48 protein-coding genes and 1 pseudogene are annotated in these 52070 nt (G+C 57.0%); 27 read left to right on the top strand and 22 right to left on the bottom strand.

All coding sequences use genetic code 11. From position 1 onward, the window contains the following. Positions 1–407 precede the first annotated feature (407 nt). Complete coding sequence (locus RAH32_RS18400) at positions 408–2084, bottom strand: calcium-binding protein (protein WP_306609888.1); 1677 nt, start codon at positions 2082–2084, stop codon at positions 408–410. A gap of 317 nt (positions 2085–2401) precedes the next feature. Here RAH32_RS18400 and RAH32_RS18395 point away from each other — a divergent pair, with 317 nt between their 5' ends. Genes RAH32_RS18395 through brnA form a run of 4 tightly spaced genes read left to right on the top strand, consistent with a single transcriptional unit; the run spans position 2402 to position 3807 of the window. Further along, complete coding sequence (locus RAH32_RS18395) at positions 2402–3028, top strand: tyrosine-type recombinase/integrase (RefSeq protein ID WP_306609891.1); 627 nt, start codon at positions 2402–2404, stop codon at positions 3026–3028. Between the two features lie 5 nt (positions 3029–3033). Then, positions 3034–3285 (top strand): WGR domain-containing protein, encoded by a 252-nt coding sequence (locus tag RAH32_RS18390; protein ID WP_306609887.1) that lies wholly within the window; start codon positions 3034–3036, stop codon positions 3283–3285. Between the two features lie 56 nt (positions 3286–3341). Then, entirely contained in the window at positions 3342–3605 is a 264-nt protein-coding gene (locus tag RAH32_RS18385; protein ID WP_306609886.1) for a BrnT family toxin, read from the top strand. Continuing rightward, positions 3592–3807, top strand: a complete 216-nt coding sequence (brnA, locus tag RAH32_RS18380; RefSeq protein ID WP_182793488.1) for a type II toxin-antitoxin system BrnA family antitoxin — start codon at positions 3592–3594, stop codon at positions 3805–3807. The genes RAH32_RS18385 and brnA overlap by 14 nt, the downstream gene beginning before the upstream one ends. A 116-nt stretch (positions 3808–3923) precedes the next feature. Here the strand turns inward: brnA and RAH32_RS18375 are convergent, their stop codons facing one another. The 4 genes from RAH32_RS18375 to mobQ all read right to left on the bottom strand — a co-directional run bounded on the left by RAH32_RS18375 (position 3924) and on the right by mobQ (position 12185). Then, positions 3924–6731 (bottom strand): BPTD_3080 family restriction endonuclease, encoded by a 2808-nt coding sequence (locus RAH32_RS18375; protein ID WP_306609885.1) that lies wholly within the window; start codon positions 6729–6731, stop codon positions 3924–3926. Between the two features lie 3 nt (positions 6732–6734). Then, entirely contained in the window at positions 6735–9875 is a 3141-nt protein-coding gene (locus RAH32_RS18370; protein ID WP_306609884.1) for a site-specific DNA-methyltransferase, read from the bottom strand. 286 nt (positions 9876–10161) lie between these two features. Next, on the bottom strand, positions 10162–11007 hold the full coding sequence (locus RAH32_RS18365) for a hypothetical protein (RefSeq protein ID WP_306609883.1): 846 nt from the start codon (positions 11005–11007) through the stop codon (positions 10162–10164). Positions 11008–11018: 11 nt separating this feature from the next. After that, positions 11019–12185: a MobQ family relaxase gene (gene mobQ, locus RAH32_RS18360; RefSeq protein ID WP_306609882.1), complete on the bottom strand. Its 1167-nt coding sequence runs from the start codon at positions 12183–12185 to the stop codon at positions 11019–11021. Between the two features lie 233 nt (positions 12186–12418). Here mobQ and RAH32_RS18355 point away from each other — a divergent pair, with 233 nt between their 5' ends. After that, the gene (locus RAH32_RS18355) at positions 12419–12706 is read left to right on the top strand and encodes a hypothetical protein (RefSeq protein WP_306609881.1); all 288 of its coding nucleotides are present in this window, start codon (positions 12419–12421) and stop codon (positions 12704–12706) included. Continuing rightward, on the top strand, positions 12703–14547 hold the full coding sequence (locus RAH32_RS18350) for a type IV secretory system conjugative DNA transfer family protein (protein ID WP_306609880.1): 1845 nt from the start codon (positions 12703–12705) through the stop codon (positions 14545–14547). The genes RAH32_RS18355 and RAH32_RS18350 overlap by 4 nt, the downstream gene beginning before the upstream one ends. A gap of 41 nt (positions 14548–14588) precedes the next feature. Here RAH32_RS18350 and RAH32_RS18345 read toward each other — a convergent pair whose 3' ends face one another. The 6 genes from RAH32_RS18345 to RAH32_RS21590 form a co-directional block, all read right to left on the bottom strand. Beyond that, positions 14589–15113, bottom strand: coding sequence for a hypothetical protein (locus tag RAH32_RS18345; RefSeq protein WP_306609879.1), 525 nt, complete (start codon positions 15111–15113; stop codon positions 14589–14591). Then, a complete protein-coding gene (locus RAH32_RS18340) occupies positions 15113–15634 on the bottom strand; it encodes a restriction endonuclease (protein WP_306609878.1) in 522 nt (173 codons plus the stop codon). The genes RAH32_RS18345 and RAH32_RS18340 overlap by 1 nt, the downstream gene beginning before the upstream one ends. Before the next feature lie 5 nt (positions 15635–15639). Continuing rightward, complete coding sequence (locus RAH32_RS18335; protein WP_306609877.1) at positions 15640–16170, bottom strand: hypothetical protein; 531 nt, start codon at positions 16168–16170, stop codon at positions 15640–15642. Continuing rightward, positions 16167–16325 (bottom strand): hypothetical protein, encoded by a 159-nt coding sequence (locus RAH32_RS18330; protein ID WP_306609876.1) that lies wholly within the window; start codon positions 16323–16325, stop codon positions 16167–16169. Before RAH32_RS18330 ends, RAH32_RS18335 begins: the two co-directional genes overlap by 4 nt. A gap of 206 nt (positions 16326–16531) precedes the next feature. Then, positions 16532–16807: a transposase gene (locus tag RAH32_RS18325; protein WP_306609875.1), complete on the bottom strand. Its 276-nt coding sequence runs from the start codon at positions 16805–16807 to the stop codon at positions 16532–16534. Next, complete coding sequence (locus RAH32_RS21590) at positions 16771–17439, bottom strand: IS110 family transposase (RefSeq protein ID WP_373429738.1); 669 nt, start codon at positions 17437–17439, stop codon at positions 16771–16773. Before RAH32_RS21590 ends, RAH32_RS18325 begins: the two co-directional genes overlap by 37 nt. Before the next feature lie 653 nt (positions 17440–18092). On the opposite strand from RAH32_RS21590, the gene RAH32_RS18315 reads away from it, so the two are divergent. From RAH32_RS18315 to RAH32_RS18300, 4 genes are all read left to right on the top strand, one after another. Continuing rightward, on the top strand, positions 18093–18935 hold the full coding sequence (locus RAH32_RS18315) for a replication initiation protein (RefSeq protein WP_306609873.1): 843 nt from the start codon (positions 18093–18095) through the stop codon (positions 18933–18935). A 100-nt stretch (positions 18936–19035) separates the two neighbouring features. After that, on the top strand, positions 19036–19644 hold the full coding sequence (locus RAH32_RS18310; RefSeq protein ID WP_306609872.1) for a ParA family protein: 609 nt from the start codon (positions 19036–19038) through the stop codon (positions 19642–19644). After that, on the top strand, positions 19644–19904 hold the full coding sequence (locus RAH32_RS18305) for a CopG family transcriptional regulator (RefSeq protein ID WP_306609871.1): 261 nt from the start codon (positions 19644–19646) through the stop codon (positions 19902–19904). Before RAH32_RS18310 ends, RAH32_RS18305 begins: the two co-directional genes overlap by 1 nt. 223 nt (positions 19905–20127) lie before the next feature. Beyond that, the gene (locus tag RAH32_RS18300) at positions 20128–20379 is read left to right on the top strand and encodes a DUF1801 domain-containing protein (RefSeq protein ID WP_306609870.1); all 252 of its coding nucleotides are present in this window, start codon (positions 20128–20130) and stop codon (positions 20377–20379) included. On the opposite strand, the gene RAH32_RS18295 is transcribed toward RAH32_RS18300, so the two are convergent. Together RAH32_RS18295 and RAH32_RS18290 are read right to left on the bottom strand one after the other, a co-directional pair. Further along, positions 20345–21358 carry a recombinase family protein gene (locus RAH32_RS18295; RefSeq protein ID WP_306609869.1) on the bottom strand — a complete coding sequence of 338 codons (1014 nt, stop codon included), beginning with the start codon at positions 21356–21358 and terminating at the stop codon, positions 20345–20347. The two genes, RAH32_RS18300 and RAH32_RS18295, sit on opposite strands and share 35 nt — an antisense overlap. Continuing rightward, positions 21348–21542 carry a hypothetical protein gene (locus RAH32_RS18290; protein ID WP_306609868.1) on the bottom strand — a complete coding sequence of 65 codons (195 nt, stop codon included), beginning with the start codon at positions 21540–21542 and terminating at the stop codon, positions 21348–21350. The genes RAH32_RS18295 and RAH32_RS18290 overlap by 11 nt, the downstream gene beginning before the upstream one ends. Positions 21543–22188: 646 nt before the next feature. Here RAH32_RS18290 and RAH32_RS18285 point away from each other — a divergent pair. The 6 genes from RAH32_RS18285 (at position 22189) to gst (ending at position 31280) form a co-directional block, all read left to right on the top strand. Then, entirely contained in the window at positions 22189–24444 is a 2256-nt protein-coding gene (locus tag RAH32_RS18285) for a vWA domain-containing protein (protein ID WP_306609867.1), read from the top strand. Further along, positions 24441–26252: a hypothetical protein gene (locus RAH32_RS18280; protein WP_306609866.1), complete on the top strand. Its 1812-nt coding sequence runs from the start codon at positions 24441–24443 to the stop codon at positions 26250–26252. The genes RAH32_RS18285 and RAH32_RS18280 overlap by 4 nt, the downstream gene beginning before the upstream one ends. Then, positions 26227–28119: a restriction endonuclease fold toxin gene (locus RAH32_RS18275; protein ID WP_306609865.1), complete on the top strand. Its 1893-nt coding sequence runs from the start codon at positions 26227–26229 to the stop codon at positions 28117–28119. Before RAH32_RS18280 ends, RAH32_RS18275 begins: the two co-directional genes overlap by 26 nt. Further along, a complete protein-coding gene (locus RAH32_RS18270) occupies positions 28116–28763 on the top strand; it encodes a hypothetical protein (protein WP_306609864.1) in 648 nt (215 codons plus the stop codon). The genes RAH32_RS18275 and RAH32_RS18270 overlap by 4 nt, the downstream gene beginning before the upstream one ends. After that, positions 28760–29902, top strand: coding sequence for a hypothetical protein (locus RAH32_RS18265; RefSeq protein ID WP_306609863.1), 1143 nt, complete (start codon positions 28760–28762; stop codon positions 29900–29902). Before RAH32_RS18270 ends, RAH32_RS18265 begins: the two co-directional genes overlap by 4 nt. A gap of 700 nt (positions 29903–30602) precedes the next feature. Continuing rightward, on the top strand, positions 30603–31280 hold the full coding sequence (gst, locus tag RAH32_RS18260) for a glutathione transferase, Atu5508 family (RefSeq protein WP_306609862.1): 678 nt from the start codon (positions 30603–30605) through the stop codon (positions 31278–31280). A gap of 160 nt (positions 31281–31440) precedes the next feature. Here gst and RAH32_RS18255 read toward each other — a convergent pair whose 3' ends face one another. From RAH32_RS18255 to RAH32_RS18240, 4 genes are all read right to left on the bottom strand, one after another. Continuing rightward, positions 31441–32088: an AbiU2 domain-containing protein gene (locus tag RAH32_RS18255; protein ID WP_306609861.1), complete on the bottom strand. Its 648-nt coding sequence runs from the start codon at positions 32086–32088 to the stop codon at positions 31441–31443. A gap of 85 nt (positions 32089–32173) precedes the next feature. Next, on the bottom strand, positions 32174–32758 hold the full coding sequence (locus RAH32_RS18250) for a poly-gamma-glutamate hydrolase family protein (RefSeq protein WP_306609860.1): 585 nt from the start codon (positions 32756–32758) through the stop codon (positions 32174–32176). Between the two features lie 284 nt (positions 32759–33042). Next, positions 33043–34212 carry a hypothetical protein gene (locus tag RAH32_RS18245; protein ID WP_306609859.1) on the bottom strand — a complete coding sequence of 390 codons (1170 nt, stop codon included), beginning with the start codon at positions 34210–34212 and terminating at the stop codon, positions 33043–33045. After that, entirely contained in the window at positions 34209–37976 is a 3768-nt protein-coding gene (locus RAH32_RS18240) for a P-loop NTPase family protein (protein ID WP_306609858.1), read from the bottom strand. The genes RAH32_RS18245 and RAH32_RS18240 overlap by 4 nt, the downstream gene beginning before the upstream one ends. Positions 37977–38520: 544 nt before the next feature. Here RAH32_RS18240 and RAH32_RS18235 point away from each other — a divergent pair. The 6 genes from RAH32_RS18235 to tnpC all read left to right on the top strand — a co-directional run bounded on the left by RAH32_RS18235 (position 38521) and on the right by tnpC (position 44470). After that, a complete protein-coding gene (locus RAH32_RS18235; RefSeq protein WP_306609857.1) occupies positions 38521–39837 on the top strand; it encodes a phospholipase D-like domain-containing protein in 1317 nt (438 codons plus the stop codon). A gap of 246 nt (positions 39838–40083) precedes the next feature. Further along, positions 40084–40983 carry an HNH endonuclease gene (locus tag RAH32_RS18230; RefSeq protein WP_306609856.1) on the top strand — a complete coding sequence of 300 codons (900 nt, stop codon included), beginning with the start codon at positions 40084–40086 and terminating at the stop codon, positions 40981–40983. Beyond that, positions 40980–41780: a GNAT family N-acetyltransferase gene (locus RAH32_RS18225; RefSeq protein ID WP_306609855.1), complete on the top strand. Its 801-nt coding sequence runs from the start codon at positions 40980–40982 to the stop codon at positions 41778–41780. Before RAH32_RS18230 ends, RAH32_RS18225 begins: the two co-directional genes overlap by 4 nt. Before the next feature lie 289 nt (positions 41781–42069). Continuing rightward, positions 42070–42486 carry a transposase gene (locus tag RAH32_RS18220; RefSeq protein ID WP_306609854.1) on the top strand — a complete coding sequence of 139 codons (417 nt, stop codon included), beginning with the start codon at positions 42070–42072 and terminating at the stop codon, positions 42484–42486. A gap of 32 nt (positions 42487–42518) precedes the next feature. Further along, the gene (tnpB, locus tag RAH32_RS18215) at positions 42519–42839 is read left to right on the top strand and encodes an IS66 family insertion sequence element accessory protein TnpB (protein WP_306609853.1); all 321 of its coding nucleotides are present in this window, start codon (positions 42519–42521) and stop codon (positions 42837–42839) included. Positions 42840–42907: 68 nt separating this feature from the next. Then, positions 42908–44470, top strand: a complete 1563-nt coding sequence (tnpC, locus tag RAH32_RS18210; protein ID WP_306609852.1) for an IS66 family transposase — start codon at positions 42908–42910, stop codon at positions 44468–44470. 845 nt (positions 44471–45315) lie between these two features. Here tnpC and RAH32_RS21715 read toward each other — a convergent pair. The 4 genes from RAH32_RS21715 to RAH32_RS18190 are packed head-to-tail and all read right to left on the bottom strand — an operon-like array spanning position 45316 to position 48033. Continuing rightward, positions 45316–45705: a ubiquitination-like system serine protease family protein gene (locus RAH32_RS21715; RefSeq protein ID WP_489681586.1), complete on the bottom strand. Its 390-nt coding sequence runs from the start codon at positions 45703–45705 to the stop codon at positions 45316–45318. Then, the gene (locus RAH32_RS18200; RefSeq protein ID WP_306609851.1) at positions 45705–47114 is read right to left on the bottom strand and encodes a ThiF family adenylyltransferase; all 1410 of its coding nucleotides are present in this window, start codon (positions 47112–47114) and stop codon (positions 45705–45707) included. Before RAH32_RS18200 ends, RAH32_RS21715 begins: the two co-directional genes overlap by 1 nt. Continuing rightward, a complete protein-coding gene (locus RAH32_RS18195; protein ID WP_306609850.1) occupies positions 47111–47491 on the bottom strand; it encodes an E2/UBC family protein in 381 nt (126 codons plus the stop codon). Before RAH32_RS18195 ends, RAH32_RS18200 begins: the two co-directional genes overlap by 4 nt. Continuing rightward, positions 47491–48033 (bottom strand): multiubiquitin domain-containing protein, encoded by a 543-nt coding sequence (locus RAH32_RS18190; protein WP_306609849.1) that lies wholly within the window; start codon positions 48031–48033, stop codon positions 47491–47493. Before RAH32_RS18190 ends, RAH32_RS18195 begins: the two co-directional genes overlap by 1 nt. Before the next feature lie 196 nt (positions 48034–48229). Between RAH32_RS18190 and RAH32_RS18185 the strand changes: the two genes are divergently transcribed. The 5 genes from RAH32_RS18185 to RAH32_RS18165 all read left to right on the top strand — a co-directional run bounded on the left by RAH32_RS18185 (position 48230) and on the right by RAH32_RS18165 (position 51414). Further along, positions 48230–48844, top strand: coding sequence for a sigma factor (locus RAH32_RS18185; protein WP_306609848.1), 615 nt, complete (start codon positions 48230–48232; stop codon positions 48842–48844). Further along, a complete protein-coding gene (locus RAH32_RS18180; protein ID WP_306609847.1) occupies positions 48807–49190 on the top strand; it encodes a hypothetical protein in 384 nt (127 codons plus the stop codon). Before RAH32_RS18185 ends, RAH32_RS18180 begins: the two co-directional genes overlap by 38 nt. Before the next feature lie 3 nt (positions 49191–49193). Then, positions 49194–49964, top strand: a complete 771-nt coding sequence (locus RAH32_RS18175; RefSeq protein WP_306609846.1) for an ImmA/IrrE family metallo-endopeptidase — start codon at positions 49194–49196, stop codon at positions 49962–49964. Positions 49965–50456: 492 nt separating this feature from the next. After that, on the top strand, positions 50457–50822 hold the full coding sequence (locus tag RAH32_RS18170) for a helix-turn-helix domain-containing protein (RefSeq protein ID WP_306609845.1): 366 nt from the start codon (positions 50457–50459) through the stop codon (positions 50820–50822). Beyond that, the gene (locus RAH32_RS18165; RefSeq protein ID WP_306609889.1) at positions 50797–51414 is read left to right on the top strand and encodes an IS630 family transposase; all 618 of its coding nucleotides are present in this window, start codon (positions 50797–50799) and stop codon (positions 51412–51414) included. The genes RAH32_RS18170 and RAH32_RS18165 overlap by 26 nt, the downstream gene beginning before the upstream one ends. A gap of 93 nt (positions 51415–51507) precedes the next feature. Here RAH32_RS18165 and RAH32_RS18160 read toward each other — a convergent pair. After that, positions 51508–51981: pseudogene (locus RAH32_RS18160) on the bottom strand (winged helix-turn-helix domain-containing protein); the annotation flags it as partial. Positions 51982–52070 lie beyond the last annotated feature (89 nt).

Raw genomic sequence — 52070 nt, 5'->3', positions numbered from 1 at the left:
GCCAGGTCTGCGACCTCTTCTCCGACGAGGAATGCTACAACTACTTCAAAGCTGCAGGGTATGAGGCCGATTGAGTGCAACAGGCTTTAGGCCGATGCTCCGTTGGAAAACGATGTTGCTAACGCAGCAACCGACTGGAAAGTCTACTGGTCAGACCTTGGCTGGCATCATTTCTAAGGACAGCTTCCAGAACGTAATGCAAGCTTGGGGTAGAAGCTTGCGTTACGTTAGAGTTACTTCGGCTTCTGACTGCAGCGGAGGCATAGTCAGAACCCGTTGCTAAAATTTGGCTGCCGAACATCAAAGGTGCCGAACAATGAGCAGGCCAAGTTTGATGACCGCTTGGCCTGCTCTTTGGGGATGTCAGTTCTGCCAGCAAGGTGAGGAGACATACCCTTGGCGGGAATCTAGAGCAGGAAGTCGCTGGCAGTCAGGCTGCTAAGGCCGTTCACTACAATTTCGAAATCCGTCACCTTGTCGCCATTCACATCGCCGCAGACCAGCGTGTTGCCATTCGCATGCGTAAACCAGATCGAGTGCGCGGCAGCGCGCGAGCCTCCGAACGCAAAGGCTTGATTGCCCGCCACAGTGCCGTCGGAGTCAATCTGCCGCAGGTCGATATCGTCCATCCCCGAAGTAAAATCGGTAATTCGATCGCGCAGCGCACCTCGGCTGTCTACCGGTGCGACAAAAACGAAGACATCCCGCTCGGCGCCCCCCGTTAAGATATCGGCCCCTACTCCCCCAACCAACCTGTCGGAACCTAGTCCGCCGGTCAGGCGATCGTTGCCTATCCCGCCCAGCAGCGTGTCATGGCCATCCAGCCCGCTCAGGACATTGTGGCCGGTATTACCTGCAATGCGGTTGTTCAGCGCATTGCCTGTACCGTTCAAATTGGCCTTACCCAGTAGCACCAAATTTTCGACATTTTCGACGAGCGTCAGCGAGTGTGCAGCGCGCAAAATATCGGTGCCCTGACCGTCGGCTTCGACAATGATATCGACAGAGTCGATGATATAGGTGTCATTTCCTGAACCGCCGATCAGGCGGTCCTTGCCGGCACCGCCACTCAGGATGTCATTGCCCCCAAAGCCCTCCAGGATGTTAGCGAAGCCATCTCCTGTCAGGGTGTCGGCTCCGGTCTCAGAGCCAAGTATCCGCTCAAAACCAATGTAACGGTCACCCTGGGCTCGCCCTGTACCATCTCCGGTCAAAAGTGACACTCGCAGTCCCCCGCCTGTGCGGAAATCCAGCGTGTCTATACCTCCGCCGCCAATATAGGTTTCGATACTCGCGCCTGGGAGAGCCATATCAGCACCTGAGCCCAGCAGCGCTTCCCCCTTGATCCTTCCACCTCGATTATCGAGAGTGTCATTTCCACCACCCAGAACTACGTCGCCAATGAGAACTCCAGTATTACGCAAAAACTCTGCGGTCTGGTTTTCGGAAACGATGGATTTCCAGCCGCCTCGTATTGTTCCAGAATTGGAAATTTCCACATCTGCCCGGGCGCCCATCTCAAAAGTAATTTTAACGCCAATGTCGGAGCCAAGGATCTGTCCCTGGTTCGTGATTGTTGTCTCGCCGGCCCCAAACTCCCGTCCCAGCACAGCCACTCCCAGCTTGCCACGTATCTCACCGCTATTATCAATGATGGTTGAGTGACTGGTGTTCGTTCCGACTGCCCAGGGTCCTTCCGAATAGATCAGGCCCTTATTGGAAAGCCGCGCTGCGCCATCGCTACCGCCCAAGATGAATAGCTCTTGGATTGTTCCGGAATTGGAAAGATGTCCACGCCCATCAAAGTACATTCCGTATCCGTAGGGATTTTTATTCAATACTTCAGAGTCAGAAAAAATATTTATTCTAACCTCTTTATCTCCAAAATAATTATTTACGCTGATGGCGGTATGGGATCCCAGACTACGATAGCCTGCAATAATATCTCCATAAATATTCACGACTCCATGGCCAGAAATATTGATAATTTCTGTCCCATCGTACAGGTTAGTCCAAGTATCTGACGCCTGAACAGTAACGCTTTTTCCGTCAGTTAAATATACGGCTTTCTTACGGACTACCATAACCACTCCTTGCTCAACCCGATGAACCATAGTCTGGAGGCGGTTTTACGCAAGCTCCAGCTCTCGGATTAACCAAGATGAGTGCTTTGAAATTACACAACGGTAGTTGTTGCTCCGCAAACCCGGCCCTATCGCGCATTCTTACACATGCCTGCCTTCAGAGCGTCATGCGAGCTTTATGATAGAAGCGCGCATGGCATCCTTCTGGCGGGATCAACAAACGCTGGAGTTTATGCGCCGCCTTCACAGGATGGCCTTTCCTCATGCGAGGTTCTGGACATAATGCTAGGATTAGCGTGCAAAGGAACTGGGTGATCATGGAGAAACTGGGAGCGGTCTGGAACAAGGGGAAGGTGGTGGGCAAGAAGCCTCCGCTCACGCCGGATCAGGTAGCGTTGATCCGGCTTCTCCTGCGCCAGGACCGCGCTCTGCGTGATCTGGCGCTCTTCAACATCGCAGTTGATACCAGCTTTCGCGGCTCTGACCTGGTGCGCCTGCACGTCTCGGATGTGGCCACCCCCGCCGGCATCCGCGAGATCGTTGAGATCCGGCAGAAGAAGACTGAGAAGCGGAATGCCCGGCCTGTTCAGGCACGGCTGTCGCCGGCAACCCGCGACAGCCTGCGGGCATACCTGGCCGATGCCGAGAAGCCGCTGCATGCTTGGCTGTTCACTGGGCAGGGCCCTCGGTGGTCACAAAGTCATCTCAGTGAAAGCCAACTTTGGCGGTTGTTCAAGTCCTGGCTGGAAAAGTCCCGCCTTGATCCCGCCCTTTACGGGCTCCATTCCCTGCGGCGAACGTTTCCGACCTATATCCACCAGCAGACCGGCAACCTGCGCGCGGCTCAGCTTCTGCTCGGCCATGCCAGCATCGAAAGCACCAAGGACTACATCGGCACCGAACAGGCCGAAGCTCTGGAAATCGCCCGCAGGTATCATCTCTGAGGCCCATGCAGACCTACCTTGAAAAGCACGTTCCCGCAAAGAATGTGGCCCGCTTTTACCGGCTGGCCGTGCTGCCCAATCTGTTTCGGGAATGGACGCTTTATCGAGAATGGGGGCGCATCGGGCGGGGCGGTCGGATCCGCCTGGACTGTTTTGCCACCTATGAGCAGGCTATGGCCGCCTTGCTGGCTCTGGAAGCCCGCAAGCGGCAACGCGGCTATTGGGTGGAGCCGCAGCAACTGGCCATGTTTGGGTAGTTTTCTTGTCTAAAATGGTATAGTAATTATCCTATTTTGATCATACATTGTCATTGATGAAATTCGAGTATGATCCCGAAAAGAGTGCCGCGAACCGTGAAAAGCACGGGATCGACTTTGATGAGGCCCAAGCCCTTTGGGATGATCCTTATCTGATCGAGGCCCCCACCAACGTCACGGATGAGCCGCGCTTTCTGGCGGTCGGCATGATCGGGGCTAGGCATTGGACGGCCGTCTACACATATCGGAGCGACCGGGTGCGGATCATCTCCGTGCGCCGCGCCCGCAAGCAGGAGATCGACCATTATGAAGGCGACTGAATTCGACGAACGCTTCGACGCGGGCGAGGACATGTCTGCCCATGTCGATTGGACCAAGGGGCGCCGCCTCAATGTCGAGGCCAAGCGGGTGAACGTGGATTTCCCGGCATGGGTGGTCGCTAGTCTGGACCGCCAAGCGCAAAAGCTCGGCATCACCCGCCAAGCCCTGATCAAGATGTGGATCGCGGAACGGCTTCAATGATGAAACCAGTCCCGCATTGATGCGGTCTGCCGCAGGGGGAGCCGAAGCTATGCTCTAAGCCAGCTCGAACCCTGCATGACCTTTCTAGCTTTCGACCACGGTTCCAGCCTCAATCATCAAACCACAGGTGCCGGTTCCGCGACTGTCGTAGCCACAGCATGCTTTGTAACGATGTCCTGCACATCGCTCGGCCTGAACGCCACGTCCCACGCCCAATGACCGAACCCTCCGAACGAGTTCACAGCTCGAACCCATTCATTCAGTGCGGCGCGTTTGGCCTTGTTCTGCGGACTGTCGGCGCCCTTGATCTCGAGCGCCAGCGTCGTGCCGTTGGCAAGGCGGAGGAGGAAATCCGGAACATACCGCCGACGTGAACCGGCCCACATATAGTAGATCTGAAAGCCCAAGTGATCGTTCTTGGCGTATGAGAGAATGTCCTCGCGCTTCTCAAAGACATTGGCCGCATGGCCTTCCCAAGCGGAGTCTCCTACCAGATGACTAATATGCGACTTGGTGGTCGGAAAGCACGGTTTGGTGGTGTACCAAGTCCGCATTTGGCTGGTGGCACCAATCGGGTTTTCCTCATCGAACACCGGCGTCAGGCGTTCCGTATTCTGCTCCGTCACGTTGCTCAGTACATTCTGAACGACGAGGTCGATGTTGAGCGCGATCAGAATTCGCCGCCGAAGCGGGTCGGAGTGAAACAGCGACGGGATCTCGAGACGGTCGGAGTTGAGAAACGCCTCGACGATCCTGACCAGCTGCGCCGCCAGATATTCACGGCTGCCTGAAAAACCATGGCTGAGCTCGGCAAAGGCTTTTCTGGCGGCCTGAAAAACGAGGCGTTGCAGGCGGAAGCCATCTGGTAGCTTCTCGAGATCGATGGAAGTGACCTTATCCATGTCTGTCGCACCGCCAAGCGCCGGGGCGAGTTCGGCGCTGATCGGTGTGCTTGCAGGATCGAGGACGAGTGGCTGCACAACACTCCAGTCGATGGTGAGCTCCGGTTTGACAACCGTTTCGACACGCAGCACGTTTGGCCAGCGAAGTTCCAGATGTGCCCGCTCGAGCACGACTTCGATCTGCGTTGTCGGCTTTGGAGGCGGCGGAGCCTCTCCGCCTTCTCCAGTTTCCGAGATCGAGAGCGGCACGCCGAAGACGTTGACGTATTCGGGCAAGAACAGACCGTTCTCGTCTGTGTCATAGGACACCCGACGCAATCCACGCCCGACGACCTGCTCGCACAGCAGTTGGGATGTGAAGGCCCGGAGCCCCATGATGTGCGTCACGTTCTTGGCGTCCCATCCCTCCGACAGCATCGCCACCGAGACGACGTTCTGCAGATCCTGACCGGCCGCACCGCGCTTCCCGACGTTGTCCACGATCTCGCGCAGCAATTCCTCCTTCCTTAGGGCGAGGAACTGTTGACGCCGGGTTTCCGGGATGGTCGCCGCGTCGACGATTGCCTTCAGTCGTGCCTCGTAATCCTTATCGGAAGTCGAGGTTTCGCCGATCTCGGCCTTTTCCAGAACTCTGGAGTCGACCCGAAGCGTCCGGGTCGGTGCATGCAACTCGGGCCAGTGCGCATCACCCTTGTTGAAATAGGTCTCAATGCGCGCCGCGGTCTCGGTGCGGTTGCAGACCGTCAGCATGACGGGCGGGGAATGATGCCCGGCCTCTCGCCAACGCGTTCGGGTTTCCTGCCAGTCGGCGCCAAGCAGCGTATAGGCGTCCTGAACCAGCTTAGGTAGCGCTTCATAGGCTTCGGCCTTGCGGTTCAGGTCTTCGGAGACGGTCGGGTCGCGGTAAATGTGGTAGAGCTTCGAGCGCAGCGTCTTAGCGTCGGGAACGGCATCATCGCGCACGACGACTCGCGGCGTCTTCACCAGCCCGGCCTCGATCGCGTCGTTCAATCCGAAATCCGAGACGATCCAGTCGAACAGCGCCGTGTCGGTGCTGGCTTTGCCGGTCGGCGCAAAGGGCGTGGCCGAAAGGTCAAAACAGCGCTGGATGCGCCGGGTCTTGTGGATGCGGTCCAGACCCTCGATCCAGCGCGTCGCCTCGTCGAGGTCGATACCCTGCTCCTCGGCCACCTTCTTGCTGATCTTCACCTCGGGTGGTTTGCGATAGGCGTGGTGCGCCTCGTCGTTGATGACGATGATGTCCTTGTGCGCTGCCAGCTTACCCAACACCCGCCGCGTGAAGGCCTCGTCGGACTCGCGCGCCTTCTTCACCACGGATCGCTCCGCTTCCTTCAGCGGCATCAGCGTGTGCCAGTTCTCGATCAGCACCTCGGCCTGGTTCAGCTTCTGACGCAAGGCCTCGGAGGGGCACAGGTTGAACTCGTCATAGTAGCTGCCCTCGCGGGGGATCAGCACCTGAAGTCGTTCTTTCACCGTCAAGCCCGGCGCCACGATGAAGACGGCGCGGCTGAAATCCTTGTTGCGCTTCGGATAGGTCAGCGCGTTCAGCACCTGCCACGTAATGATCATCGCCATCACCGTGGTCTTGCCGGACCCCGTCGCCATCTTGTTGCAGAGCCGTTCCCACACCCCGCCATCGCCCGGGATCGCGATGCCCTGCTTGTAGGCTTCGGCGCCCTCGACCCACCAGATCAGCGTCTCGATCGCCTCGAGCTGGCAAAAATAGAACGGATGCTGCCGCGCCTCGCGGTCGTGCCAGTGCTCCAGCAGCTTGCGAGTGACGATAGTCACCCCCGGCCAGCCATCCTCGCGCCACTGATCCACGCGCGCGCGGATCGTGTTCACCAGATCCAGCACCTCGGTGCGCTTGGTGTTGTTGCGCGCATCAAAGACGTCATAGCTCGCCGGCCGTCGCTCCGGCTTGATTTCCAGCTTGCCGCCCTTGCCTTCGACCCAATGCTGCGCCGGGCATTCCCACGGCCTGTTGATGATAAGCGACATGGGTCAGTCCTCGAGCCGCATGATCTTCAATGACTCGATCCCGCGGTCGTCCACGATCTTGACCGCGATGCGCCGGTTCTCGCCGGCCTCGAAGGGCAGAGACACCGAGCCGTGAAACTGCTCCAGCAGGTCCTCGTCCAGTTCCGCGCGCACGGTCTTGCGCAAGCGGTTCCAGCCGCCCTTCGCATCCGCCATGGGGAAGAGCACCTGATGCGGCATAAGCGAGCGGTTGTCGTAGTCGACGTCCAGTGACCACATCGCGATCTGCGACTTGCCGCCGGATACGAGATCTCCCTTGCGAGGATCGAAATAGTCAAAGCCGTTGACCTCAACCTCCCAAAGCCCGTCCGTGCGCTTGCGCAGCTCCACGTCGGGCTGGCCCATCAGCCAAAAAGACTGGTTCGAGGCGCGCTTCTTCTTCAAATCCTCGGTCAGCAGGTCAGTGTTCATCTGCGCCTTGAGCAGCGTCACGCCCGGCCAGTTCACCTCGTCGATGTCCTTCGCGGCCTCGGGGTCGAAGGTGAAGGCGCAGAATAGGATGAATTTCGGCGACGGGCGCAGGGTCTCGGCCTCGGTCAGGGCCAGTTCCACCTGCCGCTGCTCCAGCGCCGCGTGCTCGGGACCGAAGCTGACGACGACGCGTTCGCCCGTCTCGGCGAGCGATCCGCTGGCATGGATATACTTGAGTCCCGGCAGCGTCTCGAACTCGGCGAAGCGGAGCGTGGCGCCGCCTTTGCCGCGCACGCCGGTCTTGAGCAGTTCGTCGCGCCAAAGCGCCTGGCGGGACGTCTCACCGGAGCGGGCGACGGTCTCGTCGGCTTCTTGCGGCGGGATGCTCTCGTCCAGTGACAGGACGGTCGGCGCCGGCACCGCCTCGACCGAGAACGGCCCGCAGATGCGCAGCTTGTTCGGGTCTTTGCGCGGCTTGTCGTAGAGCGTCTCCTGCTCGGCATGGTCAACGATAGACTGGTCCATGCGGTGCTGCATTGCCTGTCGCGCGGCGTGTAAAGCGTCGAAGGGCCCACGTGCGGCTTCGGGCCAGGTGTCGGGCCAGTCGAAGGGTACCTCCCATTCGTGCAGTGTGTCGCCCTTGGCGAAGTCTACTGGCTTCCCTTTGCGTACGCCCTGCACGGGCTTATGAGGGCTCGGTGGTATGGCAACCAGCGCGGCATTGAGGCTTTCGAGCGCCGTTTCGATCTTGGGGTGATCCTCATCGTAAATCCTGTCGATGTCGGTATTGCTGCCGATCGATCCGAGCGAAATTCGTTTTGCGGTTTCGTAGTCAAACCCGCCAGCGAGTCCCTCGTGCGGATACTTGAGCGCGTAATAGTCGAAAGTTGCAGTCATCAGCCGTTGTTTAGCGAGTGTGGTAGCGATGCGCGAGGTATCGCAGGTGATCCAACGTCTCCCCCACTTCTCAGCCGCAAATGCTGTTGTCCCTGACCCACAGGTAATGTCGAGGACTAAGTCGCTTGGGTCAGTGGTCATAAGAATGCATCGCTCGACTATGCGCGCATTTGTTTCGACAACGTATTGCATGTTGGATGCGCCACCGAATCCGAGCCAAACAGAGTGAAATACCTTATATTCAAAGTCGGCCGCGAATTTTTTGAGGCGGAGTGACGTCTGCTTGGGAATAATCCTCCCCGCTTTGGCCGCTCTATCCAAGCCTTCAACAGGCACCTTCCAGTGCTCATTGGCACCGCACGGCCAGCTTTTACCCATGAAATCATAGGGACGGGTTGTGGTGGTCCTATATCCGTCTGACTTAAGTGGGTCCTCAGAATATTCTCCATCAATCTCAGGTTTTTTCTCATATAGAGTCCGGTACTTTAGGCGATCTTTGTCCTTCGCGTAGAACAGCAGGATGTCGCAAATTTTCCCAAGGTGAGTTCCTGTGACCGAGCCGGTCTTAGAGAATGAAATCTGCGACACAAAGTTCGTTACGCCGAAGATTTCGTCGAGAATTCCGCGCACCAAGTGCACATTTTCATCTGAGATCTGCACGAACACCGAGCCGCTATCGCTCAACAACTCTCGAGCGAGCAACAGTCGATCGCGCAGATAGGTGAGGTAGGAGTGGATGCCAAGCTCCCAGGTATCCCGGAACGCTTTGATCATCTCCGGTTCTTGGTTGAGGTCCTCGTCCTTATCCGAGTCCGCAAGCTTGCGCTTGCTCGTGAACGGCTGGAAGTTCGACCCGTATTTGATGCCGTATGGCGGGTCGATGTAGATCATCTGAACTTTTCCGCCCATGCTCTCCTTGGTCAGGAGCGAGTTCATCACCAGCAGGCTATCGCCCGCCACCAGCCGGTTCGACCAGCCCTTTTCGTGGTGGTAGAAATCCAGCGCCTGGCGCAGCGGCAGGTTCTCGAACGGCGCTGCGAACAAGCCCATCTGCCGCCACTGCGTCGCCGCATCCTTGCCTTTTAGTCGTTTCGCAGCATTGGCGAGGATCGTCGCCGGGTCTACCCGCTCATGGACATGGAGAGAGACGGTATCCACTTCGACGCTGGTCCGTTCCGCCTTGCCCGTCCAGTTGAGATAGGGCGCCTGCAACCGCTTCAGCTCCTGCAACGCGTCCTTCATGCGTTCAGGGTCAGCGCTGGCCAGCGCATCATCGATCAGCTTCTCGATCCCTGCCCGTGCGCTGTCGAAGTTCAGCACCGGATCCAGATGAGGATCATAGGCCCAGACCGTTTTAGCGCCATCCGGGTCGGTGCCGGCATGGACCATCCCCACCTCGGGGTTGTTCACCCGCATCTCGCCATGACGGTAGCTGAGCACCTGCATCGGGCCATCTGGCTTGCGCGCAGCCTTCTTGCCGCGAGGAGCTGTGCGCTGTCGTGGCTCTAACTCGTCGGTCAAGGTCAGTTCGAACCCGTCTACTTCATCATCGGCATCCGCGTCCTCGCCGTCGTCCTCATCCTCCGCCTCCTCAACTAGGCGCATAATCGACCCGCCGCGCCCACGGCCGCGGGCCAGAACCCCATTGTCCACCAGCGCATCGCGCGCCGCGAAATAATCGTCATCGGAGAGCTCAGGCAAACGCTCACGCAGCAAGGCCATCATCGTGCCGTTGCCGATGGATGCGCCGTCTTCAGGGGTCAGGGAGAGGATCAGGTGTGTGAGGGTATCAGGCATGCAGGCAAAGGGCTCACTGGAAATTGCGTTTGGGCGAGCCTATCGCGACAGTTGTGAAGTTGCACTCTTATTCACTTGTCGTGTTAACGCCTGAACACGATCACAAATTGGCATCAGGATATTCTGACTGCGCCACCCTTCGCGACAAGGCGAAAAAGGTTTTCGGATCTGAGGCCGCTCTGGCCGGTGTTTCCAAAACCACTGAATCAATCGCGACTGCACTGAACTCGATCACCTGACCGCCGAAGCTCGGCTTCTGAAGGCACGGCGTGATGTAAAGATACTTCTACTTTTCGGCCCAATTCGCCACGTCCCGATCAAGCTTCAACAACTCTTCCATCATGAGGGGCGTTGCTTCTTTGATCCCCGCCATTTCTTCAAGGCCAGCGCACCCGGCATTATCGAATACAAGCCGACACGGATACACCCGCGTTCCGGGCATATGGGACGAAAATGGGCTGAAAAACTTGTATACGAACACTGCCTTCCCGTTGGCACGAGCAAAAAGCTTGCCCAGCTTGCCCGGCTTTTTCATGTCCAGCCGCCCCGCAAGGTATTTCGCCAGCGCAAATCCGTTCACAGGCGACAGAACGGTGAATGCGCTCAGCGGGTCCTCCACGACACAAACATGAACTCCATCAGAATGATGTTCGATGATGAGATGCGCCTCAAGAAGGCTGCTCCCCATATCGATGGAAACCGTTTCAATGGCTCTTTGGACATGATCCGGCTTGTCCAGAGCAAACAATCCGTTGCCCCACTCTTCCGGTTGCGGGAGCCGCTGGTATGACTCGACGCGATCGGCCACGTCCCTGAAGGTCTGGTAAGCCGCGCTTACCTCGTCTTCCGGTGCCTGTGCGCGGATGTCCGGCAGACGCAGTCCGAGTTTCTTCGCGCGAGACCAATGCTGCTCGCGCAAGAATTTTTCATAATCCAGTACGGTTCTGAACTGTGACAGAAATATCTTGGGGATTTCACCGTTGAGCTTGGAAACGACGCTATGAGCATCGTCTGTCCAATCCTGACGCTGCTTATTTTCCAGCTGACCGATGAGCGCCTGCGTCTGATTGAACTTCTTTTCCCAGTTGGGATCGTACCCGTTCATCAACGGCCCGTCTTCAAAATAGCTCATTTGAAACACCCTTATCGCTCCCTTTCTCGATCTCGCCCTGGGCCGGGCTGCCGCTCCTGCCCGTTATCTCGATGCCGGCCCAGGATGGCATCGCGCCGTCCGGGGTCAAGCTCGACCGGCGCCACCCGCTCTCGGCCAAAGTCGTTGTCCTGGCGCTGCACCTCGGCCCCGCCACGTCCCAGCACGGCAGCCCGCCGTGCCTCCCTGTCATCAAACCGCTCTGACCGTTCCATCTGGCCCATCACCCTCTCCCTGATTTTCTCCATCGCGGCCTCGGCGCGCTGCCAAAGCTGCCCGATCCGTTCGCGTGCCGCCGCCACAAAAGCCCGGCCCCGCTCGGCCAGTTCAAACCGCAGCTCCAACTGCCGCCAGCCCAACTCGCGCCGCTCTGCGTTGCGCACTTGGGCCGCCCGGAAGGCATTGCCTCGCTCGGTCTCGATCCCGCGCTTCTCCAGGGCATTCGCAGCCGGCCCGATTTTCGGCTCGGGCTCGCGCGTCAGCTCCACCATCTTGATCTCAAGCTGACGCGCGCGCTCCTCCTGCCCGGTGTCCCGCGCCCGTGTGGCCTCCCGCTCCACCTCCGCGCGCTGCACAGGAAGCGATCGATGATCGATCCGCTCCGACCGCCCTGCCCGCTCTAGGGCAGCATTGGCCTCCCGTGCCCAGGCCTCCCGCCAGCCCAGCAGGAGCTCAGGCTCATTCCAGGAGCGGTCCTTCTTGCCAAAGCCCTCACCGGTCAATTCACGCAGCGTCAGCATCACATGGGCATGCGGCTGGCCATGCCCGTCGCGGGCGCGCCCTTCATGAACCGCCAGATCGGCAATCATGCCGCGATCCACGAACTGCCGCTGCACAAAGCCGCGCAAGAGCTCCAGCCGCTCCCCCCGGTCCAGCTCGCGGGGAAGGGCAACCTCGATCTCACGGGCCAACTGCGCATCCTTGCGGCGCTCGACAGCCTCTACCGCATTCCACAGCCGGTCCCGATCGCGCATCCACTCGGGTGCATTTTCCGGCACCAGGATCTCCGCATGCACGACCCCGCCCTTGCGGCTATAGTCATGCTCGATCCCCTGGCGCTCATCCCGCAGCCGCCCTCCAGCCCTATAAGCGGCCGCGGCCACGGAGGAGCGGCCGCCTTTCCGGCCGATCACCTTGGCGCTGAGATGATAGATCGCCACGCCGCCACAGCCTTTCACAAACAGGGTCCAGCGGCTGTTCCGCTGGCCGGGAGTGCGAGGGCGGGAAGCCCTCGTGCATGCGGCACAGCCGCATTGGGGGAAGCCGTCCGGCGCGGGGCAAAGCCCCATGAGGACGCGCACATTGCTTTAGCAATGTATAAGCGCGCATTTAGAACTTTTCAACTGTTCCTTCACCCGCTACGGTTGCGCCCATCAGAACTGAAGGTGCCGCGATGCCCGCTCATCCTGATCCCCTCGCCCGCCTGGAAGAGCTGGTCCGGAAGAAGGCTCAGCTGGAGGCCCGGATGCAGGCCATCAATGCACGCCAGCAAGAGATCGATCGCAAGAACGACGACCGGATCACCTGGCTGCTCGGCTCGCTGGTCTATGAGCGCTTGCGGGATAACCCTGCCCTGCAGGACTTCGTACGTCGTGAACTGCCAAGCCGCCTGACCGAGCGTGATGGCAAGCGCGGGCTCTGGCAGCGCCTCTTTCCCGAAGACACCGGAGAACCGTCATGAACCTTGTCCTGGAGCCCCGCCACTGGATCGTGATGGTGGGGGCGGTCCTGACCGCCGCCTTGGCCTTCTGGGGCCTGCCGCAAATTCTCTCCATCTATCCGCTCACCCTTTATGCCATCCCGCTGCTGGCGGGGGCTGCGATCCTCGACACGCTGGGGAACGCCTCAGAGGGCCGCAGAGCGCCCTGGAAGATCGCGGCATGGGCATGCCTCGCCGGATCGGCTCTGCTTGCCCTGTGGCCGCTTCAGGCCGCTCTGCAGGCCCTCTCGGAGACCTACCGGTCCTGGGCCGCAGCGGGCGTGCCCCTGCCCCGCTCCCTCTGGGAGACGTTCAAGGGCTTTGGGCGCTTTCCTGAAGAGCACCAGCAAGCCGTCCTGATTGGTGGGGGTGTCGGGCTCGTGGTGACCGCCTTGGCGATCATCACGCCGCTGCGGGCCGCCTTTGATCCACGCTTCCGCCGCAACCGGCAATCGCGCTCCGGTCCCTGGCGGGCCGGCTGGATGGAGCCCCGCGACATCGCCCGCCTGGCCCGCAACAAGACCGGCATGCCGCTGGCGCTCTATGGCGGCAAGCTGCTGCGCTATGCCAAGGATGACGCCAAAGGCTGGCGCGGTGGCCATCACCTGGTCGTTGCGGGCACCCGCGGCGGCAAGGGCGTCGGTGCGGTGATCCCGGCCATCCTCGATCATCAGGGTCCGGTGGTGGTTCTCGACATCAAGGGCGAGAACTTTGCCGTCACCCGGCGCCATCGGCAGAGCCTGGGCCGGCAGGTCGTGGTGCTGAACCCCTTCGGGGTCATCGAAGACTCAGCCGATCAGGTCAATCCGCTCGACTACATCCGCCCGCATGAGCTGTCCCTTGACATCCCGCTCCTGGCCGATGGCCTGGTCCGCCCGGAAAAGGGCGACGGGGCCCATTTCGCAGAAATGGCCCGCGAGCTGGTGGCCGGCGCCATCGAGGTTGTCGTCACCCAGGAAGAACCGGAGCATCGCACGCTTGTTAGGGTGGCCGACCTCCTCCTGGCGCCGGACCTGGACGACACGCTGCAGGCCTGGGCCGAGAATGCTGATCTGGTCGGGCATCGGCCTGCCCAGATTGCCGCCACCATTCTCCGCGCCGGGGACCGCGAGCGCGGCAGCATCCAGACCTCGATCGCCAAGGCCTTTGCCTGGATGCAGTCCGATGCCATGCGCCACTTCCTGAAGCGCTCCAGCTTCCGGATGGACGATCTGCTGGACGACAGGATCGATCTCTTCATCGCCGTGCCGCTTGATCAGATCGACAAGCAGGCGGTGTTCATGCGCCTGTTCATCAACCTCGTGCTGGGCCTGGCCGTTCGCCAGGACGGCCGGCGCAAGGTCAAGGCGCCGATCCTTCTGGCCCTCGACGAGTTCGTGCGCATGGGACGCATGGAGCAGATCATGAACATCGCCAACGTGGCCGCCGGCGTGGGCTTCGAGGCCCTGTTCGTGACCCAGGACACTGGCCAGGTGGTGGAAGCCTACGGCCAGAACGATGCCCGCAGCATCTTCGGCTCCTGCATCACCAAGCGCCTCTTCAATCTCAATGACATCGAGACCGCGGATTGGGCGGCCCGTCATCTCGGCGAAGGCACCATCTACTCTCAGCAGATCAAGGAGGATCCCAGTCTCACCAGCAGGGGTAATTTCTCCTACGCCGAGCAGCGCCAGAAGCTCATGACGGCAGAGCAGATCATGGGCATGAAGCCTGATGAACTCCTGCTTCTGGTTGGCAACCGCAGCCCGCTCAAGGCCAAGCAGAATATCTACTTCAAGAGCAAGGCCTATCAAGGAAAAGGGGATCAGAACCCGCTAAACTAGACCATGAGCAGAAATCGTCTTGAAGCGATCTTCTCCCATTGTCATTGCCGCGCCTCAGTCGCATTGAACATTTTAGCCGCTTGACGAAGATCACCTTCCTGCTCATGCGCGGCCATTGTATCGCAGAACAATTTTGCGAGTGAGCAACCTATCCGTTGCATGTCAGCACGCCGTAATCGTAATTGCTTTCCTGATATAGGAACAATCTGGCCTGTTAGGAACCCATTCTCATTTAAAGGCCTGATCTGACGGCCGTCACCATGGGCAACAGCATTGCGAATGCCGGTGAAAAAATCGAGTGCTGTCATCTCTGGCAAACCCTTCACCGACCAAGGTGCGTCACTAATTCTCGTGGCCTGCAAAGCAATCCCAACCTCTCTTGCTTGATTGTCTTGGGCGCCATTTTGATTGGCCGGTGTGCGCGCGCGCTGAACGACCCAGCATACGATGGTGGTGAAAAGCGCATAGGATTCAGGTGCCTTGTAGTCCTCTTTCGCACTTGTCAGCATTTTAGCAAGGCGACGAACAGTTTCATATTCGGCAGCGTGTTCATGGATCTGCCCCATCAGTTGGTTCCCCCTGTCATTGGTGCCCAAATCTGCTTCAGGGGCAGCTTGGCGCGGGTCTCGTCGGAAAGCTCGCCATAAGTGCGGAAAAGCGCCTTCAGAAGGTCTGGCATCTGCCATAGGCGAAGCTTGAAGAAGTTGTTGTCCAGTTCCTTCTGAGCAACGGCATTCACGCCGCCGATGCTAACCAGAAGTCCCGTTTGCGCCTGCGTATTCGACACTGAACCAATCAAGCGGAGAACTACGTCATGGTTGGCCACTCCATCGCCCGATTTAACCTGCACACAGATGCGATCCTCACCCAGACCAAGCGTGCCGCCGGCAGCCAGAATATCGACACCTCCATCAGTATCCGGAGGGGAAACTTTGGTAGTGTAGCCTTTGACACGCATGATCTCGGCTACCAGATCGGCAAGAGCATGACCCGCAAACTCGGACTTGATCAGCGAGATGATCTGCTGGTGCGCAATGTCCTCGATGTCGGTCTGGTAGTCTTCGGCCTCGGTCTCTTCCTGCTCCATAGCATTCATAGCCAATGGCTTTGGTGCGTGCCCCTGTTTGCCAAGAAGCCCGCCAGGGTCAGTGCCAGTCGCAAGGACGGCCTGCACACGCTCAAGCGCGGCATTTCGCTTGATTTGGCAGATGGTCCTGAAAGCCCCAAAGGAGTGTCGCAGGTCCTGCTTGAAGGTGTCGCGGGGCAGCGACTCTTTTTTCCACTCAACGGTGCGCGAGTGCTTGAAGTCGCTCTCTGCGTCGACTGGTAGCCGCCAGTCACGATTCCGATAGCCACGCCGTTCGTGACCTTGCGCGGCATTACTACGAAGTCGTCAATCTTGATCTGGTTCACGAACTGATTGAGCTGAGCAGAAAAGTTGCGCAGGCGGTTTTTACCCTCGTCAGGCATGACTTCCTGGAGATGTGTCAAAACGGCATCTCGATCCGCGCAGGTGCTCAGATTACCAACTTCCAAAAAACCGGGAAACAGCTTGCTCTGGTCGATAGACGCAAGCTCCCGCTCTCCATGTGCCCCTGCCCTGACGATCCATAGCCTGGTCATGCCTGCATCGCCTCTTCAACTTCATCAAGGTAGCGGTCTGTCTGTCCCTGCTTGCTCCAGGTCACCTTGCCGTATTCTGTTTGCTTAAAGTCGCCGCGCAGGATCTCGGCGATTGACCAGATGAAGCCGCCTAGGTTTTGAGTATCTGTGGCCATCTATTCCCTGCCCTCTTCTTGTTATTCATTGTGAGCCAAAAACGGCCCTCCGTGATTTTCGCGGTCTGCTTCATAACCTGCTCATAGCCATAGTCGAGCTGGCGATGGATCCAATCTTTGGCGGGTGTGCCGAGTACCTTCTCAAGTTACCCAACCATCTGAGCTGAAACGCCGGATTGATCGTTCAAAACAACTAGCAACTGTGTCTAGGCGCGGGTCTGATGTTGCCAAGCCGTGCCGCTTTTCAGGACGGCGTTGGCGATGGTGATGAGCCGTCTGGCGACCGGCTTCAAGACCGGATTATGATATGCGGCGGCGAGTGCGGCTTGGAAGAGCACATGTCGCAGCGTTCGTCGTCCTCCCGCGATCATGCGGCGGCCGCGCATCGCACCGCTGTCACGGGGCACCGGCGCAAGGCCTGTCATGGAGGCTGCCTCACCTGCTGTCATATGGCCGAGTTCCGGCATCTCGGAAAGCAGCATGGCCGCGCAACCGGACCGATCCCCGGAATCGAGCGGAGAAGCTTCACTTTGGCGGCTAAGGCATTTTCTTGCGCGAGGATGCCTGCGATCCGCTGCTCCAACTCACGGATTTGAGCCTCGAGCATGGTCCTGAGTTCCTCATCCATGGGTTCCAGTTCTGCCACGACGTTCTGTCTCATTCGCGCGCCGATCTGAGCCACGAGCCGCTTGCGCATCTCGACCATCTGCGCCCTGCGAGTTGTCAGCGCTCTGAGAACGCGCAAACTTTCACTCGGCAGTTTCCGTCCCGCCTCAGGACGAAACGCCATGAATCGGGCAATGAGTTCGGCATCAATCCGATCGGTTTTTGCACGCCTTCCACGGGAAAGGGCAAAAGCCTTGATCTGGGCTGGAAGCAATTGCGCGGCGTCTATTCCGGCTCCGACGAGCCGTGTCCAGAGCGCCCATTCCTGACCTCCTGTAGCTTCAAAGCCGATCCTCAAAGGCGCAGGCAGATCCTGAATGATCCCGATCAGGCACACATGGCCGTCTGGTGAGTTCGGGAGCCTGAACCTGTGACCACACGGCAGGCAGAAGCCGTCCAGCCAGTCACGGGAGACATCTATTCCGATCACTGTCGCTGCTGCTATCATGTCACTCTCTCTTCCTTATGCTTCGCGGTCCCCAAGAGGGGCCGCCGTCAACTGTTCGAGACGGTGAGGAGAGGCAGGATCAGCCGGCTAGATGACGTGGTCATGCCACAAGGTGTTTGGCGCTGTATCCCACCCCATCACCGGTCCTGGCCGGGATCGGTGATGGGGCAGTTATAGCAGGGTCGCGACACATAAGGGTGTTGGCGATCTCGTTCGGATTCTAGAGCTTTTTTTCTCGCTTGGTGTCCAGCAGCCTGACGAGGCGCTCCCTTGTATAGAGCAGAAGTTCTGTTCACCCACGCAGTAGCGTATTCGCATAATTACGCGCATGCACACTTACGTAATTATGCAACATTATCTTGTGTTCTATGTGAGTTATCCACAGGGGAGGCTCACACTCCTCCTTTCTTTTTCTTCTTATATCTTCTTTCTTCATACCGCTTTTTTTTGTTTTTCTTCATTGCCTTGGCTCTCTAATTATTAGTTTTGGGGCAATGTTCGCTTAGCTTTCGGGCGGTTTATGCTTAGCTTTCGGGCGGTTTATGCTTAGCTTTTGGGCGGTTTCTGTGCCTTTTGGGCCTCTTTGAAAGGTCTTGCACGATGGAGAACGCTTCTATTAGCTGCTTGAGTTGATTCAGCTAAGGTATCCGGTCGTGTCTGTCGAAAACCGCCCCAAAGCTAATAGTAAGCGCACGCTTGAGGTCGTTCCTAATCTTGGGGAAATGGTGAAGCCATCGGAGCTGATCGAAGTGAAGGGCGCCGCGAAGCTGTCTCTGGCAGATCGGCGGCTCTACAACGTCCTGCTGCACAATGCTTTCGGGCCTGATCTAGGCACAGAAAACCGGCGCTTTGAAATCCCCCTTTCGGAACTAAGGGACACCCACGACAGTAATGATCGGTTGGTCCAGTCCATCGAGGCCCTGATGACTACAGTTGTCACCATGCGCCGCGGTGATGGCTCAACAGACCGGGTGCAGCTGCTCGGCTGGAACAACCTTTCAGACTCAAAGCGCAAGCATGGCTTCCTGAAATACTCGATCCCGCCTGAATTGGCTATCCTGTTGCGGGATAGCATGGTTTTCGCCAAGCTTGAGATGGAAGTGCTGCGGGCCTTCACCTCCAAGTATGCCCTTGCTCTCTATGAAGCCGTTGCCCGCCGGGTGCGCCTCCAGCACATCAGCAGTGAAAAGTTTGCTTTGGATGATTTCCGGGAACTCCTGGGCGTGGAGCATGACAAGCTCACGACCTTCGGGAACTTGAACCAGTATGCGATCAAGCCTGCCTTACTAGAGGTGAACGCCCTTTCCGATTTCCTTGTGAGCGTGGAGCCTGTGAAGCAGGGGCGCCGCGTTGTGGGTGTGGCGATCGGATGGAGTGTGAAAGACCTTGAGGGTCGCAAGGCAGCCTATGCCGAACTGCAGCGGTCACGGGTCGGTCGCAGGCCTCGCCTTGCTGGAGCAGTCGAAACGATAGACGATGAAGCTCTACTCGCATAATTGCGTATTTACGTAAAGTCACAATTATGCTTTGCCATATCTGCTTGATTCCGCAAATCCTCATACGCTAGCCTGAAAAGAAAATCGGGACAGGCGGACAATGAAGACAATCTTGGTGGCAGCTCAGAAGGGCGGGGCAGGGAAGACGACCCTCTCTCGCAATCTTGCCGTAGCAGCGGCAACTGATGGGCAGAATGTGCTGTGCGTTGATCTCGATCCACAGGGTTCCTTGCGCGGATGGTGGCAGGCTCGTGAAGACGAAAACCCTGGCATGCTCGAATCTGACCCCAAGCCAGAAGCCCTAAGGCAGACTCTCAAGGCTGCAGCTAAGGTGTTCGATCTGGCAATCATCGACACGCCGCCGGCAGCCCCCGTATGGCTTTCTAACGCGATCGGGGCAGCTGACTTGGTGCTGATCCCGGTTCGCCCATCACCCGACGATCTGCGGGCCGTGGGTGCCACAATCTCGGCCGTTACAACTTCCAATGTTCCGTTCGCCTTCGTGCTGTCCCAGGCACCACGTGCAAAGATCACCGAGGAGGCTGTCCGCGTCCTGGCGCAGCATGGCCGGGTGGCACCCGTCAACATCGCGCAGCGGGTCATCTATGCCGAGACAGGCGCATCCGGGGCAGGGGTCATAGAAACCTCAGACGTGAAGGCTGCTGAAGAAATCCGGGGCATCTGGAATTATGTTAAGGGAATCTTGTGATGGCAAAGAAAGCTGTGTCCTTGGAAGGACTGCTCGACACCACCGTGAAGCCGACTGAGACAGGCATTCCGCAGCGTGGGGCAGAGGAAGCGCCAACCTCTTCGAAGCCTATCAAGCGTAAGGGCGAGAAGCGCCTGACCTTAGCCCTGGATGGGGCAACTTATCGCCGCCTCCGTCTCCATGCTGTGGAGGTAGACCAGACGCATCAGAACATCCTTGAACGCGCACTTGTGGAATACCTTAATGGCGTAAAAGCGTAATTGCGTAAATATGATCGGATAGATCGAGAGCATCTTGATAGAGGAGCGTTAGTAGAGGGATAGCACAGGCTGCCGATGATTACGGAGCCTGATGAGTTCTTCGCCCGCGGATGCGGACGATGCCCGCGTTCAGCACGCCCGACTGCTCGATCCACTCCTGGATCGACGGCCTTGTCCAATTGCGGAAGATTTGCTTCGGGGTTGGGCTGGAGGAGACCGTGAAATGGCGCATCCCACCTATATGCATTGCGGCCGCAATATCGCGATCTTTGGCGCATTCCGAGATGACTTCAGGATCAGCTTCATGAATGCGAGCCTCCTGCAGGACGACGAAGGCGTTCTTGAACCACAAGGCCCCAACAGCCGGACACCGGGCATGCTGCGCTTTACCGAGGTGGCGCAGGTCGGTGACAAAGAGCGGTCCATCCGCAACAGGCCGGTCAGCAGTGCCTCGCCGTGCTTGGGCGCTCCATGATGGCGGCTTGAGGGGACGTTATTGCTGACCATCGTGCGGATCGCTTCTGCCCGTTCCCAACTGACATAGCCTTGCAGAGCGCTCCGGGCTTCAGCGCCAGCCAATCGCTGCGTGGCTTTCGGCGGCTGCCGGTTCGCGGAACGGTCGCATCGTGCGTCGACACCACGCAAGTCTTACCATAGGTATAGGCGCCGCCGTAGACGGGATTCTCGACCATCCGATGAATGGTGGCGTAGGTCGGCCTGCGCCAAACCACATCACCATTGGCGCACCGGGCCGGCAGATCCAGCCCATGCTCCAGGAACCAAAGCAGAGCCTGCCGGGCACTGCCGAGCTCGTTCGGCGGGCAGTCCGTCCACTGGACGGACTGCTTCTCCGCCTCACCCTTGTCAAAGACAAGGACGATGGCCTCTTGCACGCGCCGATCGGGATCCTTCTCCAGTCTGTCGCCGGCCCTCACAAAACCGATCGGGGCCGCGACGACCAACTCACCGCGTCGGGCCTTCTCGTATCGGGCGGCCAGTGAGCGTTGCCGCAGCAGGTCAAGCTCATACTCGTTGAGGCTGCCCTTCAGGCCGAGAAGCAGACGGTCGTTGCTCTGGCGTGGCGCATAAACGGTCTCCTGGTCAACCAGGACAGTATCCACGACCCGGCACATCTCGATCAGCTGCTGCCAGTCACGGCTGTTGCGCGCGAAGCGGGACACCTCGCGTGCCGCAACCGCACCGACCTTGCCCAGGCAAACCTCGGCCACCATCCTGTCGAAACCGGCCCGCGTCACACCACCCGCAGCCGAGCGGCCGAGATCGTCGTCAATGGTCTCGATGGAGGACCAGCCGAGCGCCGTCAGCCGGTCGCGCATCGCATATTGCAGGGTGCTGCTCTCACGGTTGTGCAGCACCTGGTGCGCCGAGGATTGCCGCACGTAGAGGATCGCCTTGCGTTCCAGATGATGCGGCCCGATCTTCTCATGCATCATGTCCCGCCTCCTTCCGCTGCCTGTCCGCGCCGTCGGCGTGGTCGAGGATCAGGCGTGTCATCAACGTGGTCAGCGTCAGCCGCGCCTCGTCGGGCAGGCTCTGCCATTGCGGCGTTGGAAGCGATCCGGCGGCGCAGGGCGGATCGAAGAGGTCGAGTTGCTGCGGTGGCGTTCGGCGCGGCATGAGCATCTCCCGGAATTACCGATAGGGAGTTCGATGCTGCGCCCGAATCTCGCAATTCCGATGGTCTGTCGCGAGCCGCCACCGCGTTGTTCAGCACTGCCGCCAAGCCCGCCAGGGTCTCAATCGACGCAACGGGAGCAGACCTGAGGTGCCAGGATTGGCTGGTGGCCCGATCAAACATCCACGCGGGGATCTCCAGCCAGCGATCGGATGCGATGTCGGTCAGGCTAAAACGGAATGCCGGCTGGCTGGCCTTCTTAACGACCTCGTGGACATAAACCCGTCGGCCCGCCCACGGATGCCACGGATAAAGAAGCTCACGCTCATCAGTCCTGTGGGCGTTCTGTGATCGAGTTGTACAACCACCAGCGGCCCCACGCCGCCCATGGCGGACAGCCGCCCGCCGTGGTCTACTTCAACCAGATCGAAACCGACCAGCAGGGGCAGAGAGTAGCTTAGATATCCCCGAAAACTGTCCAAGGATCGGGGAGTAGCTCATCCTCCTTCCCGAAAATATCACGGAAAGAAGGCTACGGGGACGTATGATCGTGGGTCAACGGGCGCACGAAGAGTCCACCAAATTTCTTGACAAACTACCAAATAATGATGCCAAATTGATAGAGCGTTATCTAAAAGGACTCAGTAAATGAAGTCCACTTCTATCCTTACGATAGCCATCTCGTCACTAGCTATTAGTGCCCAACTAACATTCGCGAACGAACATGAGACGAAAAGAAATGGAGAAACAATTCTCCTTTTCGACAGCTCCGGTTCCATGGCCGGGCGCTTCGAGAACAATACAAAATTCCGCCTAGCTGTAAACGCATTAGACGTTATATCACAACAATTAACTGATGTTGATACCTTAGGCTTCATCGCACTAGGAAACACTTCACGTGACCAATGTTCGCAAGAAACATTCTCCGGGTCTTTGTCAAGACTAACATCACGAGAATTAATAAACACCGCCAGAAATCTACGTCCCCGAGGCGATACTCCGTTAGCTATCGCTTTAGGAAGAGCCGTTAGCGCAACACCTAGAGACATACCCTTGCAAATAATAGTCATAACAGATGGTCAAGACTCCTGTTCAAATGACGTATGCATAGCAGCCAAAACAATCGCTGAGAATTCAAAAGAAGTCCGAATAGATGTAATAGGGTTTTCAGACCCAAACTTGATTTCTCAACAGGCACCATTTTGCATGTCTACGGCGACCGGAGGCCGTTATATCCAAGCGACCAATATTCTGGACATTCGATCGCTTACCAATGGGCTCACTTCAGCAGAGGCTCTATTACTATGCAGCTCCACACCAGAATATAGGAGATCAAACAACTGCACATTCAGGGTTAAACAAGACGTAAATGGAAATGTCTTTAGAATTGGCGCTAATGGCCTTAACGACGCAACAGATATACGTCTATTAGATACCGAAGATCTCTCATCGGCATCATTTACGACAGAGCAAGTTGACAAAATCCTCCAAGCTGTCTCGCTTTATAGCCCGTACACCTCACAAATCCTGATCAATAAGGCATTGGTGTGCTCCTTAGATGAGAGTTCTGAACCCAACAGCGCGATGCTGTCAATAGCATTAATTGCCGCAAAAACGAAAGTTCAATGCTCAAATCAACAGTCAAATACGCGCTGGCTTAACATATCTAGAAATTTCATAGCAAAACTACGGACTGATGAATGCATCAACATCAGATCGGAAGATCTAAACACAAAAGAAAAACTGATTGACGAAGCTCTAGACGATTACGTTTTTTCAGGAATAAAAACTGTCTTACAAGCGGAGCTTATTAAAGAACTTCTCCTTTTTGACGACTGGTGGAGAGCCTGCACTCAACCTGCCATCCATACCAATTCGCCATACCTGTCAAGCAGATCGATTAGTGAACTATATCTATCAAGAGAAAATCTAATGTCACTAAAATCGACGGAGTCAACCGCAACAAGAGCCGAAGTTCGTGATTCACATGCTGAGGGTACAAAGCCAATATCGTCTTTAAGCGATCTCTATAACGATAATAGCAACGGACTACTGAGAACTACCAATGAGATAAAAACTTTTTGTGATGCATACGATCCCCAATGGAGAAGACGAAAACCAGAAACGGACAGCCTCGACTTAGAAGAACTAAATGCAGGATGCTTTACATATAAACCGTTATCAAAAGAAGGTACTATAATAAACAAATCTAATAATATATACTCCGGATTTGGAACTATAGTGTTCTTGAACTCAGGGAACTATAAATTAGATGCGGGAAACACCGGCAGCGCGCTATTTGCAAATCTTCATCAGGTTAACGACTCCAGAACCTATGACATAATTTCATTTCCAGTTTTTTTTGGAACATCAGGAAAAGAAATGTCATCTGTGGAAGAAGTTTATTCCTTTCATTTCGTACCACGTGTTGACGTTACATTCGCGAAAAACTTGATTACCGTTCCCGATATTCCTACCGAAGTTCGTCAGGCACTTATCGCTGATGGGGAAGGAATTCAAAAGGAACTCACCCAGTTAATGATGCCGGATCGTTCACAAATAAACATCCCCCAAATTCAAAAGAACCTTCACTTATCAACTTCTGGTTTGCTAGGTACCCCTTGGTATCACCTTGGTTCGCTGGCAGACGTATGCACAACAGTCTCGAAATTCAAAGAGAACGGCGAGATCTTTTCACTATATGGATGGGATGCACTACTAACTGAAGAAGACGCAGCAGATATGACTAATTTCTGCGGCACAGATTCAGGCCCCCAATGTTTAGCAAGAATAATTGATGTATTGAGATGCACTGACCTCAACAGCAATGCTCAATTGGTGGGAACTGAACAGTATGATATGGATGTTGTAGAGCACATCATTAAGCGGGATATACGACAATGATGATTCGCAGCATGATAATATTTTTTATTGCTACATCTAGCTCCTCATCGGTAGCATTTGAGATCGAGCATTCAAGGTCTAAACTTCACATACCGTCAGGCAGTAAAATTACTCTCACCTCACCAACAACAATTGAAGTAGATGACTTCATATTGGAGGGAGAACTTTCAACAGCCGGCAAGCTTTTCAAAGTATCAGCAGATTCGATATACATGGGCTCCTCTAGCGCCCTAACCGCTTATTTAGATACTGATGCACCAGCCCCGCCGCCGAAAATTTCGAGCTATACGACTGCGGCAAGCTCCGGAGCAGTTCCTCCAGAACAACTATCCGATTATTACTATATCGGCGGAACATCTGAAGGTGGCGCGAATGGTTCAGATGGTCGGATGGGAAGCGAAGGCTTAGGGGGCAATGTTAATCCTGGGCCGATCTTGATCACCGGTCGAAATATTGAACTTAGTGGAAAAGTGGATCTAAAAGGTCAACCTGGCTCTCTTGGGGGGGAGGGGCAAGACGGTCAGGACGGCGGGATGGGAGGACCTGGACAAAACGCTGCCTGCGGGAGAGGTAATACAACCTATTACTGTTATTCGGGCGGAAAGAAATCCGGTCCAGGTGGACTAGGTGGCTTGGGAGGCCAAGGAGGAAAAGGAGGTCCTGGAGGATCGGCGGTTCCTTTTATAGTTCTTGCCCTCGAGAAATTGACAATAAACGCAGTGCCTAAGTCTGTTCCAGGCTCTGGTGGCTTGGGTGGAGGACCGGGAAGTCGAGGAATTAGGGGTTCGGCCGGGGCAGAAGGCCATTCGTGTAGTGCAACGCCCAAGTGGGGCTCTGCTTTTGGCTCATGCTCAGCAGGCGGTGGTGCCCGCACAACTGTAGAAATAGAAGACAAACGTAAAACAAAAGACTTTGGTAAAGGCCTCGATGGGGCTGACGGTGATAACGTTAACTGGGTATCGGTGTTAACTGACCTTAACATTGAAAAACCTCCGGATTTCCTCTCTGCAAACGTTGCTAGTCAGTTGATGGCTACAGGCGGAGCATCAAGCGAAATTGTTATGAAGGCAGTCACAATAGAAATAATCGGTCGGTTTGCTGTGACAATTCTCGAATTAAGTGAGACATACAGTAAGATCGAAAATGATGCTGATAGGCGAAAAATTGAGCAGGAAGTGTCAGCAAGATTATCAGTTTTAGCAGAAAAAGCTGAAGCTCTAAGTCCCTCCATGACTGGCATATCCTCTTTACTACAAACTTCTTCTCAAGAAGCGTTTTTGACGAAGCTTTCAATGATGCTTCCAATACTTAGAAGGGACTTTACGCTTCAAGTCGCAAGTCTTAAAAATAGTTGCAATGCTCTACGTCAGTCGACTGAGCCATACTTTGGGAGTCAAGTACAATTTTATTTCCCCCGAGAGTTTGGATTGTGCACAACTGCAGACTATAGTTGGCTGCCCTTCGTTTTGGAAAACTCTTCAATTACTGTAGGTGTCCGACCGATTCAGGTTCCTGACGATCTGCAACCTTACATTGTAATAGAATCAACTCCAATTATCGGCATAGATTCAGGTACCACTGCCGACGGTATAACAATCCGTGAGACAGGCGAGAACTTAGCCAAAGACCTAGAAGAGAACAGAGATCTTTTGTTAAGGCTGAACCGTGGAGAAGTAGTACCAGGGACGATAAGGCTAAGCGGCAGGCTCAAAGACGAAACGGTTTCATCTATGCTTTCAAGATTGGATAGCGACTTAGAAAATCTCGGAAAGGATCAACTTGATGCTTATCCGTCTCATAGTCGATAGAAGGCAAGCGTTGCTTTTGGCTTTCGCGAGCGCTGCCTTCGTACGTTCTAATCTTTTCGCTCATGCCCAAGGTGGAAACCTGTGTGCGAGATATGTGAACGGCATTATTCATGTGTGCGATGATACGAGAGAGCCCGGGTTTGGAGAAACGCCAGGTTCTAGTACATCACCCACGCCTTGGCATACCTGGAACGATGATGCACTTCGTCAATGGGACGCCGACTTACAAAGATGGCAAGGTGTCCGCGCCGAAACAGCAGCCCGGGTATCAGCACTCGTGGCCAGCCTGCGGGAAGGTGACATGGATGAAGAAATTGTTTTTCCGGAACTTGAGAAAAAGCTGGACACTGTCCTTAGAGAACTCGCTAACAACTACGTTCCAGCGCCTTCACCCTCATCTGCGAACGTAGCAGCATTCTGGAAGGCAATAGGCGAAGCAAAAGATGGAGCGGAAAAGATACTTGCTGTCAATAAAAGTTTGTTAGGCGCTTCCGCCTCAGACAAAAATTATGAGCATCTATCTCAATTTATTAACTCTAATGGCCTTATTAAAGGATCAGCGTTTCAAGATGTTGTCGAGTTGACCCCGACATCCAATGACAATCTGCGCGGAGCAACTCTTGTCGCAAATACCAACTTTATTTTATTAGCAGACAGTGCCCTGCGGGATCTTAAAGCTTCTGGCGCAATACCTGATGAACCTTACCGAACTGCACTAGAAGTTAATCAAGCGAATCTCGTATCAAGCTTACTTTTGACATCCTCCAGCGCTACCTATCCTGTAAGCCTTAGCCAACTAGAAGCGTCTAGCGTAGCTAGTAGTCCGATCTCAAACTTCTTGCGCGGCGTTGGAGGAGGATTTACAGGAGCAGCTAATGAAGCAATAGTTGCCTTTGCCGCAATTGTTGCGCATCCCGTTGACTCTGGAAGAGCTATAGCAAAAGCGCTTTTCGACGTTCCTGCTTTAGCAGAAGCTATCGGTGCTACGTTAGCAAGTGCGTGGGAGACACTCCGCCAAGGAACGTCTCAGGAAAGAGGAGAACTGTTTGGTAGACTCAGTTTTGAGATTGCCACTGCTATCGCAGGAGGTGCTTTAGCTAATCGAATTGTTGCCTCGGCACAATTAAGCAATAAAATTCGCTTTCTAACCGATCAGTTTGCTCTCAGAGGTTACGCGAAAAAAATTCAGTCCAGTACATCTTTGGTTCCAGAAGGCCTGAAGTTTATATCCAATTATACTTCGGAAGGTTTTGAGACATTATGGAAGTACCAGCGAGAAACCGACGCGGTTATTGACTACTTGAGAGCTGCGGAAGGACAATTCGACGAGCTTATGCAGGTCCAGTTTCTTCCTGATGGAACATTATCAAACGCCGGACAACTGCTCAAAGATAGCTGGAACGATATAATTAAGGATACTCATGAGCTAATAACAGAAACTGGACTTGTTATCGGCTTGTCTAATGCAAAAGAGCTAGTTGATAGAGCATGGGTTCTTCGTGAGGAGGGGATAGTTCCACATTCCGCTGCTCATTACGCTGATCGCCGGTATGCCGAGACCTTTGAGCTTGCAGTACGGCAGCGTTTTGGCGGAATAGAAGGTACCCCTGAAAACTTTAGGGGTTATCAGGTAGATGTGGTCACGGACGATTACCTGATCCAAGCGTCAGTCAATGACTTCCGCCGCTCGCCTGCTGCAGTTAACTCATTTGTCACTGGTAAAAGAAACCAAGTTGAAATGACTAGGACACTGGCTGACGAGAGCGGATTAAAAGCAGCTTATTATTTCCGGAGAAAGCCTCCCCCTGAAATAGATGAGTTCCTGCGCTCGATGGGAATGGATGACGTTTGGTGGGACCTTGAATGAAAGTTCACAGGAAAATAATATACCTGATCTTGTTGGTTTGCTTTGTTCAATCGAACGAAGTTCTAGCTTCTGCCACCTGTCCTCTTCAGTACTCGCACGAAGAGCCAGATAACGAAGATCCTGCTGCTGTGGCAGCAAGAATTGCAGGAAACATCTCCCTTGGGACTTATAAAGAAGTCAAACGAGCGGAAGCAACTGAAATCGAGGCTACTCTTAATGATTGTATTAATTTGCATGAAAGCACCGATAGTGAATTAGATGATCTATATGATGCCAAAACGTGTGTTACAGAATTTTCAGTTATCTTTTTGGACATTTATCAGGAATTATCCAACAATGGTGATGCGCACGCCCGGCAGAAGGCGTATCAATTCTTTCTCGAGCAATGGAGTTTTCTTTTTGCGAACCCTGAATCAGGGGCACTTGTGAGCTGTAACTTAGTTGTTTCGGATAAATTGTCTGCCGAGAGTTTGGCAAGGCTTGAAACAGAAGTACTACTAGTTATGGGAATAAGTACGCAAAGAAGGGATAGAAATATAGGCTATTGGCGGGCGCTTTTGTCCGATATTATTTCAGATACGGGTGCTCGCTGTCAAGATGGTTGCAGTCGGCTTTTCTGGCTTAGAGGAATGCTTCCAAGATGATGCAACGTATTTTAATAGTTTTAATTTTTTTAATGTCTTGGATCAGTCCAGTGCATTCTTCCGGTATAGATGAGTTAAAGAAAAAAATTGAAGATATCACAGAAGCTTTGGAGAAGGATGCTATAAAGTATGAGACACTGTATCCAAATGAACTAAAATTGATAGTTAAGTATCGCATAGGATGGGCTTGGTTGGTTTCACTTTCTGACAATAGATATTCCTTAAGGGTTCTTGCCTATGGTATCGATCGTAATAAAAATAATGTTGACTACTTGTCTTATGTTGAGCCGGCTGCATCAGCGGGAGGCATGCCGCCTGACATCAATATAGTTTCATCCGCGATAGTTCGTGAAAATACAGTTTTGATCGCCTTAGAAACAGAAATAAGAAATAAATTAAAACCTTGTAGCGATACTGCGTCTGAGGATATTATGTCGCTTGTTCCACTAAGCTCGATTATCAGTATTCAAGCACCAGATTTCGGGACTTTTCCCAGCTTGCACCATGATCCGACACTTAGAATTAAATTTATAATCGACGACGATGGCAACGTCTCACTTGCTCCTGATGCGTATGCTGGAGAGGCCACCAACCCAAGTGGCAAGCATACAGTTCCTGGAATAGCCAGTACATTGTCTGGCGCCCTAGTGTTATTTGCGGCTGAAAAAGCCGGTGTTGCGGGGGGGGCGTCGAGTTTTAGTGCTGGCTTTGCTGCGGCTGTCATTGCTGGTTTAGTGTACTTTACGGTTTCTCATATTGAGGATGGAATTGAACAGGGCGAGCTGGCTGACGCTGTTGCTGCCATGAATAGGGTTATAAATAGGATCTATCAGGCTCAAAAGATTGCTTATTTGGAAATGGAAGACCAATACGTTAGCTTTATTACGGAAGTTTGTCGTGCCAGTTTCCAGTCAGCTTTAGAAGCACAGCTGGTTGAATTAGAAAACCTTGCCGTTAAACGGCAGGAGATAATGGATCGATATAGTTCTGAAATGAAACGGCTAGGAGAAGTCAAGTCTGATGAAAGCTGGGATGAGGTTGAATGTGCCATATTCGGATGTGGGGAGGATACTCAAAGCGTACTTACCCTGCCGTTGGATCGCCTGATTGACCATTATGTAAATAATACTCGTCCTTAATAGTATGATTATTTGTTCGATTATTATCATTCTGATCGCTTCAATATATTATGATAGGTCTTTAGTAGGGAGTGCCCCCTGGTTGTCCTTCGTTCATAACGGGTCGGCCCTGAACAAATTGCTCTGCCCCCTGAAAACTGGACCGTTTGATACTGGAGTTTTCCGGCGGTCCAAGGTTGGGGAGCAGCGCACAGCCCCGAGGACTCTCGTTATGAACGAGGGACGACCGGGAGGCAGGCCACTTCCGTATCTGCGACTTTCTATCCGAACACTGCTGGACGATGCTTTGAAACGGTCGTTTGTGAAGCGTTGCAAAGCAGGGCTCTTCCGGGTCGGGTCACGCGAAGGATGCAGCATTTCTTGGTGCTGCTATTGTCTGCAGGTTTGGCTCCTCCTGCAGGTTGCCTGCGCCAGCTAAGGAGTTCGTTCCTGAATAGCAGCGCTCCTTAAAGGGCCGATGCTGTAAACCGCATTGTAAGATTAAATGGCGGATATGGGGCAGGCGGACCTGCATCGTTGATCTTGAGGAGGGCAGGGGGAGCGGGGTTGTCAACGGCATCGAAGCTGGCCCTTTGTTCCAAGCGCTCACAGCAGCCGGGATCGGATGACGGTGCTACCACGTTTACGATCACCTGGCACTCGTTGCGGTGTCTCAGCCGAACGCCGGCAGGTCAGCTCTACCCGACAAGGACTGCCGACGATGTCCGACTTCACCCTCTACTACTGGCCAGTGCCATTTCGCGGCGAGTTCGTCCGGGCCATTCTTGCGCATGTTGGCGCCTCGGTGGACGAACCCGGCAGTGACGCGATCAGTGCCATGATGAGCATGGACACTCGGGACCAGCCGGTGCCGCACATGGCACCGCCGATGCTGGTGGACAATGTTTCCGGTAAGGCCGTGGCGGAAATGCCGGCGATCTGCTTCTGGTTGGGCGAACGGTTTGAGCTTCTTCCGGTCGACCAGCACCCGAGGGCCCTTGTCCTGAAGATCGTGAACGACGCCAATGATGTCCTGGATGAGATGACGCTCGATGGCGGCAAGGCGATGTGGACTGAGAAATCCTGGGCAGACTACCTTCCGCGCCTACGCCGTTGGATGACGATCTGGGAAGCCACAGCGGAGCAGGGCTTTCTTCCAGACCAGCCGCTCGGACTTGCGCAGATCGTGACGGCAACGCTGTGGGGAACCATGACCGAGCAACTGCCGGAGCTTCGCCCGCTTCTCGAAGCGGAAGCCCCGCAGGTTGCCCTGCTGACCTCCCGCATCCGGTCACACGGCGCTCTTGCCGGCCAAGCGGAGGAAAGCCGCCGCCGTTTCGGACAAGCTTGGTGTGGCGGCGAGATCGAGAAATCACTACGCAGGGTCCTGCGAGGGTAGGGATTGCGTAGCTTGAAGGACCCATCAGAGACATTGGAGCACGCAGCAGCGAATGCAACTGCAGCAAGCGCAGTAGGCCCATAGTTGCCTGTCGGCCGTCGTGAACGCTGCAAGGCAGCGTTGGCGGAACTGCCCTCAGCCCTGAACATCGGCTATTGGATCAGTCTAGCTGCCCCGGAAAGTTCTTTCGACGGCCAGTCTCCAGATTACGCACCATGTTGTCGACGCCAATTGTATAGAACTCGCCGACGCTGATGGCTGTGCTCCCCTTCAACTCCCACTGGTGCTCGGTGATCACCCCGATCACGGCGTTAACCAGCCCGATCACATCGTCTGCGTCCAGTGGATAGTCGATGTAGATACGCGCGGGATCCTTGAAGTACCGCTTGTCGAGATGAGCGAAAAACTTGTCACGGCGACTCATGATTGCATTTATCGTCTTGCGCCGCGTTTCCAACTCACTGATCTGTTTTTCCAAGACCTCGACCTTAGGGGGGCCGGATTTCCATGTGATGTTTGATCGATTCTTCGTGCAGAAGTCGAGGAATGCAAACAAGCTTCCGTCTGCTCGGCGCGGATCCTCCAGCAGCCGTGCCGTTGCAAGATGCAGGTCGGTCTCGACCGAAAAGAGCAAGGGATGGAGAAGCGGCTCGATCTCCCAGAGCCGGACCCCATGCATGCTGTGCTGCCGGGTAAGCTCACGGTAGACAGCTAGCTTGGGTACGAGGCCCGGCGGCTCTGTGCCTTGGATGAGCGCGACATAGCTGTAAAGCCGCTCTTCATAGTTCGCCTGGATCTGGGCCTTCACGGTCTCTCCTATTTCCCACACCGCAGCTTGCTTGTTGCACGTTGCGGAAAAGTCGACTCATCCCGAAGCGGGCGCAACTAGCTGCTCAGGTGGCGCGTGACTGCTGGACAGAGTTTCGAACGGCTTCGCAGAACGATTGCAGCAGTCTTGCATCGGTTGTCAGCCTTGTGCGCAGCCGTGGAGAAAGCTCCAGTTGTACACCCATACCGGACCGCGTGCGGTTACAAATGTTTGCCTCATCAAGCCCCGGAAGCCGTTGGTTGATCTCCGCGCCGAAGCCAGCTTCTTGTAGCGAGATTCTGACAGCTTCGCGTAGGCAGGTGTCGCGACCACCTAACCAAACCGCGTCTGTCCCATCGCGCCGCCGCCCATGGATAGCAATTGAGGTCGAAGACTTGCCGACAAGCTCTATGGCCGAAGGCTCATCGAAACGATGGGAGGTAATGTGATAATGGCCGTGAGGCCCGTTTCGCAGGGCTTCAAAAGCGTAAAACGATAAATCGGTTCCCGCAATTGCCTCGGCTATTTCAGATGTACTTGGTTCGATCCATCCGCCGTGCGGTGCGAGTATCACCGCCTCTGAACCACGATCCAAGGCTCGGATGCGATAGTCGATGCCGAGGCGCTCGCTATCGGCAAGCTCGATAAAGGATTTGTATCGATCGGCCATGATGCATCATCAAAGCACGCGCAAGAGCTTGTCAACCAATCACACGATCCCAGATGTAGTCGGCCCAAAGCTGCTCTCCACATCGAACGCGGCGGGAAACCGATCCCAGCCTAAAGCTGCCGATCGACAGGAGTGCGGCAGCCGGCGCACCCAAGTCAAAGCGATTAAAAGACCATTTCCAAGCGTGTGTACGCCTTGCGCCCGCATCCCAGACGTAGAACGGGACGGGAGCGATATTCGCAGCAGCCGTTTCAACTGCTCCGATTTCCTCTTCTCGCTGATTATCAGCGGAGGAGATCCGGAAGATCGTATAGTAGCTGCAAGGCGTCGGGCCATCCGACCTCAGAGAACAACTGCAGGATCTCGACCAGCATCGTACGCCGCTTGGGATCTTCGAAGATACCTCGATGGTCTGCAATGTACCGCTTCACGACCTTCACGACGGCGGTGTTGCCGAGGCTTTCGTAGTGATACCCTTCCTCAGAGCCCACCCCGGTGAGGATCGAGTGTATCGCCGTGAATACGGCTACTGGGTTGCCGGGGATCAGATGCTCGTACAGTTCAATCAGGTAATGAAGCGTGCTGGGCTCTCGCGACTGCCGCAAGAGCGTGAGGATCGCTGCATAGTCTGCCAAGAACCGTGACTTGGCATCGAGACTGTTCAGGCCCGGCCCATCTTCCTTGTCCTCCGCCTGCGCGTCAGCACCGAAGTAGAGTTGCATCATGGCATGGTGGATCACATGCTCGGCGGCGCTGTAGCGCGCGCCTGCGGCCCTCTTCATGTCGTGTGTGGCCGCCGCCGACACCAGGACTGTGTGTTCCTTCGCCGATATATCCAGCGCTGGCCCCAGGATTGCTTTGAGCCCATCCTGTGCGCGGTCGCACATGTCCCGGTCGCCTTGCGTGGCATCGGCCGCGTAGCGCCGGAAGAATGTACCCCGTAAGCAGGAGGTGTACGCGTTCAGCGCTTCCAGGAAGAACTGTGGGTTCGCTGCCCATTCCTCAATCCAGGTACGGGCTATCGGCCGACCTTGCCTAACATGCAGTTGCGCAGCCCAGCCGCCGAGACATTCCTGCAGGCGGTCCCCGGAGCTGTCCTCGTCGGAGAACTCGCTGAGCCGGTCTTTCGCTATGGTCAGGATGCGTTCACAGCGTTCCGGTTCGGCATGGCTGGACCACCTCAGCGCGTGTGCGAGGTATGACGTCAGGATCTGCTCGTCGCTCTCGCTAGCAGCGATGCGCTCGCCCATCGACCACATCCGGCTGGGAGCCGCCTTGCCGATAACCTGGAGGTTCTGCGCGGCCTGCAGCCGAACGGCGGGCTCATGGTCGTGCAGGATCGCCTCGATCCGGTCGACGATCTCCGGTCGCTCCTCGGCGAAGCGCGGCGCCAGCGAGACCCAGGCTTTCGCTGCGTATACTCTCACCGACAAGTTCCCCCAACTGATGCTCATTCCTCGGTTTCGCGCGGTTCGGGATACCGGCTCGACGACAGCCGATCGAGCACCGCGAACATCGTGTCCAGGTCGGGCAGGCCGTCCGCGCCCGGAGCGTAGTTCGGGCTGGAGGCGATGCGCTCAACTGCGTTCGAGATGTGGCCCCAAGCCGAGTGGTCAACCTGGCCGTGGAGTCCGGTATTGTCATCGACTGCGGCAGTCAGCGCCATTGCATCCGACCACAGCGCCGCGAGTGCAGCCGCTTCGCTGTCATCCGGCGTGGCCTGGTATTTGGCGCTCAGCGCTTTCGATGCATCGAAGATCAACCGGTTGGGGCCGGCATCCATGTCGACGCCTTTCCGACGCAGTTGCTCCATCTCCCAATCTTCGTGACCGCCCCAAGACATGCGGAAGCTTCTGATTGGCCGATTCTCCTCAAGTTCCCCATCCTTCTCCATCTGCCGGCGCAGATCGTGGGTGGCGTCGAGGATAATCTCTTCCTCGGGGATCAACGCGAGCAGCCGGCCTACGATGCGGCGCCACCGCCTATTTTGGTCCTGATCCGGATGCCGCATGTCATCCAGCATCATCGTCTCGAGCTGTTCCTTCTCCTCCGCCGTCCGCGACGGCCAGGCCGCGGCGACGAAGCGCACGGCGTCGCGGAGGGTGTCGCCGTTCTCGATCAGGTCTGAGCTGGTCGTCAGCGGCCAGACGAAGTCGCCGACCTCTCCGATACGTTCGCTCGCGACGCCCAGTATCCGGGTCCACACCGAGGCAGTCGCGTAGTCCTGTGAGGCCGCAGCGACGCTCGCCGAGAAGGCGTCGGCGTCGCATCCGCGCAGGAATGCCACATAGCTGGTGAGGATGTCGTCCCCTCTTCCGGATGTATCCTCGTTCTTCTCTTCCCAGGCATTGAATTCGACGTTAAGGCCGCGGAACTCGACCTCCGCGCTGCCAAGATTGATGACAACGGGTTCGTCGGGTTCGCCATAGCCTTCCATCGCGGCCCTGCCGATGACCGCGTCAATGACTGCGCGTGTCCCATGCTCGGGCGATATCTCGAGGAACCTGCGAAGCGATTTTCCCAGATGCCAACGCGAATGCTCGTAGTCCTGTCGCCGATTTGACGACAACGGCAATATGCGGCTCCGTAAACCACCGAAGGCAGATGTGGCGGTGTCGGTGATCATCTGGCCGTAGATGCAACGATACACCTCGACTGCGAAGGCAGGGTCTGCCGCGGCGATCGGTATGATTTGCTCGGACAGCCAGGGAGCCTCGCGGTCGGCGTGCTGGGAGAAGTGCGGGTCACGTAGGATGCGATCGAGCAGAGCGCGTGATGCTGCCACGTCAGAGGCAAAGCTTTTTCCTACGAACCTGATAGCGCTGACCTTTGTCGCTTCCAGTGGTGAAGAATGAGACCAAGCAAATTCCAGCATCGCTCGGGCAGTACGCCCGAAGACGTCGAGCAGGACGGGATCGGTGAGGTCGGCATGCTCGAATACAGCGTGCATGAGCACCCGGGCGGGATCGATTAGCGGGAGCTGGTCGGCCCGCATGAGCTGTTCGGACAGGGTCGCCCAAGCGATCGCGCACTCTGGCATGACGCTGCGGGTCGCCTCGATCCTCATCGCCACGAAGCGACTTAAGCGGTTCAGCAGGCTCGCGAGCTTCGCGTTGTCAGACGTCGCCGCCACGCGTTCGACGAGATCGGTGAGGTCTTCGGCGTGAGCCACGTTGTCCGAGAGGATACGCAGCGCGACGTTGCCGAGCACTGGATCGACCTTAGTCGCCGAGAATATATCGCACACCAGCTTCCAGCTATGGGGCCGCCCTTGTGTGTCGACGCGCCAGATCCGCTCGATCGCGAACCGGAGCGCTGGCGCGAGCATAAGTGCGACCGAGGTGTCGCCCTCGAGCTGCGCGATCAGTCGATCGGGATCGTGCCACGCGAGGTAGAACCGGCCGGCGACATGGTCGAACAGGATGTGGTGGGAGAAGCGTACCAAGTCACCCGTGGTGGCGAGAACGCCGGCCTGGATGACTTGGTCGACGTCCATGTGCCGTACATCAACCTTGCGGACCGCGAGTCTGCGGCTTGCTGCCATGGCTGTCACGGCCTCGGCAGCAGCCTGGGTCATGCCGGTCGACGGCATGCGGCGGTCCTCGTAAGTGTCTATGAGCCCTGATTGGGTCGTAATTCCGGCGAATCCGGCTGGATCGGCGCTGTCAGCTAGTAACTCAGCGGCTAGGGAAAGGTTGAAAACGTTGCGCAGCAGCCCGGCGAGCGCTCCGGTTGCGGAAGCTAGCAGCGCTGCGACCTCCGCAGATGCGGTCCCCGCCGCGGCGATATCCCTGTCGGTCAAGCGAGGGACGGTGAAGTGCCGGATGGTGCCGAGGGTTGGTTCGGCGTACGCAGCGTCGGCCGGGGCGCCCGCGAAGGCGGCGCGGTACCGACGGCCGTTGCGCAGGTCGAATGTGCGGATCGACGCGGCCACCGTCCAATCGCCGCCGAGTTCGGCCATGACCCGTTCTATCAAAGTGGCAAAAACGCCCTCGGACAACCCTCCACGGGCCGCGTCCAGCGCGTCGATGATCAGGAAACGCGGTTGCGATCCTGGTGAGGCTGACAGGACCTCGACGAGGTCATGCCCGAGGCGCAGTTCCGAATTGAGGTCTGCGGCGATAGCAACGCCCGGGAAACGATCGACCGAGAGAAAGACTACCAGGGCGCCTTCGGCGATGAGAGACCTCGCCGCGTGAACGAGAGCGCCGGTCTTCCCTGCGCCCGGCTCACCCACGACCAGCAGCGAACCGGCCTTGATTGCCACTAACATAGGCACGTCGCTTTCGCGCGTGATTGTGATTCCGCCGGCGAGAGGGAGTTTCCCGTGGACCGCGAGCCGGTCCAGTTCCGCCGCAGTCACAGCGCGTAACCGGGCGATGTCCTCATCATACCGCGGCGCGCCGACATCCACGTGGCCGCGCCGCCGGAGGGCCCGCAGCAGGCCGTCTCTGTTCGCAGGCGCTCCGCTTCCGATGAGGTCACGCATGATGCCGCGTAGGTCGCGCAAGGGCGCGTCGCCGGCGGCATCCCCGCCGTAGAGATGACGCCCGAGAATCGCCGAGGCCTCGCGCCAGTCAGCATCGCCTTCGTCCATGGCGAATCTCGCGACATGGAAGGACCGAGCCATGTCAGTTAAGTCGTCAGCAGTGGGCGCGACCTTGTGTGCAGCCGTCCACGCCGCGGTGACGATCGTTTCCAGCGCACTGAGGGCGGTGCGCTGCGCGGCGTTGCGCTCAGCCTTCGTGACGACCCATGCACCACCCAGGTCGAAAGCTCGGCAAGCCGCCTCAAGGTCGTCGAGGGTGCGGGCCGCATCCACCCGCACCGCCAGCACAGCGGCATTGCGCGTCGGGTCTGGCGCGGCGCCTGACGCCTTGGCTTCAAACATCCAGTTAGCGAGCTGGGCGCCGGTTTTCGCCAGTGGCGCGCTTTCACCGGTGGCGAGCGTGGCAGAGGTCTTGTTCTGGATGTACAGCGCGCCGCCGTCGGATTGAGAAACTTCGATGTCGTCCAAACCAGCGCCGGTCTCGAGCCGGATTGCTACAGGAAGCGCCGTGTTGTTGATACTGAAGCGGCCACCGACCGGAAGCCGCGCCAGGATGTGGACCGCGAACCAAGTCGCCACCGCGGCCTGGAACGCCATGCCGGCTTCGGTCGCCCGGCCGCCTGCCCGCATCTGCTTGCTTTTCGGTGTTTTCGCCGGTGCCGTAGTCATGCGGACACTGTGGCGGAATTCTACTGTTCCACAAGCACTTCTGCGCTGGTGCTGACGGATGTCCGCAAAGAGACTCTAGCACTTGATAGCTGACATTCAGCTGGCGGCGCTATAACGGTCACTGACTCGAATGAGATGAATGGCAACTCCCTGCGCATAGCTCACGCTTGTTGCCATCCCGGCGAGCGACCGCTTCCCACCCATCGGGTCGATTTCCCGGCCAAGGAAGACGATGAGGCTGCAGTCGCAGCGAGCGTCCGGATGGTCCGCATCGCTGCCGTCCTGCGCTAGCGTGGCGGCGTTGTGGAGAGCCCTTCGCCGACATTCGCGAAGCACCCGGCATCTCTCTCGGTTTACAAACGCAGCAAAATGAGCGGCCCAGAACCCCCGTTCGTGCCAGGAGCAGCGGTGAGCCGAGCGCAGCCCCAAATGCCGATTAAGCATGGGGGTGCTGTCGCGCAGCCTTATAGAAAGCCATTCCAAGGCCTAAGGTAATTCAGTAGCTTAGTAACAACATCGCACATTTAAGGAGATAGGTTCTGAAATGGCGCTTTCAGAATTATACGCAAACACCGGCGCAACGGGTTTCACCATCAATTTCTTCATGAACGCAGGACCGCACCCCAGACTGGGACTGCTGGCTGCGCCGTTCTTCACGACAAATGACCCCATCAAGGCTCTGACCGGCAAAGGATGTGATGTCCGGCTGATCGTCCGGTTTTCGCCGATCACAACGCCGGAGGCACTACGGCAGGCCTTTGAGAATCCTCGGGTCAAAACCCGCTATTTCACCGACGCCAAGTTTCACACGAAGCTCTATATCATTGATGATGTCGCGCTCGTCGGGTCCGCCAATCTCACCGATAGCGGCCTGAAAGCAAATCGGGAACTTTCCATCCTATTGAAGCAGGATCGCGATGAGGCCTTCTACGCGCTGCCCGGCCTGTTTGACGAGTTGTGGAACGACGCAGACGTTTTGAACGAAGAGGTGCTCCGCGAATATGAAAAGGCGTTCAAATCCAAAGAGAAGCCACAGGATGAGGACGACTTCGAGAGGTTCATCCACAAATTCGTAAAACCTGCCGCCCCCAAGAGCATCGTCGTTGGCAGCGAAAAGAAATCGAAAGAGCGCGCCTTCATCCAAGGGTTCCGCAGGAAATATGATGAAATTCTGGTGCCTGCGCACCATGAAATCCTCGAAGTCGCCCAACAGCACGGCTTTGGGCGGCCAGAATATGCCGGTCAGGATCCCCAGATCGAAATGGGAAGGTTCCTCGGATGGCTGCGCCTGACACAAGGCAGCGGCGATGGTTGGCGTGAGACATCGTTGCTCAGCGGCTCAAAGGACCGGGCCGCGCGGATTGCCGAATATGTGCAGGTCTGGCAGTCCACAGACGATACCGTGAAAGGCGATATGTATCACGCATCTGCAGAGATCGAGAACATCGCGAACATCCGGACTTACCTCTGTGATCCGAACGAGTTGGTCCGATTGAATTTTGACGAACTGTTCCGACACCTTACGGGCTGCCACGCCTTTCTCGAACGCTTGCGCTTTGTTTCCAAAGATGTAGGGGAGAACCTGTCCGGCCTCGAACGGCTGCGCATCGACTTCCAAAAGAAAAACACGCTCGAGGCCGTAGTGCGAACAGTTCGCTATCTCCTGGCAGGCCCTGGCGATGCGATTGAGCGTGCCTATGACTGCGTATACGGCAGCTATAAGCTCAAGGGCTTCGGTGAAGCTTGTGTCATGGAGTTGCTCGGCTGGGGAGACGCTAAACGTCCTCCATTCAACAATCGCTCCATTCGAGGCATCCGCTTGTTAGGGTTTGATGTGGAGCACTTGGTCGCGGGTGAGTAGCAAAAACCTATGTGGCTGCTTGTTAGATTGCCGCGGTTCGCTCGACGCGCGGCAAGCGCCCGCTTTTCGCCCTGCAGGACTATCTCGCCGTGATGAAGGTGTGTGGCATGCTGCACCGATGAGCGGCAGCTAGGTCCAAAAAGCGGTCATAGATACTATAAAACCCTATGTTGCGGGTAACCGGTAATGGACTTGCGCTACTCCGGGCAGTGACCACTATGTCGCTGACCATCAGAGAGAGTGCAGATGAGCCTGATTGACGACTATTGGGACCTTGAAGACAACGTCAGCGCACTCGAAGCAGTGCGGAAGTCCGACCACGGACGTGAGTTCGAGATCTACCGGTCTTTGATCGCCAAAGGCCGCGTTCTGCTGCCGTATTTGACCACCGACGGCATTGCGTTCGGACCTTCTCGTTTCCTGGGCTACAAGGGTAACACTGTCGCTAAGCACGCTGAACGGGAGCACCGCGACGGGCGGGAAACAACGCCCCGGATACGGCAGGTTCTCGCCAAGGAATTCGGATACACCACATGGAATACTCCGGACGATGTGGCGGAGGATCATTTTGTGCGGTTCTGTTCGTCGCTGAGCGTAACACCCGATAATGCATCTCGCACCTTTTGGATCACGCCAGAGGTTGGTGACTGGTTGGCTGATCACTCGGCTAATGAGCAGGACACAATTAGTGATAAAACCGGCAGCGACGCATCCCTTGAGGACTCGGTAAGAAACGACAAGTCTTTGCCGGAGACCACCCGAAAATCGATAATAAAATCGCGCGTAGGGCAAGGTCTGTTCAGACGCCGTGTTCTCCAAGCATACGGTAATTGCATGATCACGCGCTTGGCAGAGCACAGGCTGTTAATCGCCTCTCACATAAAGCCGTGGCGAGACTGTTGTCATGATCCGAATGAGTGCCTGAATCCGGATAACGCCCTGCTGTTGTCCCCGACGTGGGACGCACTGTTCGATAAGGGTTTCCTGAGCTTCTCGGATGAGGGCCAACTCTTGCTGTCCACGCGCCTTTCAAAAAAGGCGCGACGGGCGTTAGGAATCCAGGACTTGAGTGTCGCACTTACCAAAGGGCAAGCTTCATATATGCGACACCACCGTTCAATGCACGGTTTCGAGGACTCGGTATGACAATCGAGATTATTCCCGCGACCGAAGCTATGGTTGCCGAGATTGAGTTGTGGCTGGATGAGGAGGAGATGGCCTACAACGAAAGATATTCTCGTTGGGAAGCTGCGGGATATGAGGGTGATCCCGGTATTCGCGGGTTCAAGTGCAACTGGAATTCCACAAAGAATCACTGGCGAGATGGCTTTGGAAGCTTGGACGTGCTCGTTAAAGATGGCCGGGCTATTGGTTTCCTCGACGGGTACGACATTCTCGAGATACACCCTCAAGAGCGAGGGCTGGGCTACGGACGTCTCCTGGCTGAGTTCATGATAGATCGAGCGCAGGAAGAGGGTCGTTCGGTCGTTGAGATAGATATTGCACCGTTGACGGCGTTGCCCTTCTGGGAGCGCTTGGGCTTTAAAGTGATCGAGGGTCGACAAGGCAACGGCGGCGGTCAATATGCCTATAAAACGCTGCCGCGCCGCTTCCCTTTGGGATCTGGAACAAAGTTCCCGTATGCCGTCGAGTTCTATACAGAAACAGCCAGATACACGGATGGGAAGCCATTTCGTATTTATTCGGGAAGCGGAGAAGCTCAAGACAACGGAACGCTACAACTTCCCGAGCGTGTCATCTGCTTTTCGCCCAGTGTCCAAAATACCTGCGACTGCTTTGCCAAGCTTACCGTTAACGGCGAGGAATTGTTCTTTGAGAAGCTGAAGCGTGATGAAGCATCACACTTGGGTTTCAATTGCGACAAGGGCTACATATACTATATCGAGCGAATTACAATATCCTCGGCTGTTTGCTCAATTTAGCGCCTGCCGGCTATGATGCTGATCACTACGGGGTCCAGTCGTGAAAAATTAGGACTGCCGGACGAAACGCGTCCTGGTCGCTTCTCTTGCGAGAAGATGATGTTCGGATGGTCGAACTTATACCGGTCCAGCTCCCACAATCCGTTCCGATGTGCGATGATGACTCGCTCTCCGGCCTTAGCTTGGGGTAAGCGCGACGCCGACCCCCTCCTGCCATTGCTAAGCTGAACCGGCCATTGTCCGTGTGTGTGTCGGTTTAGGGGCTTGGGATTTGGGAAGAGGCAAAGAAGTGGGCGTCCATTTGGACGGCTCCTGGAATGGTTCGGTTTCCCGGCTGGAGATGATCGAGGGACCGAGCGGTCGGCGGCAGCGCACAGAAGCGGAGCGGGCGCGGATCGCGGCAGAAAGCCTGATTCCAGGGATGCGGGTGGCCGACGTCGCCCCCAAACACGGCACGACACGTTGGCAGATTTACAATTGGCGCAACAAGTTGCGGAGTGGGCATCTGATGGTGCCGGAGAGCCTCGCATCCCTGCCGATGTTCGCGGAGCTGATGGTCGAGAGCGATACTGCGACTGTGCCGCCAGCCCGCGCTCTGTCGGAGGTGGAGATCGTGGTCGGCGATGTGGTGATCCGCGCCAGTGCTGGTGCAGATGAGGGCCAGCTGACGCGGGCGATCCGCGCGGCTCGAGCGGCAATGTCATGATGCTGGGTCAAGGCGGGCCAGTGAAGGTCTTCATGGCAACCCGACCGGTCGACTTCCGCAAGGGTATCGACGGCCTGGCCCTGGCAGTCCAGGAGATGTTCGGGCTGGATCCGTTCTGTGGGGCGGTCTTTGTCTTCCGTTCCAAACGCGCTGACCGCATAAAGCTGCTGGCTTGGGATCAGACTGGGATGGTGCTGGTTCACAAGCGACTGGAAGGCGGCAAGTTTGTCTGGCCGCAGGTGCGGGACGGGGTGATGCGGATGTCGTCCGCACAGATGGCCGCGTTGTTCGAGGGCTTGGACTGGCGCCTTGTCCGACCTGAGCGAGCGCGGCGCCCTTTAACAGCAGGCTGATCGGTCGATCACTTGGGAATGCCTGTTTTTGCTGGCTGAAAGGGATAATCCATGATTCACTTTGAGCCATGGATGCTGATGCTCTTGCCTCGGAAAACACCCTCCTGAAGGCTCGCCTGGCCGAGCTTGAGGCGGCGCTATCCGAAGTGCAGGAGGCCAACCGTCGGCTGGAGGACATTTTGCGCACGGCGCAACGCGCGCAGTTTGGCAAAAGCTCCGAGAAGCTGTCACCCGACCAGTTCAACCTGCCCTTGGAGGATGCCGAATTTGCTCAAGGGGTGCTCGAGGCGGCACAGGAAAAGGCCGAGGCGGCGCTACAGGGGTTGGGGGCAAAGACACCCCGCAAACCTGCGCGCAACCGCGGGCATCTGCCGCTGCATCTGCCCCGGATCGAGCGCGTGATCGAACCCGCCAGCACCCTGTGTCCCTGCGGTTGCGAGATGGCGCGGATTGGCGAAGACGTTTCCAAACGTCTCGATGTGATCCCCGCCCAGTTCCGGGTTCTGGTAACGCGTCGCCCCAAATATGCATGCCGCCGCTGCTCTCAGACTGTGGCGCAAGCTCATGCCCCCGAGCATGTGGTGCCTGGCGGAATGCCCACGGAGCGGTTTATCGCCTGGATTATTGTCTCGAAGTTCGGTGACCACCTGCCGTTCTATCGCCAGGCCGAGATCTTCAAGCGTCAGGGGATCGATCTGGATCGCGGCACGCTTGGCAACTGGGTCGGGCGCGCCTGCTTCCATCTGACGCCGGTCATCGACCACATGCGCGCTCATCTGCGCGGTGTGGACCGGATCTTCGTCGACGAGACCCGCGCGCCAGTATTGGATCCCGGCCGAAAGGCCACAAAGAGCGGATACTTCTGGGCCGTCGTGTCCGATGATCGCGGACATGGCGGTGCCGGACCGCCGATCGTGCTGTTCCACTATGCCCCCGGCCGGGGCAAAGAGCATCCGCTGAAGTTCCTTGCTGGATACCGGGGCCGGTTCCTGCAATGCGACGCCTATCAGTCCTACAATGCGATGACCGGGATTGAGCGCAACAACGGCCCCTGGCAACTGGTCTATTGCTGGACCCATGTTCGCCGTCGCTTCGTGAAGCGCTTCGAAAATGAGGGCTCACCCATTGCGGAGAAAATGCTGCGCCAGATTGCGCTGCTTTATCAGGTCGAGAAGACGGTCCGAGGAAAGGATCCGGCCTTGCGCCTTGCTGCTCGGCGCGACCATTCGGCACCAGTCATCGCCGCGCTCAAGCCGTGGCTGGAGGCCAAGCTCTCCCGCATTCCGCAGAAATCCCAATTGGCCGAGGACATCCGCTACACCCTTGCACATTGGCCCGGCCTGATCCGCTTCCTTGAGGACGGCACGCTTGAGCTGGACACCAACCCGGTCGAGAACCAGATCCGCCCAATAGCTCTTACCAGAAAAAATGCACTTTTTGCCGGCAATGAAGCCGGCGCAGAGAACTGGGCAATGCTGGCTTCGCTGGTTGCCACCTGTAAAATGTCCAGCGTGAACCCTGTCGACTACATCGCCAACACTCTTCGGGCCATTCTCGACGGGCATCCGAAATCCCGCATCGAGGACCTCATGCCCTGGCGCTTCAGCCAGACGTCAAGCCTCGCCGCATAGGGTAGAGCCGTAGCGCTTACAGCTTGGGGGACCAGTGTCTCTTTTAGCCAGCGCCGATGAACCAGCGTGCTTGGCAGGATATCTGCCAAGCTTCTGTTCTGCTTCTCATTCGACAGCTTGTTGGAGCGGTAGGCCAAGGCGTTTACCAATGCCAGTCTGCCACTGGCGATAAATTGGCCGTAGTTTGACATCTCGTAGTACGGGGACACGTCCTGAGGGTTTATGGGCCTTGGGTTCCACAGTATGTCGAGATACCTCTCAACCGCTCCAGCGTCAGCAAATTCCTGAGGTGTTATGGAAGGATTGTACCCGCCGTTCATCATCAGCAGGACCACGGGCGCATTGTCCACATCTCCGATGTAAGCGGGCGGCGGCCAGTCCAGATTGAAGGTGTGGGGGCGTGACGCAAAAAACGGAGCGTCATAGGGGTGAATGGCACCCGTCAGCCCGCGCCAGTGTTCAACGATTGAGCTGCGGGTCGAGATCATGTTTGCCCGGCTTCCTACAGGAAGCGGAGCCTTATTCCGCCACCATGTTGCACAGCAATATAACGCACCCACCCCTGTCTCAATGCCAAGAAGCGCGTAGCCGAGCAACATGCATTCGGTGTGTTGGGTTCTCGTGGAGGCATTGACTGCACCCTGCACGAAGCCCATGCCTTATAGCTGACGCCAGTGTTTGCTTGGCTCCTTACTTCCTTGTGTCAGGACACCCGACAATTTCGCCACCACAACGCCAAGGACGCAAACGCGGGGAACAGAACGGACACGAAAACCACCGCCAGGCTCTGTTCATTAACCATGGAGTGCCCTTATGAAGTGGTCCACCCATTGGGTTAGTTACGCTCATGTGCGACCTTCATGGACACCATAGAGGTCGAGAGGCCGAGAGCCGCTATCCCTGCACCACTCTACTTTTCCGCTGCGGAGATGAAAATGAGCCCTGCAGCCGTCCTGCATGCGAACAGAGGGCGCGAGCGTCGGCCGGCCGAGGTGATCCACTTCCAGACGCCACCGCGGCCGCCGCTCCCGCGCGAGGGATAGTTGAAGCCGCTCACCACAGCCGCAGGGACAGCGCATGAGCGCCCACTTGTCGGTCTCCCCTCGCACGATCACCAGCCGATCCTGCCGCAAATCATCGGCAGCAGGATGACGCAGCTGCACTGTCGCCGTTACCTCCGTTCGGGGAATGAGCCAAAAAAGCTCCAGCCCTCGCCGGACAAAGTCGCGCAGCATCACGAGACCCGGTCCAGAAACGGCTCGACATCCCCCCGCCCCACGATCATCGGATCTCCGCAGATTCCGCAACCAGCCCGCTGGACGGCGCCCGGCTTTCGCTCAATGCCACGATCAAGGCGACGCACCCTGTTCCAGGCCCAGCCTCCCTCACCACGAAAGTCGGTGATCCCCTGCAGGAGTTCGTCCACCGCCATGGCGGCCGCCTGCGTCGTGCAGGTCACCACGGCCGGGGCAGGGTCGCCGCCACCGCGCACGTAGGCCTCACGCTTGCGCCGATCATACTCGGCCGGATCGGCGCGCTTCAGCGCCTCTTCCGCCGCAGCCCTGCCGTCCACTACTCCCCGGCAGACAAGACATGGCGCACCATCCACCAAGACCGTCACCCGCGCGCTCATCTCTGCGAAGCCCCCTTCAGGGCGCGGTTCAATGGCGAGGCCTACGTCGATCACAGGCACGCAGTAGAAGCGTGCGTACCGGTCAAGGAGCATCCGCCCCCCATGGTCGTCCGTGCACCCGAAAACCACGTCGCAGGCTTTAAGGGCGTCCCGTGCGTCAGGGTGGTCTACCCATTGGCAGATTGGTACAGCCCGCACACCGAGTCCCATGGAGGCAATTGACGCTGCCACCACGTCAGCCTTGGCGCACATCGCGTCGGCATCCACACGCGTCGCGCCATGCAGCCGGTTGAGGTTCGAGACCTCCACGATGTCCTTGTCGAGCAGGACCAATCCTCCCACCCCTAGACGGGCGAGGAGCATCGCTACGGCACTGCCAGTCCCGCCGCAGCCGACCACAGCGACGCGCAGACCACGCAGGACGGCATTCGCCTCGGGTCCGAACATGCGGACCTGCCGGTCGAGGGTGCTATCAAGAGCCCCGTCGGAAAAGGCCGGCCGTATCTGCCGGAAGCGGCGGCCTACCAAAGACACATGGTCGAACGGGATCGGCGCGCCGCGGTCCATCCAGACCCGTCCCGACCACATCGTTCCACCAGAGAGCAGGAGGCTCGCCAGCGGCATATCAGGACCGTTCCTGTTCATGACGATCTGGTGAAGGCCCGGCTCATTGCGATCGTCTTGCTCTGAGAAGCCCGCAGCGCCGCTCGGATGAGTGTGCACGATCGCCGGCACGAGACCTTCGCGCTTGGCGCGTGCGATCAACGCAATAAAGCCGTCCGTCCTCCATGAAATATGGCAAGCATCCGAAGAGATGATGTCCCTCTCGAAAATCGGGACGACTTCGTGAGAGACGAGCCGCAAACGGCGACGTCCCGTCCACGGATCGCGGGCGATCTTGTTCGCGCCAAGCAGGACGTAGGCTGCAGCCTCCGTGCCGTCGGTGCGAGCCAGGAGAAGACGGAGGCGCTCCTCGTGCGCCTCCTGAAGGGTCAGGTCGACGCAGGTCATGCCGCCACCTTCAGCGCCTGTTCTATGCGCTTGATCATCGTGCGCAGGCCATCCGCGCCCGGACGCCAATCCTGAGAGTGACGCGACCAGCGCTGCCATTGCAGGCCTGCAAAGGTCTCCCTCACCTGTGTGCAGTTCGGCTCCCGGCCAGATTCTGCCAGCACGAGATGCGGCGCGGTCCAGAACATGTCAGGGCATGCGTCCGGGTAGCCTGGGGGCAACTGGATGAGCACGTCGGCCTCGCTCACCTGGAACTGGTCCGGCGGCAGAGGGAAGGCCTCAAGGACCACGCCCTTGCGGACCCCGTCTTCAATCTCTCGGAATGCAAGGCCGCGTCCTTCAAGGTAACGGCGATCGCCTGCAGGAAGGAACGCCATCACGCCGCCCCCTCCGTGGTCTGGGTCACTCCTGTGAAGAAGCGCTCCAGCCCCACCTCATCTACGCGAACGATCTCGTCATCGCCAATCGACCGGTCCTGACCGCCATTGCGGTTCTCCAACCAGACCCCGTAGCGGGTGGCATCAACCCCCGCGAGGCGCTTCAGGACCCGACCGGTAATGGCGGGTGCACCCCATTCGACTATTCGGCCATCAAGGTTGATCCGATAGGATGCAGCGCCTTCGAAGATGATGAAGCGCTCGACTCCTGCAGTGCGCAGATCGACGGTTTCGTCCGGACGAAGTTCCTCCAGCTCTCCATTGTGGAGGACCTGAAAGACCATGTGCTCGTCAAGCTTTCGGACCGCTGCGGCATCCATTATCTGCCGTCCCGTGGGCGTCGGCTCCTCAATCCGTACGGGTTGGAAGTTGAGACCAACGTCCCCGATCTGGACGCGGTAAGGGCCAGTCGCACGGGGTGCGCGCCCCGCCGCGATGCATTCAGCAATATCTTCGATATGATTGTGGTCCAGCGGCGCCATGGCTGCTCTCCTTGTTGCATTCGACCCTCATCGGGGACTCTACAAAGGAGTGCGCACTTGAGTGATATCCGCGGACATCCCCAAGAAAATTTCTGCTATCTTGAAAAATTGCGTCGGAATGTCCGCGGCGCCCGATCACGCGCGCATACTTAGGTGACCAGGGAGGAGGAAATCAGTGGAGCGGGAGATGCCGTAGATGAACAAGAGTAGCACGCCGGAGCATCTCAGCGCTTCCGAATGCAACGCCGCTTTGGAAACTTTCGCCTCAAATACGGACCAAATGCTCCGTCTCGACAAGATCGCACGCCGATATGCCGGGAGCGATCTGGAAGCGGAGGAACTCGTTCAGGAGGCCTTTATCAGGATCTTGGATGGGGATCGCGCTTGGCCCCGGGGGCTCGATACGAGATCTTTTGTCATCAAGGTGATCCAGAGCATTGCCAGCGAGATCCGCGAGAGGGGAAAGCGGCGAAAACCACACATGACCATGACCGGGACTCTTCCCGAAGACACCTTGCCCTGCCCCGATCTCACGGCAGCCGAGACGCTGGATTTACTTCAGCAGGATGCCGCGATGCGGGCGAGAATGCTCGAATACTTCAAAGACGACCCCGAGTTGTGCATGTTGGCAGAGGCGCTGCTCGAGGGATGGGAAAAATCAGAACTGCTTTTCCTCTTTGACCAGGATGAGTCCAGATACCAAGCGACGCGCAAGCGCTTCCGTCGCAGGACGAAGAAGCTCGAAGCCACGCTGACCAAAATAGGTGAACCCCATGACCAAGACCAAGCCCGGGAGGCCGATGATCGCTGAAGACGAGATGATCCAGGATATCATCGAAACGCCGATCGAGGAGATCCGTGCTGAGCTGCGTGAAGAAGGGCGCGACCCCGACCGGGTTGCCTCGAACTTGCGCGCGCGTTTGGCACGCGCCCAGGAAACAGTAATTCAGCGGCGGCTCGCTGCTGCGCAGGTTGAGTTAAAAGGCCGAGGCAAGCCTCCGGCTCCAGACCGCATGCCAAAGACGATTGACGACGCATACAGCGCGGATGGCCTTACTATGGCTGCCCGCAACGCAACGCGTCCAATGGGCCTGTCCGACCCGAGCGTCGATGATGACCTCAATGAGCTTCGCTCCGGCGACTGGACACGGGACTGAGCGATGCCCATCCGCATTTCGCCGGGGGAGAAGCTCCTGCGTGACAGGGGCGTCTCTCGGCCCGATCAGATTGATCTTGTCGAGATCGCGTGGGACCTGGGTGCGAAGGTGAAGCTGAGGCGGCTGGAGGGCTGCGAAGCAAGGATCATCGGTGAGGGCAACCGGGCGATCATTTCAATCGACGAGACCAGGCCCGAGCGGAGGCGCCGTTTCTCGCTTGGGCACGAGATTGGCCATTGGATGTGCCACCGCGGTCAGTGCCTTGCCTGCGCCAAGGAGGATATCGGTCGCGGCGGTGCAGGAAAAAATCCTAAGGAACGCGTCGCGGATCGCTACGCGGCTGATTTGCTGATGCCGGGCTTTCTTATGCGCGAGGCGGTGCGTGGACGACGCTTGGACCTCAACCTGATCGAACATATTGCTGACCTCTTCAATGTCAGCCGCCTCGCCGCCGCGGTCCGTCTTCTCGAGATGGAGCATGAGCCATGCGTCCTTATCCGGCATTCAATGGTCGGAATGCCCTGGCGGCTGATCTCCTCAAGTGTCGATCGCAGATGGACACCTCGACTGCGGGTCGAGTCGGACAGTCATGCATACGGGATCCTCTCTGGACATCTCGGGGACCAGCCGCGTTCTGAGACAGTCTCTGCGGAGGACTGGTTCGAGAACGACGATGCGCATCGCTTCGAGGTCGCCGAGCAATCATTCCGCTGCCTTGATGGGGAAGTGCTGACGCTTATAGTCCTGCGGGACGAGGGAATGCTGGCAGAGTAAACAGATCTGTGCCCGATCTACGAGGCATCGATTGCCGACGAGAAATAGCGGCGGCCTGATGACCGCCGCATTCTCTCCATATTACTCGGCCTGCTCCCGAATTAACCCAATTATATTTTAGAAAGATAAACTTTCTGTTAAATATCTTCGTACGGCAATATACTTTGATGCTGTGCCGCCATCGTAAAAAACAAGCAGCTAGCGTAATAATAACGCATCGTCGCGCTAGTATTCTGCTTCATAAGTAAATTATTCTTTTTAGTTTATGTAGATTTTTTTTATTAAAGAGCCACGTTTATGTCATTGATGGTAGCGGAGGCGCGGATTACTTTGCGCGTACATGCGATTATTTACAGATCTTGATGCTGCAGTTATGCCGCGTTACCTGATACGGATTCTTACCTTCTAGAGCGTATCTCAGCCATCAAGATTCAGGGTTCCCAGCCTGCCCATGATGTGATTCTCTTCTGCTAGGGCAGATGGAGATTTCAGATGGGCAAGCCACATCCAGTAGAGCTTCGGACCCGGGTCATCGGCTACGTGGACGAAGGTCACGGACACCGTCAGGCTGCTCGGCATTTTCGGGTATCGCCGAAGTTCGTCAATGATCTGGTGAAGCTGCGGCGCGAGACCGGATGTTTGACACCGAGGCGACAAGGCAATGGCGGCGGACATGGCAAGCTGGTGGACGTGACCGGCTGGCTCAAGGCCCGCGTCGCGGCCAAAAGCGGGATCACGCTTGATGAACTCGTGGCCGAACTGGCTGAGACGCATGGCATCGATGTTCACCGCGCCACCGTTTGGCGCGTTCTGCGGGGTCTCGGACTGACCCATAAAAAAAACTCTGCAGGCGCTTGAACAGAAGCGAAAGGACGTCGCCGCTCTGCGCCATGTCTGGATTGTGAGACGCCAGCCTTTCATGGCCAATCACTTGGAGCGATTGGCGTTTGTTGACGAAACCGGGGTCAAGACGAACATGGCCAAGACCTCCGGCTGGGCACCCTGCGGGCAGCGCCTCGTCGATCATGCACCGTTCGGACATTGGCGCACCCAGACCTTTGTCGCCGCCCTGCGCCATGACCGGTTGGACGCGCCCTGGGTGATCGACGGCGCAATGAACGCCGAGATGTTCAACCTTTATACCAAAACCCAGCTGGTCCCGACGCTCAGGCCCCGTGACGTCGTCATTCTGGACAATCTCTCCAGCCACAAGAGCTCGGCCGCAGCGGCAGCCTTGCGCGACATGGGTGCCTGGTTCCTGTTCCTGCCGCCATACAGCCCCGACCTCAACCCGATCGAAATGGCCTTCTCCAAACTCAAGGCGCTGATCAGAAAAGCCGCCGCCCGCACCTACGATCAGCTTTGGGCTGCGGTTGGCCAGGTCTGCGACCTCTTCTCCGACGAGGAATGCTACAACTACTTCAAAGCCGCAGGTTATAAGGCCGATTGAGTGCAACGGGCTTTAGAGTTTGTGATCCAGCATCTACAACAACCCCGAAGGGCTGCACTTACCGCAGGCGCCCTGCAAGAATTTGCTACCCGCTCATCCTCGTCGGCTTCCCGTCTTGCCTCGGAGAGGCAGCCTGGACATGCTATCGGCAGGACTGGGCTCGCGCAGGACGTAACCCCTGCCCCAGACTGTCTCGATCACGTTTTTGCCTCCAAGCGCCTCGGACAGTTTCTTGCGCAGCTTGCAGATAAAGACGTCGATGATCTTCAGCTCCGGCTCGTCCATGCCGCCGTAGAGGTGGTTGAGGAACATCTCCTTGCTCAACGTCATACCCTTACGCAGGCTGAGCAGTTCCAGGATCTGGTATTCCTTGCCGGTCAGGTGGATCGGCTTGCCTTTGACCTCGACAGACTGCGCGTCCAGATTGACGACAATGTCTCCGATCTGGATCAAGTCCTGGCTGTGACCCTTGGACCGGCGGATGATCGCCTGGATGCGGGCCTGCAATTCTTCGCGATTGAAGGGCTTGGTCATGTAATCGTCGGCACCGAAGCCGAAGCTGCGTATTCCACCGTATCCGACCGCTTATTCCAGCAACATCCGACCAGCTGTTCCACGATCATCCGACCGGTCGGCGGTAGCGGTCTGAGGCAAAG

The organism is Paracoccus yibinensis (assembly GCF_030846195.1).
GTDB lineage: Bacteria > Pseudomonadota > Alphaproteobacteria > Rhodobacterales > Rhodobacteraceae > Paracoccus > Paracoccus yibinensis.
The sequence above is the reverse complement of the archived record's forward strand: the minus strand, read 5'-3'. Positions and strand labels throughout refer to the sequence as shown.

Excerpts from the sequence above, each read along its gene's own strand:
- tnpB (WP_306609853.1), top strand. The coding sequence starts at position 42,519 with ATGGCAACCCGACCGGTCGACTTCCGCAAGGGTATCGACGGCCTGGCC.
- RAH32_RS18250 (WP_306609860.1), bottom strand. The coding sequence starts at position 32,758 with ATGGCCGATCGATACAAATCCTTTATCGAGCTTGCCGATAGCGAGCGC.
- RAH32_RS18240 (WP_306609858.1), bottom strand. The coding sequence starts at position 37,976 with ATGACTACGGCACCGGCGAAAACACCGAAAAGCAAGCAGATGCGGGCA.
- RAH32_RS18235 (WP_306609857.1), top strand. The coding sequence starts at position 38,521 with ATGGCGCTTTCAGAATTATACGCAAACACCGGCGCAACGGGTTTCACC.
- RAH32_RS18310 (WP_306609872.1), top strand. The coding sequence starts at position 19,036 with ATGAAGACAATCTTGGTGGCAGCTCAGAAGGGCGGGGCAGGGAAGACG.
- RAH32_RS18200 (WP_306609851.1), bottom strand. The coding sequence starts at position 47,114 with ATGACCTGCGTCGACCTGACCCTTCAGGAGGCGCACGAGGAGCGCCTC.
- RAH32_RS18330 (WP_306609876.1), bottom strand. The coding sequence starts at position 16,325 with ATGGCCACAGATACTCAAAACCTAGGCGGCTTCATCTGGTCAATCGCC.
- RAH32_RS18280 (WP_306609866.1), top strand. The coding sequence starts at position 24,441 with ATGATGATTCGCAGCATGATAATATTTTTTATTGCTACATCTAGCTCC.
- RAH32_RS18370 (WP_306609884.1), bottom strand. The coding sequence starts at position 9,875 with ATGCCTGATACCCTCACACACCTGATCCTCTCCCTGACCCCTGAAGAC.
- gst (WP_306609862.1), top strand. The coding sequence starts at position 30,603 with ATGTCCGACTTCACCCTCTACTACTGGCCAGTGCCATTTCGCGGCGAG.
- RAH32_RS18355 (WP_306609881.1), top strand. The coding sequence starts at position 12,419 with ATGCCCGCTCATCCTGATCCCCTCGCCCGCCTGGAAGAGCTGGTCCGG.
- RAH32_RS18395 (WP_306609891.1), top strand. The coding sequence starts at position 2,402 with ATGGAGAAACTGGGAGCGGTCTGGAACAAGGGGAAGGTGGTGGGCAAG.
- RAH32_RS18180 (WP_306609847.1), top strand. The coding sequence starts at position 48,807 with ATGACCAAGACCAAGCCCGGGAGGCCGATGATCGCTGAAGACGAGATG.
- RAH32_RS18385 (WP_306609886.1), top strand. The coding sequence starts at position 3,342 with ATGAAATTCGAGTATGATCCCGAAAAGAGTGCCGCGAACCGTGAAAAG.
- RAH32_RS18305 (WP_306609871.1), top strand. The coding sequence starts at position 19,644 with ATGGCAAAGAAAGCTGTGTCCTTGGAAGGACTGCTCGACACCACCGTG.
- RAH32_RS18300 (WP_306609870.1), top strand. The coding sequence starts at position 20,128 with ATGGCGCATCCCACCTATATGCATTGCGGCCGCAATATCGCGATCTTT.
- brnA (WP_182793488.1), top strand. The coding sequence starts at position 3,592 with ATGAAGGCGACTGAATTCGACGAACGCTTCGACGCGGGCGAGGACATG.
- RAH32_RS18175 (WP_306609846.1), top strand. The coding sequence starts at position 49,194 with ATGCCCATCCGCATTTCGCCGGGGGAGAAGCTCCTGCGTGACAGGGGC.
- RAH32_RS18325 (WP_306609875.1), bottom strand. The coding sequence starts at position 16,807 with ATGCTGCTTTCCGAGATGCCGGAACTCGGCCATATGACAGCAGGTGAG.
- tnpC (WP_306609852.1), top strand. The coding sequence starts at position 42,908 with ATGGATGCTGATGCTCTTGCCTCGGAAAACACCCTCCTGAAGGCTCGC.
- RAH32_RS18225 (WP_306609855.1), top strand. The coding sequence starts at position 40,980 with ATGACAATCGAGATTATTCCCGCGACCGAAGCTATGGTTGCCGAGATT.
- RAH32_RS21715 (WP_489681586.1), bottom strand. The coding sequence starts at position 45,705 with ATGCTGCGCGACTTTGTCCGGCGAGGGCTGGAGCTTTTTTGGCTCATT.
- RAH32_RS18245 (WP_306609859.1), bottom strand. The coding sequence starts at position 34,212 with ATGAGCATCAGTTGGGGGAACTTGTCGGTGAGAGTATACGCAGCGAAA.
- RAH32_RS18170 (WP_306609845.1), top strand. The coding sequence starts at position 50,457 with ATGGGCAAGCCACATCCAGTAGAGCTTCGGACCCGGGTCATCGGCTAC.
- RAH32_RS18345 (WP_306609879.1), bottom strand. The coding sequence starts at position 15,113 with ATGGGGCAGATCCATGAACACGCTGCCGAATATGAAACTGTTCGTCGC.
- RAH32_RS18365 (WP_306609883.1), bottom strand. The coding sequence starts at position 11,007 with ATGAGCTATTTTGAAGACGGGCCGTTGATGAACGGGTACGATCCCAAC.
- RAH32_RS18265 (WP_306609863.1), top strand. The coding sequence starts at position 28,760 with ATGATGCAACGTATTTTAATAGTTTTAATTTTTTTAATGTCTTGGATC.
- RAH32_RS18190 (WP_306609849.1), bottom strand. The coding sequence starts at position 48,033 with ATGGCGCCGCTGGACCACAATCATATCGAAGATATTGCTGAATGCATC.
- RAH32_RS18400 (WP_306609888.1), bottom strand. The coding sequence starts at position 2,084 with ATGGTAGTCCGTAAGAAAGCCGTATATTTAACTGACGGAAAAAGCGTT.
- RAH32_RS18270 (WP_306609864.1), top strand. The coding sequence starts at position 28,116 with ATGAAAGTTCACAGGAAAATAATATACCTGATCTTGTTGGTTTGCTTT.
- RAH32_RS18335 (WP_306609877.1), bottom strand. The coding sequence starts at position 16,170 with ATGACCAGGCTATGGATCGTCAGGGCAGGGGCACATGGAGAGCGGGAG.
- RAH32_RS18390 (WP_306609887.1), top strand. The coding sequence starts at position 3,034 with ATGCAGACCTACCTTGAAAAGCACGTTCCCGCAAAGAATGTGGCCCGC.
- RAH32_RS18285 (WP_306609867.1), top strand. The coding sequence starts at position 22,189 with ATGAAGTCCACTTCTATCCTTACGATAGCCATCTCGTCACTAGCTATT.
- RAH32_RS18185 (WP_306609848.1), top strand. The coding sequence starts at position 48,230 with ATGAACAAGAGTAGCACGCCGGAGCATCTCAGCGCTTCCGAATGCAAC.
- RAH32_RS18350 (WP_306609880.1), top strand. The coding sequence starts at position 12,703 with ATGAACCTTGTCCTGGAGCCCCGCCACTGGATCGTGATGGTGGGGGCG.
- RAH32_RS18275 (WP_306609865.1), top strand. The coding sequence starts at position 26,227 with ATGCTTATCCGTCTCATAGTCGATAGAAGGCAAGCGTTGCTTTTGGCT.
- RAH32_RS18230 (WP_306609856.1), top strand. The coding sequence starts at position 40,084 with ATGAGCCTGATTGACGACTATTGGGACCTTGAAGACAACGTCAGCGCA.
- RAH32_RS18195 (WP_306609850.1), bottom strand. The coding sequence starts at position 47,491 with ATGGCGTTCCTTCCTGCAGGCGATCGCCGTTACCTTGAAGGACGCGGC.
- RAH32_RS21590 (WP_373429738.1), bottom strand. The coding sequence starts at position 17,439 with ATGATAGCAGCAGCGACAGTGATCGGAATAGATGTCTCCCGTGACTGG.
- RAH32_RS18340 (WP_306609878.1), bottom strand. The coding sequence starts at position 15,634 with ATGGAGCAGGAAGAGACCGAGGCCGAAGACTACCAGACCGACATCGAG.
- RAH32_RS18290 (WP_306609868.1), bottom strand. The coding sequence starts at position 21,542 with ATGCCGCGCCGAACGCCACCGCAGCAACTCGACCTCTTCGATCCGCCC.
- RAH32_RS18295 (WP_306609869.1), bottom strand. The coding sequence starts at position 21,358 with ATGATGCATGAGAAGATCGGGCCGCATCATCTGGAACGCAAGGCGATC.
- RAH32_RS18375 (WP_306609885.1), bottom strand. The coding sequence starts at position 6,731 with ATGTCGCTTATCATCAACAGGCCGTGGGAATGCCCGGCGCAGCATTGG.